Here is a 55,066-nt window from a genome sequence, read left to right as displayed (position 1 = left end):
CGCCGCTCGTTCCACAAGTTCACACCCCGAAGGGTGATCCCTTGCTTCCCGCGCTCGACTTGCATGTATTAGGCACGCCGCCAGCGTTCGTCCTGAGCCAAGATCAAACTCTCCAAAAAAGTTTGAACAGAATCGACACCAATCGATCCTATCAATTGTCTTAGCTTTTCAAAAGTGTTACCTTCTGATTTGTTGCTTAAGAAAAACAGTCATGTTTCTCTTGACATACTGGTTGTTTTGTTCAGTTTTCAAGGAGCAAATTTCTTGTCGCTCTCAAATTGGCGACTTAATTAATATAACACACTGACTTAATGATGTCAATAACTTTTTGTGTTGTTTTTTAATTAATTATTATTGCTTTTGTTTTTGTCGCTCAATCGCTTAAGCAACGATATTAAATTTACCATGTTTATTTCAGGAAATCAAGCTTATTTTAAAAAGAAATAACTGGAAATTATTATTCATTGTATTTAGATAACTTTGCTCTATGAATAAACCCATATATATGTTGATGGTATAAAGAAATGCAAGCATGGTTATTCCAATAGAACTACTCCTTTTACACTGATAGTAAAGTATAAATTTTATAGGAAATCAGTATAAGTGCAGGCTTTGTGCTTTCGCCATTAAGGCTTGGCGATAAGTAAGTTTTCTAAGATATATATAGATTACCCGTATTTGAATAAATAAAACTTCAAAAAATAAAAACCCATAAGTGAAGTTTTTCCATTAAATGAACCTTCACTATATGAGTCTTTATTTAGTTGATATTCAAAAAGCACAACATGGGACTTCGAGCAAATGCTTGATTTTCACTACTCATACTTAAACATTCAAGGATCTTCTATTATAACTGCCAACATCCCTAAAATAGAAAAGCACCTGCATACGATGTTAACCAATTGAGGCTTTCCTTGTCCTTCGAATAGAAGAACACTTTTTCTTTCATGCGATCAGGGTTCGAAAGAGCATTCTTTTCCCTGTAGGCGATGTAGTAGTCACCACATCACGAACAGGACTTGGTACTGGCCGGAAGCTGCACCAACTCGAGCTTCTCTTTCATCCCCCTGTTGCACAGATTATTTATTACGCATTTGCGGAAATAGTAGTACATCACGAATGGATGGCGCATTTGTTAATAGCATTACGAGTCGGTCAATACCGATTCCTAGTCCACCAGTTGGCGGCATTCCATATTCCAATGCTTCCAGAAAGTCTTCATCCATTGCATGTGCTTCATCATTCCCCTGGTCTCTTTCTTTTACTTGTGCTTCAAAGCGTTCACGTTGATCAATTGGATCATTTAATTCACTGAACGCATTTGCATGTTCGCGTCCTACAATAAATAATTCAAAACGATCTGTAAAACGCTCATCTTCCTTATTCCTTTTCGCCAGTGGGGAGATTTCCACCGGATGTCCATATATAAAGGTAGGTTGAATTAGTGTTTCTTCCACTTTTTGTTCGAAAAACTCATTAACAATATGTCCAAAAGTCATTGTATCTTTAATTTCAATACCATGCTCTTTAGCTAAATCACGGGCTTTTTCATCACTCATCTGTTCCCGGAAGTCGACACCGGTTGCTTCTTTTACCGCATCAACCATGTGGAGTCTTTTCCATTCCGGTTCTAAATCAACTTCATAATCACCATACGTAACCTTTGTCTGTCCAAGTACTTCTTTCGCAATATGGGCTATAAGGTTTTCCGTTAATGCCATAATATCATGATAATCTGCGTAAGCTTCATACAATTCAATCATAGTAAATTCCGGGTTATGTCTGGTAGATACCCCTTCATTACGGAATACCCGTCCAATTTCATATACCTTTTCCATTCCACCTACAACCAGGCGTTTTAAATGCAATTCAATTGCGATTCGCATATATAATGGGATATCTAATGCATTGTGATGTGTTAGAAATGGGCGAGCCGAGGCCCCACCAGGGATTCCGTGCATCATTGGTGTTTCTACTTCTAAAAATCCTTGTTCATTCAAATGCTTTCTCATCGATTGGATGATTTTGCTCCGCAGTACAAATGTTTCTCTACTATCCATATTAGTAATCAAATCTAAGTATCGCTGACGATAACGCTGTTCAACATCTTTTAAACCATGATATTTCTCAGGTAATGGACGAAGTGATTTCGTCAATAAATGAAACTCCGTTGCTTTAACAGATAGTTCTCCCACATTTGTTTTGAACATTACCCCGGTAATTCCGACAATGTCACCAAGATCTGTCGTTTTGAAAATTTCATAGGCTTCTTCACCAATCGAATCTTTACGTACATATAGCTGTATTTGCCCACTTAAATCCTGTATATGAGCGAAACCAGCTTTCCCCTTACCGCGTTTCGTCATCATTCTTCCGGCTATAGTAACCTTATCTTCTTTTTGTTCCAATTCTTCTTTGGAAAATTGATCATACAATCCTATTAATTCTTCTGCTAAATGGGTACGATTGAATTTCCCTCCAAAAGGATCCAGGCCCTGCTCTTTGTATGAATCCAATTTATCGCGACGAACGCGCATCTGTTCATTTAATTCTTCTGACACTATAACCACTCCAGTCATTTATTATATGTAAGTTTAAGTATATCGAAAAAGACTACTTCTTTCATGTTTATTACCTTTTCATACCAGCTTTATACTAAAGGTGCTAAAACAACACAATTCGGATCGTAATATCACTTATATTAAGCATCTGTATGTCCTCTTTTGTTTCTTAGTGTTAATTCGTTCCTGGATACAGCTAAAGAATTAGCAATCTGATCAAGAAGCTCGTCAGTTATTTGCTTTGTGCCTCGCTCCACCCCGCCGATTACTGCTATAGAAACCCCGAGCATCTCTGCAAATTCAAGCTGTGTGTGTCCTTTTAATTTCCGAAATGCCTTTATTCTTCTGCCAACCCGCTTTGTGTCCATTTCGTTACATCCTTTTTGTCTGACTCTGGAAGTTTATTCATAAGATCTACAACAGGCTCATCTGTTGAAGGAATGATTAAGTTTGGGGCAATCTCATTCAACGGGATTAGAACAAACGCTCTTTTCTGCATTCTCGGATGCGGAATAATTAATCGCTCCATTTTACTATTTTCATAATTATACATCAAAATGTCAAGATCAATTGTTCTTGGGCCAAAACGAATTCCCCGCTTTCTCCCTAGTTGCTTCTCTATTTCCTGGCAGATATCCAATAGCTCAATCGAGGAAAGAGATGTATCCAATCCAACAACCATATTTAAAAAGTCAGCCTGATCCGCATAGCCGACAGGTGCAGTTTCATAAATAGAAGATTTATTTTGTATAGCTATATCATTATTTTTATCCAGTGATGCTATGGCACTGTTTAAATATTCGATTCTTGGTTCAATATTTGTCCCTAACGCTACATAAGCTTTATTCATACTGATTTCTCCCTGTAAATTTCTACAGCTACTGATTGATAATGTCCTGGAATAGGTGGATCCGGTTTGATCACCTTTACTGTACATCCATTGAGTAGTTCAAAGGATGTCAAAAGACTTGCAGCAATGCTTTCTGCTACAGCTTCAATCAGATTTTTAGCTTTGCCTTCAACAATTTCCTGTACTACCTCGTAAACCTGTCCATAATGAACAGAATCATTCATATCATCGGTCTTGCCAGGCTTCTGTAAATCCACAAAAAGTTCCACATCTACATTAAAACGCTGTCCCAGTTTGTTTTCCTCTGGTAATAAACCATGAAAACCATAAAATTGCATGTTATTCAGTGAAATTTTATCCATTATCATGTCCTCCTGCAGCAAGTATTGCATCCATCATTTGCGTTAGTTCCTTGGTTACTTTTACATTATGAACCCGAACAATCTGAGCACCTTTTGTAATACCTAAACAAGTGGTCGCACCAGTTCCAATATCACGTTCCTCCGGTGGAAGGTCTAAAACGCCTCCTATAAACCTTTTCCGTGAAGTTGCTAATAAAATCGGGTAGCCCATATCTTTAAACTTTTCCAGGTTATTCATAGCTACCAAATTATCTTCAGCTGTTTTCGCAAAACCAATGCCAGGATCGAGCACGATATTTTCATGCGGAACACCGGCATTCAATGCTATTTCAATACTTTCCTTTAAATCTTTTTTCATATCTTCAATTAAAGAAGTGTAATCCATATTGTTTCGGTTATGCATTAAAATAATTGGTACATTATAATCTGCTGCCACCTTGGCAATTTCGGGCTCTTTCTTTGCACCCCATACATCATTAATAATATCTGCACCCGCTTCAATGGCTTGTTTTGCTGTTTGTGCTTTGTACGTATCAATGGAGATAGGTATAGTAACTTTCTCTTTAACAGCTTTAATCATTGGTACAACTCGGAGAATCTCTTCTTCTTCCGATACGGGATCATGATCAGGTCTTGTCGATTCCCCGCCAATATCAATAATGTCTGCACCAAGCCGCTCCATTTCCATTGCTTGTTCAACCGCTTTTTCAATTGTTGTATAGTTCCCGCCATCTGAAAAAGAATCCGGGGTGACATTTAAAATACCCATTATATGTGTACGATCCAATAATTTTAAAATTTTTGACGTTGTTTTTAAAATCATTTAAGTAGCCTTCTTTCATTAGCATTATTCGTTAACCATTTTAACACATAAAAAAAGGACTGGCATCAACTACTTCAGATGCCAATCCTTTTATTCTTATCTTATTCGTTTGCTTCATCAAACTGAAAAAGGGCTGTTGATAAATAACGTTCGCCATTATCAGGTAAAACAGCAAGAACTTTCTTCCCTTTACCTAATTGTTTTGCAACCTTCACCGCTGCGGCAACCGCTGCACCTGAAGAGATACCACCCAGAATACCATTAGTTGTTGCAACTTTGCGTGAAGTTTCAAATGACTCCTCATTGGATACTTGAACTACTTCATCATAAATATCCGTGTCTAAAGTTTCCGGAACAAAGCCTGCCCCAAGACCTTGAATCTTATGTGGACCAGGTGATCCCCCTGACAAAATAGCTGAGTCTTCCGGTTCAACGGCATATAGCTTGATGCCATCAAAGTGATTTTTTAACACGCTTCCAGCACCTGTAATTGTTCCACCTGTTCCAATACCGGAAACAAATCCATCTAACCCATCTTTCATTTGCTCAACAATTTCATTTCCTGTTGTACGGGCATGTACTTCCGGATTCGCTTCATTACTAAATTGCTGTGGCATGAAATAGCCATTTGCTTTTTTTAATTCTTCAGCTTTTGCTATAGCACCCTTCATACCATCTGCGCCTGGGGTTAAAATTAATTCAGCACCATAGGCACGAAGTAAATTACGACGTTCTTTACTCATTGTATCAGGCATAACCAGAACAGCCTTATACCCTTTTGCTGCTGCTACCATCGCTAAACCAATCCCTGTGTTTCCACTTGTTGGCTCAATAATGGTGTCACCCGCTTTTAAGTCCCCACTTTTCTCTGCAGCTTCGATCATTGATAATGCAATACGATCTTTTACAGAACTGCCTGGATTCATAAATTCTAATTTCAAATACACATCTGCACTGTTTTCGTCTGTAAAATGATTTAATTTAACTATCGGTGTTTCTCCGATTAAACCAGCTATATTATCAGCAACTCTCATAACAACTACCTCCTAATTCCTAGTTATTTTGTATGATTTAGTTATAATGTACGTTTTCCACCTGTAAATGTCAACCAAAAAGGTAGGAAATAGGCGAATAACTACCAAATTTTAAGGAGCAGGCTTGTTATTCATCATACAACCATTCAATATCCAACTTCTCCCACAAGGGATTTGCTGTAAGTGATTGATCTGTTTCATGCAATGCCAATTCGCTTTTTACATAGGCTTTAATTTCGCCATATGTAAATTCAATCGATGGCAATTTACGGTGAAGATAAATAATAGCAATTCCATTATCTGCAGCAAAGGCTTCACTATAGGAATCTTCCTCCATTTCCATGGCTACTTCTTCATAGCCATTAGGGAAAAATTGACTTGTTGTCTTAATAAAACCAAGATATCCCCCATCTTTTTTCGATTCCTCATCAAGCGAATATTCCTGTGCCAGTAAATCAAAGGAAGCCCCATCCCCTAATTCTTTAATTACTTTTTCAGCGGTATCAAAATTTTGCACAATGATATGCGAAAGCTGCATGGAAGCTGTGAAGTCATATTGATTTTTATACTCATTATAATAAGTTTGTATTTCTTCTTCAGAAATTTGGGTATCCATCGTTAAAAGCTGTTCCAATTGATAGCGATAGATAATTTCTTCTCTCCACTTTTCCTGCTTTTTCGCAAACTCTTCTTCTTTCATAACACCTTGCATCGATGTTAGTAGTGCAATTTCCCGCTCGATCACCTTATCATGTACTTCTATATTATTTTCTTCAGCCAACTGCTTTACTACGGCACGGTCGATCATCATTTTCATTTGTTTTTCACCATGCGTACTTCTCAGTGCCTCCATCCAATCCTGATAGGATATTTCTTCATCATCGATAGATGCTACTGGTTCTTTACTGTTTATTTCCCTTGTACCTGTTCCCGCTCCATCATCAATACCTACAGTTTCTTCTTTGTTCCAAAACAGTAGTGAGGCAATGTTTGTAATGACAAGTACAATGATAATTCCCAGCAGTAGTTTTTTGGACATAGATTACTTCCTTCCATTTCTTATCGTACAGCTCTTTTTGTAAGTATTGTTACTTTTAAAACGTCGTATTGGATGTAAAATGCGACACAGTGAAAATTATCTCATGACGCTTTCTCTTATTCTAATGATGGTTGACCGCTAAATCTCGCTCCGGCAGAATACTTCGCTTTCCACGGGCACGGCCTCAGCCTCCTCGAGAAAACCACTCTGCGGGGTCTTCGGACACGTGCTGTTCCCGTTGGAGTCTTCGTATTCTGCCTACGCTAGTAAGGATTATCTTAATAGTTTGATGTAATCAAATGTTAAATCATCCTTTGAAAGTGAAAGTACCATCCCAGCGGAGGAAACACATTGAAGACTCCTGCGGGAGGAAAGGCATAGGTGAGACCCCGCAGTGCGTAGCACGAGGAGGCTCACCAGCCGCCCGCGGAAAGCGAAATGTGTTTCCAGAGCGGTAATAAGGACTAGTGATCATCTATTACTTCGCATTTTATAGATTTTGTGACAAAACAACAGACTTTCGGTGGGGCGGCAGTTCGCAGCCCCAATCCTTTAGAAATCAGCCTATCGTGCATTCTTTTAAGCAACCTCTTTTATTTTTTTAATTCCTCAAGTTCTGACTCTGTAAATTGATAGACTTCATTACAGAAGTGACAGTTCGCTTCCGCTCCGTGATCTTCATCAATCATGCTCTGTATTTCTTCATTACCCAATCCGATTATTGCATTTGCAATCCGTTCTTTAGAGCATTTACAACGGAATTCAATTGGTAATTGCTCATGGAATTTTATTTCATCTTTCCCAAAAAGACGTTCAAGAATTTGTTCAGGTGAATTTCCTTCCTGAATCAGGGTCGATATAGCAGGAAAAGACTGAATTTGTTCTTCCAATCGTGTGATTATCTCCTCATCCGCACCCGGCATAACCTGTACGATAAATCCGCCGGCAGCAAGTACCGATTGATCAGGATTTACCAAGACACCTGCACCTACAGCAGAAGGTATCTGCTCAGATGTAGCGAAGTAATAGGTGAAATCCTCACTTAGCTCCCCGGAGATAATCGGGACCTCTCCAGTAAAATACTCCTTTAAGCCCAGATCTTTTATAACACTTATGCTTCCTTCAGTTCCAACCGCCTGAGCAACATCTAATTTACCATTTTCGTTTAAATCAAAATCCACATGGGAGTTTGTTACATAGCCACGGACATGCCCTTTCGCATTACTATCAGCCACAATGGGACCCATTGGCCCGTTGCCTTCCACTTTTACAGTAATGGAATCATCACCTTTATTCATTGCACCCATCATTGCTGTGATGGTAATGGTCCTGCCCAGTGCAGCTGAAGCAGTCGCCCATGTATCCTGTCTTCTGCGTGCTTCTTCTACTGTATTTGTTGTAACAGCAGCATAAGCACGAACCATTCCCTGATAAATTGTTGCTTTTACTAAGTAATCCTTCATGATGATTCTCCTTTATAATGTCAGTTATTCTTCTGATAAATTAAATACAAGCCTTTTAATGTTAAATGTGGATCTACATGATCAATCGTTGTTGACTCACCAGCAATTAAAGATGCCAATCCGCCTGTTGCAATAACTGTTGGCTTTATATTCATATCCTCTTTTATACGATTTACTATACCATCTACTTGTCCTACGTATCCATAAAACACACCGGACTGCATTGCTTCTACTGTTGAAGAGCCAATTACCTGGTTAGGTGATTGAATTTCAATTTTAGGTAATTTTGAGGCCTTGCTATATAAGGCCTCCATTGAAATATTAATTCCCGGAGATATAATTCCTCCTTGGTATTCCTTATTATCATTTACATAGCAAAAAGTTGTTGCTGTACCGAAATCAATTATAATCAGTGGGGCTCCATATTGCTCAATCGCCCCTACCGCATTAACAATCCGGTCTGCCCCAATTTCCTGTGGGTTAGGATAGCGCATTTCCAAGAAGGAACGAACCGTTTCTTTCCCAATGATTAATGGTTCTAATTTAAAATAATCCTTACTCATTTTTTCCAAAGCAAACATGATCGGAGGAACTACCGATGATATAATTACTGCCGTTATATCTGAAAAAGCGATACCTTTATGATCGAACAAAGATTTTATAAGCATACCAAACTCATCTTCTGTTTTATGTCTATCTGTTTTTATTCGCCACTCATGTTTCAAATGATCTTCATCAAACACACCCAGTACAGTGTTTGTATTACCCACATCCAGAACAAATAACATATTGTTTACCAGACCTTCCTATCGTTTCTATTTTTTAAATATATCATACTTTGTATTTTAATAAAAAAATAGAATGTTATCTATAATTTAGGCTGTTGTTTTTCACAGGAAAGGTTATATAAAAGACGACATATGCGCAGGGGTGTTTTCGCTGCGGACCGTTGCTTTCCGCGGGCACGGCTTCAGCCTCCTCGAGAAACCCACTCTGCGGGGTCTTCAGACACGTGCTGTTCCCGCAGGAGTCAACGGTCCTCCGCTCCAAACAACCATCATAAAAGTCGATAGCAATTGTTTGATTCAATCAATTGATAAATCACTTTTCGAAGTTGACAAGCGCAAAAACAGCGGAGGAAATATACGAAGACTTCTGCGGGAGGAGAGGCATAGGTGAGACCCCGGAGTGCGTAGCACGAGGAGGCTTACCAGCCGCCCGCGGAAAGCGAAGTATATTTCTGGAGCGATTACTACGCACCATTCATCTTCTCTAGTTACGTCGCAATCAACTGCGGTGACATTAGCAACAAGTCATTCGGTGGGGCGAGTAATCGCAGTCCCAATCTATACGAAAAGAGCCATTATTTATTACTATTCGATAGTTTGGACATAGAATGACTCTCCTCAACTGGGCATTTTAGCAGTAAAAAGGATGCGGGACTTCTGCAGGAAAAGCAAAAGCATGGTCAGTAGCACAATCATGTTAAAGCCAAAAAATAAAAGCAGTCACTTAAATCAAGTGACTGCTTTGAGATTTACTATTCTTTTTTATCATCCTCTGAAGGCTCTGAAGGAGGTGTATTATCTGACATGATGGGATCATCAATGTAATTTCTCTCTTCAGCTGATTCTTTCTCTTCTTTTTCTTTTGCTTCTTTATATGAATCAGGATCAGCTTCTTCATCCTTTGATTGAATGTTTACTTTTACATTTGTATCATCTTCTTCAGGCTCTGGCATTACGCCATCTTCAAATAATGAAGTAATCTGCTTCGCATCCAATGTTTCCACTTCAAGAAGCGTTTGCGCAACGAGTTCCAACTTATCCTTGTTTTCTGTAAGGATTGTTTTCGCACGGTCGTAGCAGTGATTAATAAAGTTCTGCATTTCCTGATCAATGTCATGTGCAATTGCGTCACTGTAATTCTGCTCGTTTCCAATATCACGACCTAAGAATACATCGCCGCCTCCACCGCTTGTAAATTGAAGTGGACCAATTTTATCACTCATACCATACTCGGTTATCATTTTACGTGCAATTCCAGTTGCTCGCTGGAAGTCATTATGTGCTCCGGTACTTACTTCACCGAAAATAACTTCCTCAGCAACCCGACCGCCCAGTAAGCCGGTGATTTTATCAAATAGTTCAGGTTTTGTCATAAAGTAACGGTCTTCTCTTGGCAGCATTACTGCATAACCACCAGCCTGACCACGTGGTACAATTGTAACTTTATGTACCATATCCGCATCGTTTAACACCATACCGATAATTGTGTGTCCACTTTCATGATATGCAATAATATTTCGTTCTTTTTGAGATATAACCCTGCTTTTCTTAGAAACACCTGCAATAACCCGGTCTGTTGCCTCATCAATATCCAACATGCTGACTTTAGTACGCTCACTTCTGGCAGCAACTAATGCTGCTTCATTCAGCAAGTTCTCTAAATCTGCACCGGAGAATCCTGGTGTACGCATGGCGATTACTTTTAAGTCAACCGTATCATCTAACGGTTTATTTCTGGCATGGACTTTCAACACTTCTTCACGGCCTTTTACATCAGGGCGATCCACCATAATCTGACGGTCAAAACGTCCTGGACGTAACAATGCTGGGTCAAGAATGTCTGCACGGTTTGTTGCAGCGATCATAATAATTCCTTCATTAGCTCCAAAACCATCCATTTCAACGAGTAGCTGGTTTAATGTTTGTTCACGTTCATCGTGTCCACCACCAAGACCTGCTCCACGCTGACGTCCAACTGCATCAATCTCATCTATAAATATGATACAAGGTGCATTTTTCTTTGCGTTTTCAAATAAATCCCGTACTCGTGAAGCACCAACACCAACAAACATCTCAACAAAATCTGAACCACTAATAGAGAAGAATGGTGTACCTGCTTCACCCGCAACTGCACGCGCAAGTAAGGTTTTACCTGTTCCTGGAGGTCCAACTAAAAGTACCCCTTTTGGAATACGCGCACCTACAGCAGAGAATTTTCGAGGATCCTTCAAAAAGTCAACAACTTCTACAAGCTCCTGCTTTTCCTCATCTGCCCCTGCAACATCTGTAAAACGAACTTTTTTCTTTTCTTCTGTATACATTTTCGCCTTGCTTTTACCAAAGTTCATGACACGGCCACCGCCGCCGCCACCTTGTGCCTGGCTAAGAATAAATAGGAAAAATAGTCCAATCAGTAAAAAGGGTACAATCCCTGTTAAAAAGGCAACAAATGCACTAGGCTGCTCTTCTGGTTCTACCATTAGCTCACTTTGTTGATTTGCCTGCTCTGTAATTGTTGCAATTATATCTGTATTATCGGGAACCTGCGCAACAAATTGCTTATCGCCCTCTGCCAGCGTTCCAGTAATCCGCATAATTCCATGTGCTGGCTGCATCGTCATTTCTTCGATTTCGCCATTATTTAAAGCGTCTGTAAATTCTTGTACATTAAATTGCTGTGCTTCTTCATTTTGTCCATTAAATACTCCTATAACGCCGACAACGACGAGAAATATGAGGACCCAAAAGAACACATTCCGAAATATCCGGCTCATTGCCTACCTCCTCCCAATACGGGGAAAAACTATATTACATCGTACCATATGAAAAAGTTTTATTACAACTATTTTATCCTCTTAAATGGAATTATTCTCATGACTAAAGTATGTTTTTTTACTAACATCATGTCACACTTGCTGATTCCCATTATTCTACTCCACCATAAATTTCCGGTTTTAGTACACCTATGTACGGTAAATTACGATATTTCTCTATATAATCCAGCCCGTACCCTACTACAAATTCATCCGGAACTTCAAATCCAATCAGGTCCGCCTTAATAGCAGCAGTTCTTCCTGAAGGCTTATCAAGCAGTGTAACTATTTTGATGGAATTAGCTTTACGATATTTAAATAAATCAACAAGATAACTTAATGTTAAGCCGCTATCAATAATATCCTCGATAATTAACAGATCCCGACCTTCTACTTTCGCATCAAGATCCTTCACTATTTTAACTTCACCGGAGGAACGCATTTCACTGCCATAGCTCGACACATCCATAAAATCCATTTCCAAATGTACTTCCGTGTAACGGAGCACATCAGACATAAAAGGCATTGCACCCTTCAGGACACCAATTGCCAGTGGAAATTTCCCATCATATTCTTTTGTCAGCTGTTTACCTAGTTCCTTACATTTATTTCTTATTTCTTCTTCTGATATTAATACTTCCTTAATATCGTTATGCATGTTTTGTTCCTCCTACATCGTGCATTAGATAACTTATTCCTTATTAGTTTACACGTTATTTTCCGTGTAAACTAATTGAATATAGGATGTGTATTTTGACTGCTTTTGAGGTTGTCCTTTTTTTAATCCAATAAGCCATAGAATCTCTCCATTATTATCGACTAAAATCGGCCAATTATCTCTCTCTTTTTTTGGAATTTTAGCATCAATAAAAATATCTTTTAATTTTTTGCTGCCATTCAGACCCCTCCAACTCATTCTATCCCCTGACCGACGTGTTCTAATATGTAATGGTAAAGCTATTTGACCTGTATTACAAAAATAAGAAAAACGATCCTGCTTTTTATAATGGTTAACAATGTCACCTGTAACCGATGAACCGTCCGGCAATTTTAATGTCCCTGGAATATCCAATGTAAAGTGATAAAAAGGGTTTTCTGAATGAAGATTAGTGAAGTAAAATACCAGCTTATTATAAGATCTCTCCAATTTTAAATGATGCGGGAAATCAATCTGGACGTTACCTTTGTCCTTTTGCAGCATAGAAAAAAATTGTTCCTCATGTACGTAAGATAGATCCTTGGGTAATTCATCATATAGATAGTTTAATATTAGATGAAAGACCCGTCTTTGTAAAGCATATGCATGTCTTTTAAACACATCAATTTCAAACGATGCAATACTGCTTTCATAGTCAAATTCAATAATGTTCCTGAACATGGCCAAAGCTTCATTATGTAAAAATTGTTCATCCTCGTGAATAGTTTCACTCATATGTTGTATTGTTGTATGTATATTATTATTTTTTTCCTTTATTAATGGAATTATATTATTTCTGAAAAAGTTCCTTGTGAATTCTGTTTCATTATTTGAAGAATCAATTCTGGGATTAATTTTATTATCCTGACAATACATTTCCAAATCCTTTTTCGTCACACATAATAACGGACGAATTAGATTTCCTGTGGAGAATTCACGTTTCACAGGTATACCTGATAAGGCACTGGAACTAGCTGACCGAACCAAACTCATCAGCATTGTTTCAACCTGATCATCACCATGGTGCCCGAGCGCCAAATAATCTGCTTGAAATTCCTCCATCTGCTCAGCATAAAATTGATAGCGGAGTTCTCTGGCAGCAAGCTCTGTACTTACCTGCTTCTTTTGTTTATACAGCGGAACGTCCAGAGAAGTTCCCCTAAACTCTATCCCCCACTGCTCGCATACCTCCTTTACATAATATAAATCAGCTTTCGACTCTTCTCCTCTTAATTGATGATCTACAGAAAGGGCAATAACATTTAAGTTCCACTTATTACGAATGGTATAGAGAAAATGCAGCAGGGCCATTGAATCCGGGCCACCGGAAACACCGATTAGTACTGTCGCATTTCTTGTTAATAAATAATGTTTTTTTATAAATGATTTAACCATATTTTCCATATAGGCCCATCCTTGAGATAATTTTAATAAAATAAGCGCACGTCCACCAAAAGCTTTATCCCTATTATAACTACTTTCCCTATAAAAGTAGAGAAAAAAGGTAATAACTTACAGCCAATATCGTAATTCCTCCTGCCTCTACGATAAAAGGAGCTGTATTTTTTCTTTTTTTCTTATTTTTCGATCGCCTCCTGTTTTGTACACGATACAAGACATCGATGAGCTCTTGTTTCATTTGATAACTAGACTGATACTTTCCTAGTATCGCTTTTTTCAATAAATAACTATAAGGAGATAAAGACTTTACATCATCAATCTTTTTAAAAATTGTTTTTTCAGACTGGATGCTTTTTTCAAAGCGTTTCGGATAATATACATGTAAAAACACCATAACAAATGCAAATAGATCATAGCTCGGTTCAGCTCTTCTTGATCCCAGACCCCAGTATCCACGATCATAGAATTCGGTATATTCTTTGATTGCCCTGCCAATCTGTGTAGTTCCGCCAACATCGACCCAGCGTATTCTCGGTGGCGAATGAAGTATAAGCAGATTCTCTGTTTTCAAATCTCCAAAAACCCAACCGGAATGATGCAGTCGCTCTAAATCCTCAAGCAGCTGCAGCATGAATACCCCAATCCATTCCCTGCCATGATGATTAATAAAAGAAGTCATTGTCTCCCCACGCAAATATTCCATGACATAAAAGGAATAGATTGTGCCATGTGGTGATATCCAATCATCTACATCTAATAAATAAGGTCCAAGACGATTTCCTTGGACCTTTTTCAGGGACTTCAACACATTGACTTCCACCGTCATTGATGTTCCTTTATCACTAATTTTTAATGCTGCCTGTTTGCCATTTAATTCACATAGATAAACAGCCCCAATCGCACCTGAGCCAAGTTTCCTCTTAATAACATAGCTTTTCTTATGCCATTTACCCTTAATGCGCATCCCTGGTCTTAATTCAATTCCATGCTTCTTCCATTCCTGGTTCATCTTCATCTTTAAAGCTCCTTAGGTAATTCTTTCCAAATTGATACATTGCCCCGCGAATCGCCGGCCCTGTTGGAGTAATACCACCACTCGTCAGCTCGGGAAAAATTGTCGAGACCTCGTCCAACTTGGGGGACCAGTCAAATACCTTTTGAATATCTTTCCGCTTACCAGGAAAATTAAAAATACAAAAACGATTTCTGCCAATTCGAGCATTCAAGCTTATGGAGAGATCAATCAATGCTTCTTTCACTGTTGGAAGTTTATCATGCATACTTGCACTCGTATCTACTAGAACAAGGACCTCCAAGTCACATGTTTCACCCATATCTTCAACCACTTCCATAATTTCACCACGTTTTTCAGGCTCGAGATCCTCGAGTGACTGATTGGAACCCAGAATTTGCTTTAATTCCTTATTGACAAAGCCTTGCAAGGTTTGTGTCATCGCCTGTTTCGTCACCATTTGAACGGTCTGGGATAGTGATTGCTTATAAACCAATTGACTCACACCACCCCCGGATAGTGCTATTTCCTCTACCTCTTCCAGGCCTTGGGGATCTTCCGTCTGATCATCATCTAAAATTCCAATTACATTTACAGTTATCCCCTGCTGATTTGCCAAAGCTGCAGTTGCAGCAGGATCCTCCCCCTTATTCGAGCAGCCATCTGTTATCAATAAGATCTGTTTCAACGTACCTTTCTTCACACCATTACCTCCCAACTACTTTCAGTAACATCATCGCCAGAATATGGAAGGAGTATACGTGAAGCTGCAACGCTTTTCAATCACGACAGGAAAATTAGTTCAATTCGCTTTATCCCGATAAATAGGTACTGTCGCCCATTTCGGATTATTCTTCGTCAATTTTGCAACGAGTACAGTCATGTCATCTTCAATCTCTCCAGATCTTGTGCGAATCACTTCTTCCAGTAAAAGATCTGCTATTTCCTGTGGATCCTCTGTCTTCATTTCACGGAGTTTTCTTTTTACCCACATTTCTGTATTTTCCACATGCTTTGGTCCTTCAAAAATACCATCACTCATCATAACTAGCAGATCCTCTGACATCAATTGCTCACTAACGATATCTACATCAAATTCCTGAATAATGCCCATTGGCAAATTACTCGCCTCCACATTCAGCATCTGGTTACCTCGTTTAATAAAGCTGGGTGTTGATCCAATTTTTAAAAACCTCACAAATGCATTGTGTAAATCAATTACTGCAAGATCAAGTGTTGCGAACATTTCATCTGTTGACCGTAAAGCCAGTATCGAATTGATAGATTTGATCGCTACTTTTTCAGGTATACCTGTTTGTAGAATTTGCTGCAATAATCGGAGTGTCTCCACACTTTCTTCCTTCGCACGTTTCCCGTTTCCCATTCCATCACTAATTGCCATGGCATATTTTCCTGCTCCAAGCTCAATTGTTGTATAGCTATCACCTGAAATTAGGCCACCACCTTTTGCAGCATTGGCAGCCCCTGTTTCTACAACAAACTCTTTGGCCGAACCAAAGGATAGATGACAATACCCATTTGGAAATGGTGAAATTTCTTCCTGTTTAACGATAATCATTTCATTTAAAATATCAGATAATACTGGTGCAATTAATTTTGATCCTTCTCCATGATAGCTATAAAATGATGCTGTCATCTCAATATCGACATTCCCTTTTTCCAATCGATAAATATCCAGTTTCTCCAAATCAATGCCCATATGCTTTAATGCATGTATAATCTGTATTTCCTGTTGCTCATGATGTTGCCTTTCTTTTAAAATTTCCTGGGCGAAATCTTCCATAACTTCGGATACCCCTTGTAACTGATCCGCTACCAAACGTTTACTTTCCATCACCTGCTGTTTTAATTTACGATTAGCTTCAAAAAAGGACATTTCTTCCTTCATTGCATCAACAACTTTTTTCGATTTCACACAATGGTTTTCAAATTCACGGGCAACCTTTCGATTTGGTTCATGGCCATCTGTGAGATCACCCTTCATTTCTTCCATCAACGAATAGGTCTTATCAAATTGCCTATCCCAGCAACGGTCTTTCATAAAGCAGGTTTGACATGTTTTCTCTGTTACCTGGCTTAAGAAATAATCGGTTTCCCGTTTAGCTTCATCCTCATCCTGAACATATTCATCCGAGGTAGCAAAGCTTTTCGATAGTGCTTCAAACACATTTGAAAATTGTTCCACTCGTTTAGCTGTAACATTACGTACCTTCTGCAAATATTGCTCCTGCTCCGTTGTGTGTTCTTCTGTTCCGGGGATATAGCGGGAAATCTTTTTAAACCAGCTTGTTGGAGTCAGAATAAAGAAAGCAATCGCAATGATAGATTCAATAATGGAAGGAACCAAAGTAGCAGCATTACCGTATATACCGATTAAAAATGTCCCAACCAACAACCCGACAGCAACCCCCGGCTTCTTCCCTTCTTTTAGCAATCCACCCAATAATCCGGAAAAGGCGAGCAGGCTCATTTGGTAGAGATTCGCTACATTTGCCAGAGATAAAATCAAACCTGCCACAACCCCTACCGTTGAACCGATGGCAGCACCACCCACAAATGAAAGTATTAATACAAAATAACGTGATAAAACCTGCTCCACAGAGGCATCATAGATTTGCCAGCCAATTGTTCCCGTTAATATGGAGGCAATTAAAATTATCATACAGACAATTTCTTCGTTTTTTAATGTAGGTTTATATCTTTTAGGTGATAATAGAGGGATGCTTTGCATAAAGATCAATACCAGGACAGTTCCTAGTACCCCTTCAACAATTAGTAGCATCCATTCATACGAGGACAGCTGATTACTTATCGAATACAGAAATAGCCGTGGTGCAACAGTTGATATAAAAACAAATAACGGTATAGTGATTTGTTGATTATTTGTTTTTTTGAACAAACCAGCTAAAAAAATAAATACAATCATTGCTAATGCAAGAAAGATACTATGATTTACCGAGTAACTAAGAGCTCCGGCCAGGACAGCAAGCATCGACTTTGCCGTCTTGTCCCTATGTACGAACCACATCGTTGCGAGAAATGCTACAGCAAAAGGAGAAACCACGGAAAGAATGACAGCTCGTCCTAATAAAAATCCTACAATATAAAACAGCCATCCTTTATCGAGGAGGATTGATTTTACTGTTAAATTCACTCTTTTTCGAAGCCTGTCCATTTGGTTTTCCCTCCCCTGCCCAAATGCTTTAGACTCCTTTCCTGGTATTGAATCCATCATATATAAACCACTCCCGTCTTTCTAAATAGTAAACCATAGTATGCATTCTTTTTTTGTCAAAACAACAGAGCGTGTTCAATAAATCGTTCGACGGCTTTCTAAGTTAAAAAGTAGATTTCAACACGAACAAGTGTATTCCAATTTTTCAGAATACTAATGATGTATGGGTATATTAAAAAGGCCAATTTTATTCTCAGCAAATTAGATGCCATTGTTTGCCGAATTCAATGATGTTCTGCCGAAAATAAGCATTTACTCAAAATCCATTAATTAACATTTTCTCTGTTAAAAATTAGTTCGTTTTATAAAAACGTGGGACTACGATTACTCTTCGCACTGAAAAGATTTATAGTTTTTGTCACAGAAGATATAAAGTGCGACGTAACTACTGTTTGCTATAAGTATTTGCTATAAACGCCGTTCGGGATCGCTCTGGGCGGATGCGCATCCTTAGGGCACGGCCTCAGCCTCCTCGAGAAAACCACTCTGCGGGGTCTTCGGACACGTGCTATTCCCGCGGGAGTCACCGCCCTTCGCTCACCCGAACTGGTGAGGTGGTTTGATGTTTTGAATATTAATTACTAATACAGTTCATCGGCAGTAACCGGAATTCCAGCGGAGGAAACACATGGAGACTCCTGCGGGAGGAAAGGCATAGGTGAGACCCCGTAGTGCGTACACGGAGGCTCACCAGCCGCCCTAAGGTCCGCGAAATGTGTTTCCGTAGCGAATCCCTGCTCTCAACCAGCGTTTGCAAATGATTTTTCACTGTGTCGTCTTTTACATCAAATACGACGTTTAATACGCTTGTCCAGTTCCCGTAACCGGTGAACTTTGAAATCTTTTTTGAAATCCCTTATTGACACAAACCAAACTCTGTTGTATGATATTTTCTGTTGACTTATTTTGGCGGCGTAGCTCAGCTGGCGAGAGCGTACGGTTCATACCCGTGAGGTCGTGGGTTCGATCCCCTCTGCCGCTATCAATTATAAAAAGGTCTGTAAGAGTATATAAATACTTTTGCAGACCTTTTTATTTATCTTAAAATAAAAAAACAGATACCACACAACATGCTGGTATCTGTTTTTGAATTTATAATATAGAGCATTGTCTATAGACAGCAGTAGCTATCCTCTTTTAGCACCTCGACCTCCACGTCTGGATTCCGTGTGCTTCTTTAAAGAGGCTAAACGGTCTTCAGAGTCTTTGAGGAAACGGTTCATTTTTGATTCAAATGTTTCCGTACGCTCACGAGTATCTCTTTGCGGGCGTTTTGGTCTATCCTTCGCCTTTTTGATGGACAAACCAATCTTGCCATCCTTTTCGACATTAATTACTTTTACCGTTATCTCGTCACCAACGCTAAGGTGTTCGTTAATGTCTTTTACATAGTTGTCGGCAACCTCACTAATATGGACAAGGCCGGTTTTGCCTTCTCCTAGCTCAACAAAAGCCCCAAAATTAGTGATACCTGTTACCTTTCCCTGCAGCTTGCTGCCTACTTCGATTGACATAAAAAAAATGCTCCTCCTTAAAAGATTAAATATATAGTACTATTATATTATAGCTAAGCTTATGAAAGTGTGTCAATATAAGGGATCCTCTTCTGGGATTTTAAATATTAATTCTCCTTCTTTTGACAGAAAATAGTTCGTACGTGCTATTTCTAAAATGTACTCTTCGTTATTTAATAACTCTATTTCCTCTTTCAGATTAGTTTCCTGATGCTGTAATGAAGCTAATTCTTCTTCCAGCTGCTGATATTGCTCTTCTTTTTCTGATTGAAGTACACGCTGTTTAACGTGGTATGCAGTCATCGCTCCAATAGTAATCACTACTATCATAGAAAATAACACAAGACGGCGAATTAATCGTTGCTTTTTTCTCTTCTGTCTTTCTAGGTACACATCATACTGCTGCATGTAATTCGAATCTAATCTTGTTACCGTTCTTTCCTTCATCGACAAAAGCCATTACCTCCTTTTAAACGTAATATACTTCATCCATTTATACCATATATTCTTTATTGTACTATAAAATCCTGCTAATTTGTGAAAAATTATTTTAATATTTTTTGGAAGCATATGATAAATGACCTGTGCTATCCATTTAATTGGAGCAAATAGGAGCTTAAGTATAAATAAAAGGATCATTCCTACTAATCTGATTACCCATAAAACTATTGTAAAAAACAGCATGAAAATCCATTTAATCGGTGTAATAATAAGTGCTTGTACCAGTCTTGCAAAAAAGCGATAGATACCTGTAATAACAAGAATAATTTGCTCTAATATTCTTTTATAAATTCCTGCAGCAAACACCTGGTACATGGCAAATCCCAATAAGCAGGCTACAAACACATAAAGTCTGAGCTCCCCACCATTTACCCGAAATAAAACATAAAATAAAAGAAGTGTTTGTGTAAGCCAAAAACAGATTTCCATCACATATGATAAAATTATCTTCTGTTTCCAATAGGGGGTGAAGCGGCGATAGGTATCATTAATTATACCCAAATAAAAGCCACTTGAAACCATGGCAATCATCGTTATGAATTGTACACTGAGTGTCATCTGAACAGCTTGCTAAAGAATCCTTTAGCCTTCTCCTGCTGTTGCTCGTCCACATAGGAAAGCTCATATATCTTGCCTTTAATCGTAACCAGACCTTCACCAACATCAAGATTTTTCAATTGCAGATTTTGGCCGCGGACAATCAAATAACCCATTTGTGTTTCCAATAAAAACTCTTCATTATCAAAACTATCTACTTCTTTTACTCCGGATATTTCCAGGCTTTTCCGATTATTCATTTTCACAAAGTGATCATTTTGAACACGAGTTACATCTTCTTTTGCTCCATAATAGTTATCCATTTTAATAGCCCTCCTTATCATTATTACTTTATGAAAGGAGGGACAAGTCTAGAACTATTCGCTTCGTTCTTCTTTAATAACTTTATACAGCGTCTCAGCTTCATCTTTTTTTACGGTTTCTCTCAAATCATTGATTTGAATGGTTACAAGCTTTTGCCCGAATTTGATGACAAGTTCGTCTCCTCTTGCAACGGTTGATGATGCTTTCGCCTTATTTCCGTTAATTGTAATCCTGCCCTGGTCTGCAACTTCCTTAGCTAAAGTTCTACGCTTTATTAAACGGGAAATTTTTAAAAACTTATCTAATCTCAGAATAATCACTCTCTTTCTTTTGCTTGATCCCACAACTCATCCATTTCTTCCAATGTTGTACGGTTGATATCTTTTTTCTGATCTTTTAAACGTTCTTCAATATAAGAAAAACGCGAAATGAATTTTCGATTTGTCAGGTTTAATGCCACTTCCGGGTTCATTTTATAATACCTTGATATATTCGCCAATACAAACAGAACATCACCGAGTTCTTTTTCTATTTCCAGCTTGTCATCCTGTTCGATTGCTTCCTTTACTTCACTAAGCTCTTCGTCAAGCTTTTGCCAAATACCTGCAACATTGTCCCAATCAAAACCAACTTTTGCTGCCTTTTTCTGCAATTTAAATGCTTTAGCCAGGGATGGCAGCTGTTTAGGGACACCATCCAATACGGATTTACGCTGCTCCCCTTTTTCCTCTTTCTTCAGCTCATCCCAATTTTTATAAACATCCTCAACAGTGTCTGCATTCACATCTGCAAACACGTGTTGGTGACGATGGATCATCTTGTCCGTGATCGAACGGATAACATCATCGACCGTGAAATAGCCGTCATCTTCGCCAATTTGGCTATGCAGCATTACTTGCAGGAGAATATCACCAAGCTCCTCAATAATTCCTTCATCGTCCTCTTCCTCAATAGCATCAATTAATTCATATACCTCTTCAATTGCATATTCACGCAATGATTCATGTGTTTGCTCCCGGTCCCATGGACAACCGTTCGGAGCTCTGAGTGTTGCGATAACCTCTCTTAACCGCATAAATGTATGATTTAATAATCCCTTTGGAGCAGGCGGGATGTATACACTTGTTAAATTACTGACCTCCAACGAGTGATCCAGTTCCTCTAAAGGTATTCTTGTGATTACCTCATCTTTGCTCCCCGCCGCTTCCACGATGGTTACTTCATAGTCTGCAGGAAGATCCTCTAATAAGGCAAGCTTCACATCTGAAGCTATAAAACGATCATATACCTGACAAAAAATAATATGCTGACTATAATTTAGCTGACTCCGTTCAAATGACGTACCATCAACAAATTGAAAACCGTCAATTGGATCAATTTTTAATAATGTAAACAAATCATCCAAGTAACTCTGTCCACCTACAATTTCTACTTCTATTTCTGTTTGTTCCAGTAACAGCTGTACTGTTTTTTCGGCAAGCATCGGGTGACCAGGTACTGTATAAATTACCGGTTCTTTTGCAGCTTTGGCCAGTAATTTCTCCACAATACTTTGGTATACAGTCGCAAATTGATCTTCATCCTCATAATTTTTGTCAAAAGATTCAAAGCTGACATCCTCGAGTCTCAGTGACTGAATCACAGAATGGTCCATTGTTCTTGTGTATACAATACCTTTTGTATTGATTAGTTTTTTATAAATACCTAGTGATAATTGATCAATATCTCCGCCACCTAAGCCGATGATTTCAATTTTATGACCCATCTATATTCCTCCCTTTATGAACACGAATGAAAAATGAAGCAAATGGCAGCATCCTTAACTCAAGGGCAGTAAATGCTCTCCCTTTCAACAAACTAAATATGTAAATAAGCCCACCTGTTATTGCAATAACAATAACATATACGAGTAAATTCAACCGGGATTGAGCTATAGCAGTCGAGAAAAAGTAATCTGTGATTAAAATATAGATCACCATTGCCAGCGTAGCTTTAATCAGTGCCCACCAATTAATTCGCTGAAAAAATTTCAGATCCGGCAATTTCCTTTTCAACTCAAATAAAACAACGGTACAGAGCAGGAATAGACTAAATACAGTTGCTATGGCTGCCCCTGTTATTCCAAAAAGCGGAACCATGATTTGATTTCCTATCCATTTCACAAAAAAAGCGATTAAAATAAATCCCGCCGTCCGCTTAATATAACCTAATCCCTGAAGAATTGAAGAAGCAGTTATAGCTATGGAACAGAGAAAAATAGCGAGAATAATAATTTGTAAATTAATTGTTCCTTTATCATTTTGGTATAATAGAGTATTTGCCTCAGGGAAAATAACTATTAGTCCGACAGTTGCACCGATCGCCAGATAAAAACTAAACAGCATGGTCCCACGAATATATTGATAAAACTGCGTGGGGTTATGGTTTAATTTCTGTTTCGAAATAGAAGGAATTAACGCCAAGGCAAATGATGAACCCAACACTGTTCCAAGTTGAATCAATGGCTGGCCACGATCGAAAACGCCTTTTGCTTCCATTGCTTCCAGTTTAGAAAGTCCAAATGTCATTAAATTTGGGATCAAGGTAAAGGCATCAGCAAATTGAATGACAAGTAGTACCATATGATTTAACGCAGCAACAATTCCCAGTGTTAAAAGTGTTCTAACATAATAATTCCATGGAATCTCAAATTGTTCATCGGTTATTGGTTTTCTTTTTACAAAGAACAGCCCCAGGATCAGGATGGCTGTCCCTCCACCCACAATAGAAGCAAGCGCAGCAGCCTGTCCAATAGTATATAAGCTTTGATTTTTTATCACGACATAAACAGCAGCAAAAATAATAATAAATACACGAACAAATTGTTCACCAACTTGAGAGAATGCAGTTGGCTTCATTTCATACTCCCCTTGAAAAAAACCTCTTAGCAATGCAGTAAAAGGGATTAATAAAAAAGTAAATGCAGCAAATCGATAGGTGTGCGTCAAATTAACATCGCCAACCCAAAGCGCAAGAGATTCCGCATTTAAAAAAAGAAAAAGAAATATAGCCCCATTTACTGCAAGCAATATTAAAAATATCGGAATAAAAAAGCCTTTTAAGGAAATACTTTCCCCCTTTTCCTTCAGCTCTATTGTCATTTTTGATATGGCAGATGGAAATCCATATAAGGCAAGAATCATCGCAATCCCGAGAATTGGATACACCTGCTGATAAATATAAAAGCCTATATCTCCTGTTAAATTCTGCAGAGGAATTCGGTAACCAGCGCTCAGAACTTTACTAATGAGGCCAGCTAATGTTAATAGTAAGGCACCCTTTACTAACTTATTTGTTTCATTTCCAACCATGTTAAACGCCCTTTTGTATAACGAAAATTTTACTTTATTATAGCATAGATGAAGGTATGTTCGAACGGCCGAGGGAGTTTAGACCTTCTATCAAGGACAGAACAGCTAGAAATCTCATGAGAAATGTCCGTGATACCTACTCTCAAGGACAATACAGCTAGAAATCTCATGAGAAATGTCCGTGATACCTACTCTCAAGGACAATACAGCTAGAAATCTCATAAGAAATGTCCGTGATACCTACTCTCAAGGACAATACAGCTAGAAATTAGGTGAGTATTGTACATGACGACCCATCTCAAAGGACAATACTACTTAAAACCAAGCTCGAACTGTCCGATAGAAGATACCTCAGAACAAGGAAAACCCCAGCAGCATTATTTTTCCGTGAGAAAAAGTATTATAAAACTTACGATACAATCTAAAAAAAGACAAAAACCAGTGCTTACCTGGTTTTTGTCTGATTTAACGTATTATTCCATCTGCTTTGCTAAAAACACTGCGGCTGTTTCAACCGCTTTTTGTTCCACATTACTTAACTTTTCCTTTTCTTTGGAAAATATCATTACACAACCGATTGGATCTCCATTGGCAATGATTGGACTAATACAGTAAGATTCTAATTCTTCTTCATTTCCATCAATGATTTCTATATTTGCAGATTCTGTTTCAAATACCTGTGTGCGATTTTCTATTGTCTTCGTCAATTTCGAACTGATATTTTTGTTTAAGTAATCTTTTTTTGACTCCCCTGCGACTGTAATTATCTCATCCCGGTCACATATTAAAACCGGAGACTGCAGCGAATCAAATAATGCTTCAGCATATTCCCTGGCAAAATGCCCCAACTCATTAATTGGCGAATATTTTTTTAAGATTACTTCCCCTTCTCTATCTACAAAAATCTCTAGTGGATCTCCTTCACGGATACGCAATGTCCTTCTAATTTCCTTTGGGATCACAACTCTACCCAGATCATCAATACGACGTACAATTCCTGTTGCTTTCATACTAAGTAGCCTCACTTTCTAATGATGATTGTTCTTGATGTATGACACTTTCTAATACTTTCTAAAAGTGTAAAAATCAACAGCTGTGTTTTTAGTATGATTCATCTCAAGGGAACTATACATTTACTGCTAAATTTTTTCCGTAAATTAACAGATAGGGTGGAGGAACTCACTTTTAGGTTTCCCTCTTTCTGTAATCGAAGACTGGGAAAAGCAGCCCGCCAACTCACCCATTTCGATCTACTTTAGCCATCTCTTCCATAAAATTCTCCACTGTTTGATAGCGATTGTGCTTTGTTTCATTTGACCATTTAAAGGTTACTTTTAATTTACTGTTGTCTGTACCCAGTTGAACACTTCTGCCAAAATCATTTGCCAGATCAAAAAGCTTGGAGCCATCAATCTGTTGGCTGCGGTTCTCGTCTACAAGTAAAACAATTTTTTTATCTTTTTCAGTAATCGATTCAACCCGTTCCTTTTTGGCATACATTTTCAGGGAGGATACTGTAAATAAATTTTCCACTTCCACCGGGTAATCACCAAAGCGGTCCATGAGTTCATCTTTTAAATCCGTCAAATCATCGGACGACATAATGGCTTGAAACTGTTTATATATATCAACCTTTTGTTTTTCATCTTTTATATAGGATTCCGGAATATATGCATCAATATTTAATGTAAGCTCCGGTTCAAATGGTGTAATATCCTCCAGATCCTTCCCAGCCTTGCGAGCATCAATTGCATCCTTCAGCATTTGGGAATACATATCAAATCCGACAGACTCAATAAAGCCGTGTTGTTGTGCTCCAAGTAAATTCCCTGTACCACGTATCGATAAATCACGCATCGCGATTTTAAAGCCTGACCCAAGTTCAGTAAATTCCTTAATTGCCTGGAGTCGTTTTTCTGCAACCTCTGTCAATACTTTATCTCTTTGGTAGGTGAAATATGCATATGCTACACGGTTTGAACGGCCGACTCTACCTCTTAACTGATACAGCTGACTCAGGCCCATACGATCCGCATCATTTACAATTAATGTGTTTACATTTGGGATATCTACACCTGTTTCAATTATTGTTGTACTTACTAATACGTCATATTCCCCTTCCAAAAAGGCAAATATCACATTTTCCAATTCTGCTTCATTCATTTGTCCATGTGCAACTGCAATCTTGGCATCATCCACAAGCATGCCAAGATCACGGGCAACCTTATCAATATTCTCTACCCTGTTATATAGGAAAAACACCTGTCCACCACGTGCCATTTCCCTCTCAATGGATTCACGTATCAGGATAGGATTATATTCCATTACATAGGTTTGAATTGGAAAACGATTTTCCGGTGGTGTTTCAATAACTGATAGATCACGCACGCCAAGCATTGACATATGCAATGTTCTTGGAATAGGTGTTGCAGTTAGCGTTAATACATCCACATTTGTTTTCAGCTGCTTAATTTTCTCTTTATGTTTAACACCAAAACGCTGTTCTTCATCAACAACTAGTAAGCCTAAATCACGGTAATCCACATCCTTGGATAATATTCGATGTGTACCGATAACAATATCAACCGTACCTTTATTTATACCTTCGAGGGTTTCCTTTTGTTGTTTTCTCGTACGGAATCTGCTAAGTAAACCAATATTAATGGCGTGATCCTGAAATCGCTCCCGTATTGTTTCATAATGCTGCTGTGCCAAAATTGTAGTTGGTACTAAAATAGCGACCTGTTTTCCATCAGCAATAGCTTTAAATGCTGCACGTATTGCAACTTCTGTTTTACCATAGCCAACATCTCCACAAAGCAGTCGATCCATTGGACGTTCTCTCTCCATATCCTGCTTGATCTCTTCAATACAGCGAAGTTGATCCTCCGTTTCCTGGTAGGCAAAAGAAGCTTCAAATTCCCGCTGCATTTCTGTATCCTCGGAAAATGCGTATCCTTTTTTGGCTTCCCGCTCCGCATATAATTTAATTAAGTCATCAGCAATATCCTCAACGGATGATTGGACTTTTCGTTTTACTTTTGTCCATTCCGTCCCGCCTAATTTATATAGCTTTGGCTCTTTTCCTTCTGAACCGACAAATTTTTGTACTAAATCCATCTGGTCGATTGGAACAAATAGCTTATCATCACCTGAATATTTGATTAGCATATAATCTTTATGCATATCCTTAACTACGAGTGTTTCAATACCTAAATACTTACCGACTCCGTGGTTTGCATGAACAACATAATCACCTATTTTTAGTTCCTGGTAGTTTTTAATTCGTTCTGCATTGGTAATTTTCTGCTTTCTTCCCGGACGCTTGGTTCGCTTCTTAAAAAGTTCATTTTCCGTAATCAGCACCAGTTTATGCAGTGGCAGCTCAATCCCATTATTGATGTTTCCCACCGTGATTGTTGGCTTACCCACAGGCAGCTCTATATCTTTTGTAATTGCAGCTTCAATATCATAATCCAAAAAGATAGAATGAATTTTCTCCGCCCGTTTTTTATTTGGTGCTAAAACGACAACCGAAAAATCACCTTTCTCCCAGCGAATTAACTCATTCTTAAATAGATGCATTTGCCCATGGAACTCCTGCATGGCTCTTGTGGAAAGATCGATAATATTTTGTGGTTGTGTATTCGGAATATGTCGTAAAAATACAGACATATAAAGACGTTGCTGCTGCATATTATCCAAAATATGACCCCAGCCAAATGAAAATCTACTGTTTTTTACCATTTGATTAGATTCCAAAAGACTCGTATACCACTCCGCTTCTTCTGTATCCAAATTGGTTGCTGTTTCTTGAATTCTACTCATTTCATCTAAAATAATTAAACCATTTGATGGCAAGTAATCTAATAAACTAGCAGGATTTTTATAAAGGAAACCAATATGCTTATACATTTCCTGAAAATGTTCCAAATTTTTCATACGGCCAATATCATATTCCATGACTTCGACCAGCTTTTCTTTTTCTTCAGATGCCTTCATTTTCTTCAATGTGTCAGCCAATGCTTCTTCCATACGCCCTGCTGCCGAAAGAATATCCCCTTCTGTTAACAACAGCTCCGTCGCAGGTCCTACCAGTATGTCTTTTATTTTATCCAAAGACCGCTGTGTCTCTGCATCAAAATAACGTATTGAATCTATTTCTTCATCAAATAATTCAATACGTATCGGATGCTCTTCAGTTATTGGATAAATATCTATTATTCCACCACGTCTGCTAAATTCCCCTGGAGTTGTTACCATGGAAGCACGTTCATACCCCATATCAATTAAAGATGATAAGTATTGATCAATATCAATTTCTTCTTCGAACGTAAATCTTAATTGGTATTTACTCCAATAATCCGGCGGAGGTAAAATCCTTTTTAATGCTGCAACTGGAGCGATCAAAATTCCCGATTTCTTTTTGGACCACGCTGTTAAGGATTCAATCCGCTGACTCCTCAGCTCAGGGCTGGCAATTGCAATTTCAGAGGCTATCAGTTCATTAACAGGGTATAGATGAACATCCTTTTCGCCTATGAATTCTGATAGATCATCATACAACTGCTGAGCTTGTACTAACTGATGTGTAATGAGAAGAACCGGTTTATTCATCGCCTCATTAATAATAGAGACAAGCAGGCTCCTTGCAGAACCGGAAAGTCCAGCTACCATTTGCTCCTTCATCCCACTGGAAATTCCAGTGAGAATGGATTGTATATCTTCCTTTGATTGTAAATAATTATTAATACCTTTCATGTTTAAACCCCCGCTTAAAATTGCGAACATTAAGCGCAAAAATGCCTTGGCTGCCACACCAAAGCTTTTATCGCTATTCTATTGTATAAAAAATTCCAGTTCATGGTAGTGTGGATGTTGCCCCAGCGTTTCTTCACAGTTTTCGCAAATTGCCTGAATCTGAACATCACCATTATTCTGGTACTTTATCATCTCTTCTTTTTCCTTTACTGTTAATTGATCCAATCCCAACATGGATGTATCAACAACTTGTTGTTCCAGCTTTCCAATAACATGCCCACAATGTCTGCATTTATAGACAATAGACATACAAAACCCTCCTCGAATAAAACCAGGTTGTATTCTAAAGTTTATCCGAAAAGTAATTAAGTTATACAAACAGGCAAACATATAAATTAAAGTACTACCTTCAAAATATGTATATTAACTATGACCCTTTTTAGTAAGTTTTTTTGCCCTTTAAAGTGCCGGGTAGAAACTGCGATGTATCTGCTAGGTTATTTTCCGCTGCGGATCGTTGCTTTCCGCGGGCACGGCTTCAGCCTCCTCGAGAAACCCACTCTGCGGGGTCTTTAGACACGTGCTTTTCCCGCAGGAGTCAACGATCCTCCGCTCCAAATAACCTTCATAAATGTAGATAGCAATTGTTTGAATCAAAAAGTGATAAGTTACCTTTGAAGTTAACAAGTACAATACCAGCGGAAGAAATATACGAAGACTCCTGCGGGAGGAAAGGCCTCGGTGAGACCTCGCAGTGCGTAGCACGAGGAGGCTCAACAGCCGCCCGCGAAAAGCGAAGTATATTTCTGGAGCGGTAATAACGCACCAGTCATCATCTCTAGTTACTCGCACTTTACATCTTTTGTGACAAAAACAACAATTTACTAGGGTGGGATAGCAGTGCGTAGTCCCAATCTTTTAGAAAGCAGCCTTAATTATTATATTCATTCATAACTTCCAGAAAGGAATTTTGCAGCCAGTACTCGCAGGCATCTGCTGATTGCTTAATACTCATTATCACATCTTCCTGTTGTTCCTTTGAAAAGGATGCAAGAACATAGTCAACAACAGGGATTGGTGTAGTTGGCCTGCCAACACCGATACGCATACGTTTAAATTCCTTTGTACCTAAATGATCAATTGTTGATCTTATCCCATTATGGCCACCATGACCGCCTTTTTGCCGTAAACGAATCTTCCCTGTTGGAAGATCCAGATCATCATAAATAACAAGCACATCTTCTACAGCTATATTATAATAATCCATTAATGGTCGGATTGATTCACCGGAAAGGTTCATAAACGTTTGTGGCTTAAGTAAAATAACCTTTTCCATAGAAATATGTTCCATTGCATATTTACCACTGAATTTCTTTTTATTCAATTCCCATTGGTGGCGTTGTAATAATTCATCTATGACCATAAACCCAACATTATGACGCGTATCTTTATATTTTCTTCCAGGGTTTCCTAACCCAACTATACATTTCATGTTTACTTCTTCCTTTTATTTATACTTTTAGCTAAAGAGGACCTTCATTAAGTGGAGTTACTATTATGCCAGCCTGCCTTCGTTCAGTTTCAATAGAACAATCCCCTCAATAAGAATTGTTTTATTCTTCAACTATCTTAAAGGAGGGGATATACTATTATATATTTTTATTATTTACTTGCTTATTATTCTTCATCAGAATCTTTTTTAGCACCTACTAATTCAGGCTCTGCATTTTCATCTGTCGCTTCTTCAATATCGTCTAATGTATCTGGTGCCAATACGGTTGCAATCGTTGTTTCTTCATCTTCAAGAAACTCATAATTTTTTGCTTTAGGCAGGTCTGCAATTGCAATACTATCACCTATTCCCAATGATGATACATCTACTGTGATTTCATCAGGGATATTCGCTGGTTTCGAACGAACCTGCAGCTCATATAATGGCTGCTGTAATACGCCACCATCTTTTGAACCTTGTGCTTCACCTTCTAGTCGAAGTGGTACTTCTACATCCATTTCCTCAGACATATTGACAACATAAAAGTCGACATGAATAAGCTCATCCTTAATTGGATCAATTTGGTATTCATGTAGCATCACATCCACTGCACTGTCATTTTCAACATCCAGGGAAATAATTGCGTTTCTACCTTCATCGCGAACTGTTTTTACTAATTCCATATTATCTACGGAAATTGATTTAGAATCCTTTTTCTTTCCGTAAATAACAGCGGGTACTCTCCCACTATTCCTAATTTCCTTTGTTGCAGATTTTGTAAGATCTTCTCTTGTTGTTGCTTTTAATTTAACTGTCATGTTCATCATCCTCCAAATTATTTAAAACTTTTTTAGTTAGGTAAGTTTTTCTCTTTGATTTATGTGTTCATAAAGTTAGTAAAAACACTCCTATTATTAATACCCGGAATACAAGCTATCTAAACATTATCTTAATCGAACAGAATACTAACGGATTGCAGTTCATGTACTCGAACGATCGCTTCTCCAATCAGTGGTGCAACAGATAATTCTGTTATTTTATCACTATACTTTTCTTCCGGAAGTGGAATGGAATTTGTAATAACCAGCTCCTTGATTTTCGAATTATCGATTCTCTCAATTGCCGGACCTGAAAGTACCGGGTGTGTACAGCATGCATAAACTTCTTTCGCACCATTTTCAATCAGCGCATTGGCTGCCAGTGTAATGGTCCCGGCTGTATCAATTATATCATCAATCAGGATTGCAGTCTTCCCTTCAATATTACCAACAATATTCATGATCTCTGCTACATTCGGGCGTGGTCTGCGTTTATCAATAATACCAATCGGTGCTTTCAGGCGGTCAGCCATTTTACGCGCACGAGTAACCCCGCCATGATCCGGTGAAACAATGATAACATCTTCAAGTCGTTTTTCTTCAAAGTAATCGGAAAGAATAGGAACACCCTGCAAGTGGTCAATCGGAATATCAAAAAACCCTTGAATTTGCGGCGCATGTAAATCCAATGTGATTACACGGGTTGCTCCTGCAGTCTCTAATAAATCTGCTATTAATTTTGCTGTGATCGGCTCACGTGAACGGGCTTTTCTATCTTGTCTGGCATATCCATAGTATGGCATTACTATGTTTATTGATCTGGCAGAAGCACGCTTCAATGCATCAATCATAATTAATAATTCCATAATGTGCTGATTAACAGGTGAACATGTGGATTGCACGACATATACATCGCAACCACGAATGCTCTCTTCAATATTAATCTGTATTTCACCATCACTAAACCTCTGTACCGTACATTCACCTAAATCTGTTCCAATATGTGTCGCTATATCTTCCGCTAATTGCCGGTTAGAATTTAATGTGAATACTTTCAAAGAATGATCTTTGTAGCTGGATGCCATGAGAAAAACCCTCCGTTTAATCTTTTTGTTTGTTTTTTAGTTTTGTTGCATATCCTTCTTTATTCGTTTGCCTCGCTCTTGCAATAGATAATGAATCTTCCGGTACATCTTTGGTAATAGTGGAACCTGCAGCAATATAAGAACCTTTGCCTACTGTAACCGGTGCAATTAAATTGGAGTTGCAACCAATGAATGCATCATCTTCAATTGTTGTTAAATATTTATTTTTTCCATCATAGTTCACTGTAATTGTACCACAACCGACATTAACATTGCTTCCAACTTGTGCATCTCCAATGTAACTTAAATGGGAAATCTTACTCTTATCGCCTAATACGGTCTTTTTGATTTCCACAAAGTTCCCTATTTTAGCTTCATTGCCAACATGAGACTCCGGTCGAACATGAGCAAACGGTCCAATTTTCACACGATCGCCAATTTTACTATCGTTTGCAACACTTTGTTTAATTACTGTTTCCTCACCAATATAACAATTTGAAATTTCGCTATGTGGACCGATCTCTGAATTGGTTTTGATGGTTGTACTGCCTTTTATAATTGTTCCTGGATGAATCACAACATCTTGTTCAATTATAACATCCGGATGAATATATGTATTATCCGGGTCAATTATGGCTACACCATTACGCATATGCTTTTCATTAATTCGGTTTTTCATAATTTTCTCAGCCTGAGCTAGAGCCACTCTGTCATTAACTCCTAATGTTTCTTCGAATTCCGGTGTTAGGAAAGCACCGACTTTCTTCGATCGTTTTCGCAAAATTTCAATAACATCAGGTAAATAATATTCACCCTGTGCATTATCATTTGATACATTTTGCAATGCTGTAAACAGTGCCTGATTATCAAAACAATAAGTGCCTGTATTAATCTCATCAACAAGAAGTTCCTCATCACCGGCATCCTTCTGTTCAACAATTCGTTCCACTTCATTTGATTCATTACGAATAACTCGCCCATATCCGCTCGGATTCGGGGCTTTTGCAGTTAAAACTGTTGCCTTTGCTCCACTTTTTTCATGATGGTCAAAAAGGGCTTTATACGTATCACTTGTAATTAATGGGGTATCACCACATACTACTATTGTTGTTCCATCTTTATCTTTCAACAGGTCTTCCGCTTGTAATACAGCATGCCCTGTTCCTAATTGTTCTTCCTGGGTAACGAACTCACTCGCGTCCCCTATATGTTCTATTACTTTATCAGCACCAAAGCCAACAACAGTAACGACTTTATCTAATTGTACTGTGTTTATTTGATCAATAACATGTTGAACCATTGGCTGACCAGCTACTGGATGAAGTACTTTATAGAGCTTGGATTTCATTCTTGTTCCTTGCCCCGCTGCTAAAATGACAGCATAACGCTTCGTCATAAGGAAACCTCCAAAATTTGTTTTATCCATTATAAAATATATCTCAAAAAACAAAGGATTTCAACAGTTAGAAGCTTATAACGTTGATAATACCCCAGATATTTTCATCAATATGTTAGAAAACTTGGCTTATCGCCAAGCCTTAATGGCGAAAGCCTTAGTTCAACGAAAAATACTTTTCGTCTGCGATGTAAATGCTTCGAAGTATTACTTATGCACTTATACTGATTTCCTGAAATATACATTCCTATCAGTGTAAAAAAAGAAGTCTAATCATTGTAATGATTAGACTTCTTAGTTACCCGGGCTTTAGGAAGCACCAGCTTCCTCATATTCCACTTCGGCTTCACCTACGCGGCGGTACTCTTCTAGTACAGCATCCTGGATCTTAGCACGGGTACCAGAATTTATTGGATGTGCAATATCCCTGAATTCACCATCCGGAGTACGTTTGGATGGCATAGCTACAAATAGTCCATTGTTCCCGTCAATAACACGAATATCATGGACTACAAATTCCTGATCAAAAGTAATCGATGCAATTGCTCGCATTCTTCCCTCTGTATTAACGCGGCGTAATCTTACGTCAGTTACTTCCATGATGTTTCACCACCTTTTCCCTTTTGAACTTATCTTAATAGTTCAACAAAACTATTTAAATTCCTGCTTAAATCATAAAAAAATTTAAATATTTTCATAAATAATGGGGTAAAAAGGAATTTTCGTTAAAAACATCACATAATTCCACTATCCTCCAGTGGAAAAGTTCCCTGAATTAACTTCAATATGTTTTTGTTTTATATCAACATTTGATATTTTTACCAATGAAGTATAATCTTCGACAACGCGTTCTTCTTCTTCATCATCTGCTTCAGCCAATACACCTATTGCTTTTACATTTGCATTAAATTCTGCCAATAAATTAATCATACCTGTAATGGTTCCACCGGCTTTCATGAAATCATCAATAATACAAACATTGGCACCTTCCTGTAAACTTCGCTTTGGCAGAACCATTGATTGAATTCTCCTTGATGAACCGGAAACATAATTAATGCTTACAGAGGACCCCTCCGTTACTTTAGGGTCTCTACGGACAATCACCACAGGAACATTAAGAAATGAAGCGACTGCATATGCCAATGGAATCCCTTTGGTAGCCACGGTAACCACAACATCAATCTCCAACATGGAAAATGCCGATGCAAATACACGTCCTATTTCTCTGGTTTTTTTTGGATCACCTAAGATGTCACTCATATAGAGATAGCCACCTGGCAGAATCCGAACAGGATCCTCAAGCATTTGACGTAGTTCTTCGATAAACTTTTCGCTTTTTCCGCGGGAAAACTCCGGAATATATTTTACCCCGCCGGCAGCTCCTGTAGCTCTTTTTAAATAGCCTAATCCTTCATTTTGAAAAACCGAATCTATGATATCCAAATCTTCACTGATAGAAGCTTTTGTTGTATTTAATAATTTAACGAAATGTGGTAATTGTTTATGTTCCCATGGATTTTCAATAAAAAAATTCGTCAATGCAACTAATCGATTACTTCTTTTCATTTCCACACCCCAAAACCGAATATTTACATTTAAATATACCATTATTATTTGCTTTTAGGCAATACCTAGCCCAGAAGACGAACCAAATACACTTCCTGACAGAAACCACGCATCCCATTATAAATACGTTTCGCTTTACTATAATGCTCTATTAAACTATACACCGTAGGCCCGCTTCCGCTCATAAGAACGCCTGGTGCCCCTGCCTGTCTCATGACATCTTTAATCCGCTGTACTTCCGGATATACATTAAGCGTGATCTCTTCCAGTGCATTTCCAATATTGGCACACATTTGCTTAAAGTCTTTATTCGTTAAGGCATCGATAATTTCAGCAGTATTTGGATGGGTTAAGTTTTCTATATTAATTCGTTGAAAAATTGTTCTTGTAGAAACCCCAATATCAGGTTTGGCTAAAACTACCCAACACGAAGGAGGAGAAGCTAATCTTTCAACTATTTCTCCACGTCCTTTTGCTATTCCGGTATTGCCATATACACAAAAGGGTACGTCTGAACCAATAGTTGCTCCTAATTCCGCCAATTCATCCATTGGTATATTCAAAGACCATAATCGATTTAAACCGCGCAATACAGCAGCAGCATCTGAACTACCACCACCAAGTCCTGCAGAAACCGGGATATTCTTTTCAATATTTATATGGATACCTTTGTTTATTCCATACTTCTTTTTAAATGCATAAGCAGCCTTATATGCCAAATTCCGTTCATCGCTTGGTACATATCTGCTTTCTAAGGAGATTTTTATCCGGTCTTGTTCTAAGGAGCACAGCTCAATACGATCTGCTAAATCGATGGTCGTCATTAACATCTCCACATTATGATAACCATCATCACGTTTACTTAGCACATCCAAAGCTAAGTTTATCTTTGCTGGCGCCTTTTCATAAAGTGCCATCACCGTCACCCACTTTTCACGAACTTAAAAAGATAAACAAATTGTAACATATATCGAAAGGTGAAGGCGACTGCTAAGAAGCCAACACATAAGTAAAGGACTGGAGAGATGCGGTTTTTTTGCTGATATACACTATAACTAGACTGCGGATGATAAAATCACATTCCGGGTGATATATTCAGCTCTCCGGGCGATATATTCGCTCTCCAGATGATATAACCGCTTTCCGGCCGATAAAACTGTGCGGTCACATCTTCTCACAACAAAAAAGCAAACCCGCACTAGGGTTTGCTTTTTTGATCCATATTCTGCTCGGCTATTTCGATTGCCCGTTTCACCATATTCCCGGCATCTCTTGCTTTGATGCCGCCCCAGCCTTCTTGTTGTACAGTGTCGTAAAATCCTAACTCTTTGGCTATTTCTTCTTTCAATTGGTCTGACATGATCCCACGTCGTCTGCCCATGAAAGAACAACCCCTTTCTGTTATGAGTTCTTACGACATTTATAGTTTGTGCGAGTTATAATATAAAAAAACAGTTACTTATATGTAAAAAAGGATATTTCAGGCAAAACAAAAGCAATAGACATGTACTTGTCTACTGCTCAAGAATTGCTGCTATTGTTCTTTCATCCGTGAAATTTAATTCTACAGTTTCTGTTAATACGTCTGCATAGCTGTATGAAACACGTTCGAATGCATTTTCGTCTTGGTCCAGCTCAACAACAAAAACAGAAGGATACATTTCTGCTAATATTCCCGATCGAATAATCGTTTTCCTTCTTCCACCGTTAGCTTTTAATTTCAAACGTTTTCCAACGTTACCTTCAAGACCTTGCTTAATTTCGATTAATGTTTTAGCCACTACACTCCACCTCACTGTATTTATCATACCATAAGCTTGTTTAATAGTCAAATGAAACTTTATATTATAACAGTATACCGTTTTTCATGTCAACACTAAATTTTGCTTATTTGATTTTATTATTAGCAAATGTTAGCAAAATATGTATTATTTCTTTACTATTTTCATAAAAGATAGGAAATTTGGTTTCTCGTCCCACTAAAATGTTTTTTATTATTGCTATAAAAGATATAAAAGACGACGTAATTAGAGGTGATGAATGGTGCGTAATTATCGCTCCAGAAATATACTTCGCGGACCTTAGGGCGGCTGATGATCCTCCTCGAGCTGTCGAAGCTGTCCTTGTCCTGCTCAGAACAAAGGTTTTCGGTGGGGTGAGTAATCGCAGTCCCACCACGTGTCAGAAAACCCCGCAGAGTGGGTTTAAGGAGATGGAAGGCGAAAAACGCAACGTCCTGTTGCAACGCCTTCATAACTAACATCCTGTTAGCCCGAGGCAGAAGCCGTGCCCGCGAAAAACAGCTAAGCGTATACGTCTTCCTTTACATCTACTGCGAAGTTAGATGCAACTAAATTTACGAAAGTATCCTAAATACATGTGTAGTTTGTACAAAAGTAATAAAATAAATCTTGCCTTCCGTGTGTTACGAAGACAAGATTAAGATACTTTTAATCACCCGAATCCTCCTCCAGATATGGCATACCTGTACGCAAGAGTCCTCTCGTTTCCACACCGCCCATTCCTTTTTCCCCGGAAAATGTATTCCTAAGAGCGTCCCAAACACTTACTTTTTCCATAAATGATGTGTATGCAATTTTTGCTGCAATATAAACGGGATCCAGTGCATGAATATTAATTCTGTATGGTGAGCTTGCAAAATTGGCTCCAGCGCGTATGAGTGATTCAAAGTGAGATTGGCATGCTCCTGCAAAAATAACAAGCTGATCCAAATGTGGATTGATTCTTCTGGCTTCCCTAACTGTTTCAGCAAAGTACTTAGAATGCCTATATGCGTTAAGATCTCCTTTCCTACCTTTATTTTTAGAAAAAGCATCATGTCCTGTAATAACAATAATATCTGGCTGGATTTTTTTCACCAAAGCTCCGATCTCCAGTGGCATATCTTTTTCATTTAAATGAACACCATGAACCTGCAGACCAACTCGCTGATATAATTCGATACATTTTTGTAAATAAGTTTGATCACCATCTAAATGAAGTACCTTTGCAGGTAATTGGAAAAACTCGGATGTATGATGATATCCATCTGTTGATTGATATTCTCTTTTTTCCTTCATTAATTGATAATCCTGTCTGAATAAACGATAGGAAAAGTCTTCTTGTTCCTTTCCTTTTTGGCGTATTTTTTCCAATTCTCTTGCCTGGACGCGAACAAGATCGCTGGTTGAAGCATCTGCCTCCAAACGGAAATCCGCACCATATAAATTAGCAACATCATTTTTCACGGCTGCCACTCGAAATAACAAATCATGCTGATATGATTTTCGTGTAACTAACTCACCTTTTGAATAGCCCATATATTCACCTCACAGCCTTCGTTCAAGCATTCCTCCTATAGACTATGAGGGTTGGTGCCTATTTGTGCCATCTGACCTGAATAAAGGAGCTATCGCCTTTTCTCAGCAATAGCTCCTTTATTAATTAACCGCATGATAAAAACCATTCGCCAACAGCGCGAATTCACCCATATCCAGTGATTCTCCACGCCTTATCCCGTCAATGCCGATATCATCCAGCATATGCGTTATTGTTTCTTTATCATATGTTCCTTTAAAGTGACTTGTTAAATTATTTCGGAGTGTCTTTCTTCGTTGTGCAAAGCATGCTTGTACAATGTTGAAGAAGTAGTCCTCATTTTCCACATGAACCGGTGGCTTCTCCCTTGTAACCAATTGTAAAATGCTTGAATCAACATTCGGCTGTGGCATGAATACACTTTTAGGCACATTCATAACGACCTCAGCTTGTGTGTAATACTGAACCGCTATCGTTAGCGAACCATAGCTCTTGCTATTTGGTTTTGCTGCCATCCGCTCTGCTACTTCTTTCTGAATCATTACAGTCAAACTATCAACAGGCAGTTTTTCACGTAATAATTTCATTAGAATTGGGGTGGTAATGTAATAAGGCAAATTAGCCACGATACTTACTGCTTGATCAGGTCTGAAATTCATTTTAATGGTATCAGCTACATCCGATTCTAGAATGTCCTGATGCACAATATCAATATTGCTGTAATCCTGAAGCGTATCTTTTAAAATTGGCAATAAGCGTTGATCAATTTCATAGGCAACAACCTTATCCGCATGAATTGCCAGCTGTTCTGTCAATGCACCGATTCCCGGCCCAATCTCTATTGCCCCGGTATCCTTATCAATCCCTGCATGTTTAATAATATTTTCAAGTATATTTACATCAACCAGGAAATTTTGGCCTAAGCTTTTTTTGAATGAAAACTTATATTTTGCCAAAATCTCTTTTGTACGTGTTGGAGTAGCTATATGCTTTTTAGGCATCCTTATTTTCCTCCTGTTGCAGCAGCTCTTTTACTGCTTCTTCAAATTGTTCTTTAGTAATCTTAAACATTGTCAGCCGTTTTAATAATTGTTTTCCATTAGTATGTCCGATTTGTAATAACTCACCAAGCTTTTCCCTGCGTATACTTGCACCGGCACCGCCGATAAGTCCATGGTTTACTAAATCCTCTTTCTCTATGTCACTTTCTTCCAAGGCGACTAGTTCATACACATCTGAAAGTGCCTGTCTGATTGCTTCAGCAGATGCATGCTCAATACCAAGACTTTTATTATGCGGATGTTTAGCCCTTGCTTTATCCTGTGTTAGAAAAGCATGTTTACAGCCTGGTACCGCCTGATCCACAATATGGCGAATCCGTTCACCAGGATAATCCGGATCAGTAAAAATAATGACTCCTCGTTTTTCCCTGGCATGCTTAATCCGGGTTAAAATTTCCTGATTGATGGCTGAACCATTAGTTTCAATTGTGTCTGCATTGACCGCATGGTGGATTTTCGCAGTATCGTCCCTGCCTTCCACAACAATAATTTCTTTGATTTTCAAAATATTTCCTCCACGTGAAAAAAATAATGCTCCTACCATAATAGCATGGCAAGAGCATTTATCCTATATTCAAATTAATTCAGAACCTTAACTGTAACCGTTTTTCTTCCCCATTTATATGCAGCTGATTTTGAAGGTACATGAACATCAATCCGATTACCTTTAATATGTCCACCAGTATCTCCAGCTATAGCTTCACCATATCCCTCAACCCATACTCTTGAGCCTAGAGGAATTATATTTGGATCAACTGCAATTACCTTCATGTTTGGATTGGCCGCTAAATTGATTCCTGTAGCTGTAAAACCGGAACATCCGCTGCAGCTTGCTGTATATGCACTTGCACTCATGGTAAATACCTTACCATCCGTATTTGCCTTGGAAGATGACGTATTCGATGTGCTGGACTTCTTGCTTGAATTGGCTGAATTAGATTTCTTACTTGATAATGTTACCAAATTAGTCTCTTTTTTCTGCACCGGTTCTTTTGTGCCGATTGCAACAACCTGATTCTTACTGTCTTCTGTTACTTCTTCACTTACTAATTCACGGCTGACTTCTTTCCCGTTTTCATATAGTACTTCATATTTTTTCACAATTTTACCTGCTTGCCCCTGTGTAACAACCTGTTCCTTCCCTTTCAGAAGGGAACTGTCATTTTTCTTTTCTGTATCAAAAGCTACTTTTTCCGTAACCTCTTCTGTTTCCTTCTTTACTTGGACAATTGTTATCGTTGTATCTTTAGTTACCTTTTCATCAATAGCTGGTTTAATTTTATCCAGCTTTTTATTGACCTTGATTTGATTGGAATCCAGTAGTTCTCCTACCGTACTGCCTGTAGTCCAGACCCGCTTCTCTTTACCGCCATCATTAATGGTAACTTCGTATGCTGTTGCAACTTCTATATGTAGTCCATCTTCAATTGCTTCTGTTCTGTCGTGTGAAACATCATCACGATCTGCAAATGAAAGGTTTTCTTCTGATAAGAATTCATCTATGGTATCTGTTGTTGTGTAAAATACCTGCTCATCGCCATCAATCGTCACAACAACCTCTTTTGCTGTATCGTACTTAATTTCCATACCGCTTTCGATCTGAGTATCCAAACTATGTGATAGTTCATCATGCTCGCCAACGTTAATTCCTACTTCCGCCAGCAGTTCTCCAACTGTATTTGTGTGTGTGTTTACTGTTTGTTTTTCATCATTATCTGTGACTACTACTTCCGCTTTCGTTGCTTCAAATAGTACCAACCCTGAAAATAAAACAAGTGCCAAAACACCAATACTTGAAATAACCAGCTTCATTTTCGATGCCGGCAATAGCTTTGAAATAATTCGCATGCTTCTGCCTCCTTATACGAGACCGATTATATAAACAGTTAAATGTAAAGTCAAAGCAATTTCGATTACGTTTAGTTTACAATTAGATTACAACTAATATTTTTCATAGTTTTTAGTACACCTAAAACAGCCAAACCTGTTGGTATACATAGGTTTACCCAGCTCTATTAATTTGCAAAAAAATAAGACTGGTATCTGAACCAGTCAGGGAAAAGTATCCTTATTTTGCTATCTTTTTTACATAAAAATTTCATTTTATAAAACTTACAATTGTTCTATTCCAAAAAGTTTACATGCATTTTTCGTCGTAGTTTTACTTATTTCCTCAAGAGGCATTTCTCTTAGCTCTGCGATTTTTTCTGCCACCAATTTTACATATGCCGGTTCATTTCTTTTCCCCCGATTTGGATGTGGTGCAAGAAATGGTGCATCTGTTTCTACTAATAATCGGTCTAAAGGAACCTGGGCAGCGACCTCTTTAGGCTCTTTTGCATTTTTAAATGTAACAGGACCTCCCAGTGATATGTAAAAGTTCATATCAAGACATGCTTGAACATAATCTACAGAATCATTATAACAGTGCATTATACCACCCACTGCCTGTGCATCTTCTTCCTGCAGAATTTCAATAATATCTTCCGTTGCCTCACGATTATGAATAATAATTGGCATCTTTACTTTTTTTGCCAACTGAATTTGCTTACGGAAAACTTCCTTTTGGATTTCCTTTGGGGATTTATCCCAGTGATAATCCAAGCCCATTTCCCCAATCGCCACCACTTTGGGATGAGAAGATAATTCCTCAATCCAAGCTAAATCCTCATCTGTCATATCAATTGAATCGACGGGATGCCACCCGACTGCTGCATAAATCGTTTCATTTTGCTCGGCGATTTCTATTGCTAATGGGATTGTTTTACGATCAAAGCCGACTACAACCATATAGTTGACCCCTGCATCAAATGCACGCTGGATCGTTTCCTCACGATCTTCCATAAATTGATCTGCATTTAAATGAACATGTGTATCGAATAACATACATTTCATCCTTTCAAATTTTGCTGTTAAAAAATACCCTGCCATGTTGAGCAGGGTATTTTTGTTTAAGAGATAACCGAGCCGTTGGCAGCTTCTGCCGGTGCTTCGATGATTTGCAGTTTTCCATCATGTTCCGAAGACAGTATCATTCCCTGGCTGATTTCCCCACGCATTTTACGGGGCTTTAGGTTTGCAACAATAACAACTTTTTTGCCAACAAGTGCTTCAGCATCCGGATACCATTCGGCAATACCGGAGAGAATTTGACGGTGTCCCGCGTCCCCTGCATCCAGACGAAATTTCAGTAATTTATCCGCACCTTCTACTTTTCCGCATTCAATTACTTCAGCGACTTTTAATTCTACTTTATCAAAGACATCATATTTTATTTGTTTATCCTTTACCGAAGCCAGTTCTGTTTCTGTTGGATCCCATTCAGCTTCTTCTTCTGCCTGAGAACCGCCGGACATTTGGTCTTTAATATAGGCCACTTCCTCTTCACTATCCAAGCGCGGGAAGATTGGTGTTCCTTTTTCGACAACTTTTGCGTTTTCTGGGAAACCACCGAAATGAACTGCATTCCATTCTCCGGCAGTGTCACCCTCAATACCCAGCTGGGTGAAAATTTTGCCTGGTGCGTGAGTCAGGAATGGCTGAAGCAATGTTGCAGCAATCCGCAGACTTTCTGCAAGGTGTAACATAACACTTGCTAATTCAGCTTTTTTCTCATCATTCTTTGCCAATTTCCAAGGTTCGGTTTCATCAATATATTTATTGGCACGTGAAATCAATATCCAGACATTGCTGAGCGCACTACTAAATTGCATGTTATCCATTTCTTTTTGATAGTTTACAATCACATTTTCTGCCGTTTCTTTCAAGTTCTCCTCAAATGCTGTAACATTCCCGTTATACGCTGGTACTTGGCCATCGAGGTACTTATTGATCATGGCTACAGTACGGTTAAGCAGGTTACCAAGGTCATTGGCCAGGTCATAGTTCACACGGGAAACAAAGTCCTCCGGTGTGAAGACACCATCACTTCCAAATGCAACCTCACGCATTAAGTAGTAACGCAATGCGTCCAGATCATAACGCTCAACAAGCATTTCAGGGTACACTACATTTCCTTTTGATTTGGACATTTTTCCATCTTTCATTAATAGCCAGCCATGTGCAAAGACTTTCTTAGGCAGCGGAAGATCCAAGGCCATTAACATAATTGGCCAATAAATTGTATGGAAACGCACAATTTCTTTTCCGACCATATGCACATCTGCAGGCCAGTATTTGTCATATAATGTAGTATCATCTGTACCATATCCAAGTGCTGTTATATAGTTTGCCAATGCATCAATCCATACATACACAACGTGTTTTGGATTGCTTGGTACTTTAATTCCCCAGGAGAAAACCGTTCGGGAAACAGCTAAATCTTCCAAACCTGGTTTAATAAAGTTATTAATCATCTCATTTTTACGGGATTCAGGCTGAATAAACTCCGGATGTGTATTGTAATAATCCAACAAACGATCCGCATAGTTACTCATTTTAAAGAAATATGACTCTTCCTTAATCAATTCCACTGGATGCCCACTATCAGGTGACTTTCCGGCAATTACATTTCCGGCTTCATCACGTTCAGCGTCTACTAATTGTGTTTCTGTATAGAAGGTTTCATCAGGAATGGAATACCAGCCTTCATATTCATCAAGATAAATATCACCCTGCTCCAGAAAGCGTTCAAAAATGTCTGCTACTACCTGTTTATGAGTCGTTTCTGTTGTACGGATGAATTTATCGTTACTGATTTCGAGTAATTTCCATAATTTCTGCATACCCTCTGCCATGTCATCAACATATTCCTGTGGTGAAGTATTTAATTCCTTCGCTTTGTTTTCGATTTTCTGCCCATGCTCATCACTTCCGGTTAAGTAAAAAACATCAAAGCCGAGCATTCTTTTGTAACGTGCCATTACGTCACAGGCAATTGTTGAATAAGCATTTCCAATATGCAGCTTGCCACTTGGATAATAAATTGGTGTAGTTATATAAAAAGTTTTTTCATCTTTTGGCACTGTTATACCTCCTCAGGAACCTTCGTATCATTAATTAAAAACTATTTCTATTGTAGCGATTATAATGTATTTTGCCAAATACTTAAGCAAACATGACTCCAATTTAGCTAATATTATCTATAAATAGACAAAAACCATGTAATTATTCTAGGTGTTTTTCTAAATGTTTGGGACTGCACACTGCTCGTCCCATCGAAAAAATATTGTTTTTGCCACAGAAGCTATAAACTGCGACGTATGCGCTTGGTTATTTTCCGCTGCGGACCGTTGCTTTTTAGCGGGCACGGCTTCAGTCTCCTCGAGAAAACCACTCTGCGGGGTCTTCAGACACGTGCTTTTCCCGCAGGAGTCGACTGCCCTGCGCCTCCAATCAACCATCATAAGAGTGGATAGTAATTGTTTGATTCAATCAAGTGATAATTCACTTTTTAAAGTTGAAAGCACCATCCCAGCGGAGGAAATACACGGAGACTCCTGCGGGAGCAGAGGCCTAGATGAGACCCCGCAGTGCGAAGCATGAGGAGGCTCATCAGCCACCCGCGGAAAGCGTAGTGTATTTCCGTAGCGATTGATGAAATTATCACTATTGATTTTACGTCGCACTTTCTATCCACTGTGAGGATTAAAAAACAATAAAACTAACGGAAAGTCTAACATCAAATCAGTGAAGAGTGCCATATTACAGTATTTATCAATGGATCATCAAATATTCCCACTTGTTTTATTTTTCATAAATCATTATTGACATAAAATGGATTGATTGGTATTCTATTCTTTAGATAGATGTCGAAATATGACGATTTTTTTTAGCTGATAAGAAATTACTCCTTTTTGCTAGAAAATTATTTAAAAAGCTGGATGCTACTGCATTATAATAGCAGTATTCTCAGCCTTTTAGAGGGGGAAGAAAAATGAAGTCTACCGGAATTGTACGAAAAGTTGATGAGCTTGGGCGTGTCGTGCTCCCAGTTGAACTGAGACGTACACTTGATATCCATATAAAGGACGCCATGGAGATTTATGTAGATAATGACAAAATTGTTTTAAAGAAATATAATCCAGATATGACATGCCAGCTTACCGGTGAAACTTCTGACGAAAATCTGTCATTGGCAAATGGCAAATTAGTCCTCAGCCCGGATGGGGCAAAACAATTAATTGAAGAGATTCAGTCACGTCTGGATACACAGGCAGTTTCACATAAGGAAGAATAGAATAAGTTACAAAGAGGGCTAACGCTTGCATATTGCACGTCAGCCCTCTTTATTTTAATTATTCAACATGAAATATTTGGTATACCTCTCGTTTGGGCAACTTTCTTTCTGCAGCCACCTGTTTAATGGCATCTTTACTGGAAAAATCCTTTTCTTCTATATAATAGCTAACGTGATCAAGAACAGATAAATTACTCCACCATAATATGGTATCCTGTTCACTTTCGTCAGAAGGGTTCCCTTCGACAATGATGCAAAACTCACCCTTTAATTCCTTCTCATCTGTCCAGGCAATAAGCTCTTCAGTCGTTCCACGCACATATTCCTCAAATCGCTTTGTTAATTCCCGAGCAACTGCTATATTTCGTGAACCCAGTTTTTCATGCATTGCCTTTAATGTATCCTTAACTCGGTAGGGAGATTCATAAAAAAGCAGGCTTGCCTTCATACTTTTTAATCGTTCTATCTCTGCCTCTTTATCCCGCTTTTTCCTAGGTAAAAATCCATAAAAGTAAAACTCATCTGTTGGCAGTCCTGAGCCAATTAATGCACAAACCGCAGCATTTGCTCCAGGTAAAACAACGACCGATTGATCTCTATCAATGGCAGCTCGTACTAACTCATACCCAGGATCAGAAATAGCAGGCATTCCAGCATCACTCACAATCGCAATGGATTCGCCATTCTCTACTCGATAAAGCAATTGCTCCACCCGTGAAAGCTTATTATGTTCATGGTAGCTGATAAGTGGTGTGGCTATTTCAAAGTGATTGAGCAGCTTTTTTGTATTTCTTGTATCTTCTGCAGCAATAATCGTGACAGACTTCAGAATTTTTAATGCACGATACGTAATATCCTCAAGGTTTCCAATGGGAGTTGGAACGACATATAAAATGCCCTTTGTATCATCATCAAAGCTCTTTTGTATTTTCAAATTGCATCACTTCTTTCAGCTTGTTTCGTATGAGTTGGAATTTTTCTTTACGGTCCAATTGTTTGATCTCATATTCCTTCTGCATTGCCTTTTCCTTTGTTGGAAACTTCTCGATATAAACCACCTGAAACGGGCCACGTCCCCGGGTATATTTTGCCCCTTTTCCTTCTGTATGCATTTTAACCCGGTGTTCCAGGTTATTTGTATATCCTGTATACAGTGAATTATCCTTGCATTTTAACATATAAACAATGTGCTCATAATCTGCCATATATAATACCCTCTGCTTCTTTTGTGTATGTTCCATCTTCATTATAAATATACAATGGGGGCAAAATCTTCAAATCTGCTTTGCCATCACGAATTCCTTCCACTAACAGCATATTAGCATCCTTCCCTCGCTTTGGATAAACAAACTGGAGTCGTTTCGGCTCAAGCTTATACTTCCGAAATAATTCGATAATATCAACAAGTCTTCCCGGCCGATGAACCATCGCTACCTTTCCACCCGGACGCACATGTAACTTACATGCTTTCACAACATCCTCCAATGTACAAAAAACTTCATGCCTTGCGATCGTTAAATAGTCATTATGATTATACTCATTTTTTGAAGGTGTCTTAAAATACGGTGGATTGCATGTAACCACATCAAAGCTGCTTTGCGCGAGTACTGGCTGCATTTCTTTTAAATCACCATGAATGACAGACAATTGATCTGTTAGTCTGTTAAGTTCTATATTTCTTTTTGCCATACTGAAGATTCGTTCCTGGATTTCCACACCGGTAATTTTGGCTTTTGTTCTATTTGATAATAATAGTGGAATTACACCATTTCCTGTACACAAATCCAAAATGTTTCCCCTTTTTATTGGAACATAAGCGAAATGAGCTAGCAATACCGCATCCAGTGAGAATGAAAAAGCAGACGGACTTTGAATAATCTTCATACTTTCATCTGCCAGTAAATAATCGAAACGTTCATCATCTATTAGTTGTACCATAATTAAATCCCTTTCCTTTAAAAACTCCCCTAATAAAGAAGCTGTCTCAGGATCTGAGACAGCTTCTTATCTAACCTACTTTGTTTTGTTTAGGAAATCAAGACAGAACATGCAATCCTCGTTTCTTCTTGGACCCCCAAATTCCAGATTACAAATATGGAAACCTTCTTCATAAAGTCTGGCTAAATTGTCATATCCTTCACTTGGAAAGCCTTTTTTGGAAGTAGTTCCACTTTCTTCTTTCTTGCTTTCTTCTGTATGGTGCTCCAGATGATTCCGCAAGTTGTGATTTTCCATAGCAAGCCGATGGTTTTCTTCCAAAACATCACTTAATCTCCCTTTTAATTCTCCAAGCTGTTCATATAGTTCGCCAATTTGTTTTTCCATATCTGACACTTGATCAAATATTTGTCTGTTATTCACGCCTACTCACTCCATTATTCTATGGCCTGCGCTAATATTCCTTCTTCTATCAGTTCATCTAAAGTATATTCTATTTCGCTTTCTTTTTCTGGAATTTCGATTTGGATGAGTCGTTCAAGGATGTTTATACCAACTACTTTTCCTTTGCCATAAGGGGTTTTAATAGCTTGCCCAATATCAGGTAATTCACGCTTTGCCGTTTCATAATTATCATTTTCATATTTCAGGCAGCACATCAATCTGCCACATAATCCGGAAATTTTCGCCGGATTTAAGGATAGGTTTTGGTCTTTTGCCATTTTAATAGAAACAGGCTCAAAGTCTCCTAAAAATGTCGAGCAACAAAGCATTCTGCCACATGGGCCAATCCCGCCAAGCATTTTCGCCTCATCACGAACTCCGATTTGACGCAATTCTATCCTTGTTTTAAACATTGCTGCCAGATCTTTTACCAGATTCCGAAAATCCACGCGACCTTCTGCGGTGAAATAAAAAATAATTTTATTACGGTCAAATGTATATTCTACCTCTACTAGATTCATATCCAGCTTATGTTCAATAATCTTGTTTGTACAAGTTTGAAAAGCTTTCTCCGCATGTTCCTGATTTTCAACAACCGTTAGTTTATCCTTTTCACCAGCAATTCGAAGTACTTTTTTCAGGGGAAGGACAACATCTTCCTCATCCACCTGTTTACTGGCAATTACAACTTTCCCAAACTCAATCCCACGTACGGTTTCCACAATAACATAGCTATCTAATAAAATTGTGTGCTCGCCGGGATCAAAATAATATATTTTACCCGCTTTTTTGAAGCGGACTCCAATAACTTCTATCAATTAATATCACCTCTGTATTTGAAGTGTCAGCTGTTCAATCACTAAAGTAGGATGAACATTTTGCTTCAATTTTCTTTTTGCCTGTAGAATAGCGTTTAGAATGTTTACTACCTTTTCCTGTGAAAAATACATCGCTGCTTTTTCAGGCAATGGGTCATTTGGGGTAAATACTACCATCCCCGAATTATTTCCGATATGGAAATAAAGAATATCCTTAAAAGCTAGAAGCAATAAATCCAGGCCTTGCTCCTGCTCGGTTCGTTCTTTAAAATGGGGCACCCAATGGTTATGTACAAATAAATAAACATCATCAGGAACCTTTGAAGACATTTCTACTAATTGTATCACTATCTTTCGGGCTGAAGCAAACCACTCATTTTCATTCCAAGCGAATGCATCATCCAGATTATTAGTCAAAGCACTCATTAAAACTGCATTTTCCTTTGACATCCCCTTTTCCATTAATTGCTTTTGGAAAGATACCGGATTCAGTGGCTGCAGATCGATTATCTGACAACGTGACTTAATCGTCGGGAGAATGGACTGACTATTTTCAGTCAGCATAATTGCGGTTGTTTGTTTACTTGGTTCCTCTAAAAACTTCAGTATTCGGTTTGCTGCATTTGTGGTTAATGTATCAGACCCTTTTATTATATAAACCTTCCTGCTGGATTCCAGCCCTGTATAGGTAAATTCCTTTTGTAAATTTCTAATCTGCTCTATTTTAATCGATTGCCCCTCTGGTTCAATCCAATGAACATCGGGATGATTACGGGAGGCAACTCGCTTACATGCATTACATTGATGGCATGGTTCGACATCTGTTTTATTTTCGCAAAACAATCCTTTCGCAATTAATAAAGCAATTGCCTCTTTACCAGTACCACGTGCTCCCTGAAGTAAATACGCATGAGAAATACGGTCTTTTTTTATGCTGTTTGTAATGATTTTACTAGCCAACCCTTGAACTTCTGCCACTTCAGACCATGATTTCATAAGTATCCGTCTCTTTTCAATTAAGTATATAAATTAACCAGCAGTCCTTTTATTTCGCCAATCAGGCCAAGGATATCTACTGTCTTTTTTTCCTGGTTCATCATTTCCTCGGTTAACTCCAATAATTTCTCATCAACTTCTTTTACGATTGCCAGTTTTCTGTTTTGTCCATCTAAAGCAAAACTATGTGATTTTTGCAAATTGAGTCCGTTATATACGGTTTCCTGTAAAAATCCTTTAATCATTCGTTTGAATTTCGCGAGATCGCGAAAGGTGCGGAAACGGGAAAGCTTGTCTCCTTGTACTGTAATATGCTTCATTAATTGCTGCAATTCCTGCTGCTTTAAATTTTGTGTCTGGGACTGAACCAATCTATTAAACGCCTGTGTCTCAGCAGCCGGGCGTGTAAATTTTGTATCTGTTCTTGTCTGCATTTCATGGCTGATTTTCATAGACTCAGTCCCTTTCTCCATTTCACCGCAGTTGAAATACACTTCGCTTTCCGCAGGCGGCTGGTGAGCCTCCTCGTGCTACTCGTCTTTAGGGGTCTCACCTATGCCTTTCCTCCTGCTGGAGTCTTCGTGTATTTCATCTGCTAACGATAATTTAGCTTCTTAAAAGTAAAAGTTTAATAAAAAGGCACTCTTAAAATTGGAAAAATGATTCAATTGGCAGAATAAAGCAGGTTGCTCCACCAACTTCTACTTTAACGGGCTTCGGAATATAGGAATCCGCATTTCCTCCCATTGGTGAAATAGGTGCAACCATCTGTTCACGGTGAGAGCAATTAACCTTAATAACTTCTAAGGCTTCATCCACATATTCATCCTCACAACCGATCATAAGTGTTGTATTACCCTCTTTTAAAAAGCCACCAGTTGTTGCAAGCTTGGTTGTTTGGAAGTTTTCTTCTCCCAGTGCGTCGACGAGACGATTAGAGTCCTTATCCTGAACAACAGCAATAATTAACTTCATGTTGCATACCTCCCTTACTTTTTTTGTAAAAAGGAAATAATATAATTCAATACAGCTTTCTCAACCTGCTCAATCGTTTGATCAGCATTAATTGTGTGGATCCGATCTGGGAATCGATCTGCAAGTATTTGGTAACCGTCATATACCTGTTCATGGAAATATACCTTTTCCATATCCAAACGGTTTCTTTCTCTATCTTTATTCGCCGAGATGCGTTCTAATCCCTTTTTTGGTTCAATATCGAAAAATAATGTTAAATCCGGCATACAATCCTTGATCGCAAATTGATTAATGGTAAAAACTTCATCAATCCCAAGGCCCTGCGCATGCCCTTGATAGGCAAGGCTTGAGTCAATGAACCGGTCACATAGAACAATTTTACCCGCTTTTAATGCCGGTAATACCTTTTGTATTAGATGCTGTCTACGTGCTGCTGCAAACAGCAATGCTTCTGTCCGCTTTTCCATTTCGGTATTTTCCGGATCAAGAATGATTTTTCTGATTTTCTCAGCTATTTCAATACCGCCAGGCTCACGTGTAGCCAGCACATCAAAGCCCAGATCGCTTAGCTTTTTATTCAAAGAATGGAGAATAGAGGTTTTACCAGCACCCTCGCCACCTTCAAATGTTATAAATTGTCCGTTCACGCGTCTTCTACTCCTTCTTCACTTCCTGTAAACCCTGATGCCATCCATTTCACGCTGTTGGATACGAACACCCTGGATGTTTAATTGTTCCATGACATCAATATGTTTTGCTGTGATTTTTTCTCCTTTAAGGATGAGAGGGATCCCTGGCGGATAAGGAATTACCGCTTCTGCTGCTATATATCCAACTGCCTCTGCGCGAGACAATTGTAACGTCTGTAATTGATTCATTGCTTGATACGACAAAGCTAATTCTTCAATAGTTTGTGGAAAAAGCTTCGCTACATCTATTGTATCATGGTTTGAGTTATTTTTTAATTGCTCATTGACTCTTTTCACAGCTTTTTTCAATTGATTCATTTTTTGAAAAGGCGCAAGCCCATGGATAAACAAAATTTGATTATGTGTAACAAGTTCCGGATAAATACGTTGCCCTTCAAAAAGACTCGCTGCTTCCTTTGCAGAAGTTCCCTTTTTCAATTGTAATGATATTTTTAATGGATCGTCCGTCGGTACTATATTCCAGTGATCTGAGTCTTCTAAAATCCCCCTTACCTTTGATGCACTTTGAAGAACACTGTCAATCACTTCACTTTTTAAGGTGGCCAAAAATGACCTTGCTATATCCAGGGATGCCATTAATGGATAGGAAGGGCTGCTCGATTGAATCATCTGCAAATAATGCGCAACCTTTTCTTTAGAAACAAGTTTAGATTTTATATGTAAAAAAGAAGCCATCGTCATCGCAGGAGCCATTTTATGCGCAGATTGGACAACGACATCAGCACCAAGTTCAAGTGCAGAAGCTGGAAAAGGGTTCCCAAGAGAAAAATGAACACCATGTGCTTCGTCTACTAAAACGGGTATATTATATTCATGTGCTAAATCTGTCATTTCTTTTATTTCATAAACTTTCCCGAAATAATCAGGATATGTCAGCACTATTGCTTTTGCATCAGGATGTTTTTGTATCGCTTCCGGTAAAGTTCTCATAGAAGGATTTGTATAACGGTCAACCTCAGAGTCGTATTCAGGTGCAATAAATACCGGCTTTGCCCCACTTAATTCCAGCCCATTCATAATCGATTTATGACAGTTACGCTGGACAATAACCTTATCTCCCGCAGAGCATGCCGCTAAAATCATTGCCAAATTGCCAGCAGTACTTCCACCTACAAGAAAAAATGTATGATCAGATTTAAAATAATCAACTGCCAGTTTTTCTGCTTTGGCAATTGCCCCTGTTGGTGCATGCAGGTCATCAAGGCCTGGGAGCTCTGTCATATCAAGCTTTAGAATGGAATCAAAATATTCACGGGCATAATCAGGAAAAAGCAATCCATTTTTATGTCCAGGTACGTGAAAGGATATTGGTTTTTCATCATCAAATAACTTTAATGTCTGATAGATAGGGGTTCGGTGATGCTCCATTTTAATCTCTCCATCTTTTATAGGGTCTCTTTTATTATACCAGACCAACAAAAAAAGCCTTTGCAAGCAAAGACTCTATGAATATAGTTTTGGTTTATTTACATTTTTTAGCTTTCTCAAGTAATAGTTGTATTTTTCCTCTCTCGGTTCTGTATGGATCATGTTGTGCTCACAGTCCGTACAAATAAACGTGGTATACAGATGAATTCCTCTTTCTTTCTCTTCTTCACAAATACCACATTTTTCAAATGGAATTGTTTGTTTCATTTTCCCCACCTCCGTTAGAAATTAGTATCTCCCAATCTAACAGAATTTATACAAGGAAACTTTGAAACTTTTATATAATAAATAAATGAATCGCAGCAAGGGAGGCTAGTCCAAATAACCCTAAAAAACCTGAAACAATTACTGTAAATAGATTAATAGGAATATGAAGCCCAATTGCCCCCCCGAAAACATTGAAGAAAAATAAAAATAAGATGCCAATTCCTAATTTAACGGTAGTATGTCCCATAAAACGCATTGGTTTTGCTGGAGCACCAACCACCAAAAGTAAAACAATTAATCCAATCATAATCGAAATAACCAGTGTAGAACTCAAAGCAAATCAGCCCCTTTATCTTTTCCCCTTTTTAGTACATATGATGGGAAACTTGAAAAAAGAACAGGAAAACAGGGTCTGATACTGTATTTAATTTCTTTTAAAACCTATGCTTGTACTGATTTCTCAAAAGTTCTACTTTTGTATAATGGGGCGATTATTGTTCAACCGCCCCTGAAACCCAAATCATGATTGCTCCTCTTTAATTGCTGGTAACCGTAAAGATTCTGCAGTCAGCTCCGAGATTTTCGGCATTTGTCGTAAAGTCGGATGACATAGCCAAATGATTACCTCAAAGAACAGGATAAGCCCAAAGAATAAAAAGGCGATTCGCAAATCAACGATTGTTCCCAAATATCCTGCAAGAAGAGAACCTAGTGGCATAGATGCAGTGCTCATACTAACAGAAACTGAATTCACACGACCGATAAAATTAGCGGGAATTGTTGCCTGAATTGCTGACGGAACGATTATATTTGACACACCTACTGGCAGCCAAACAAGACCAAAAAATATTAAACTAATTACAGGTGTTGTACTCCATGCGGAGATAATCCAACAAACCGTTGCCGCACTAAACGCAACAATGTAAAAGGTTCCCATCCGTAAATGTTGGATACCGGGAGCGAGTGCAGAGCCAAGTAAGCCACCAATAGATAAAACAGCTAAATAATAGCCGTAAAGTGCCGGTCCACTTTGTAAATCAGCAAAAGCAGGTAATAATGCCATAATACCGCCGATCGCAAAATTCGTCACGATGGCACCAAGTGTAAACAAACCAAGCACAGAACGAAAAACATAACTAAATCCCAATCGTAATTCCATTTTGTATTGAGCTACATTTTCCAGTAACGTTGCACTAGTTCCAGGCCCATCAACTTTTTTGGGTATTCTAAGTGCCATAAATAGCATAGCAGCCAAGATAAATAACAGGGAATCCATTGCAAATAACCACACAACCCCAATGATTGCAACAAATACTCCGGCTATTGCATTTAAGATAAAATCAATTCCCTGATAAGCAAAAGAAAAATAGGTATTAGCAGTCACCAATTCTCCTCTTTTTACTATTTGCGGTAAGACTTTAGTTTGGGCTGGATAGACAAATTGTTGAATCATCGAAACGATAGGCAGCAATACCAAAACCCAAAATACAGTTAATTGATCAAATAAGGCTAACAACGGAATTATAGCAATCAAGACACCCTGCAGTGCT

General features: G+C 38.4%; 55 protein-coding genes, 1 tRNA gene and 1 rRNA gene (1 of these 57 running past the window's edge). 2 read left to right on the top strand and 55 right to left on the bottom strand.

Annotated elements, in window-relative coordinates; translation table 11 throughout:
* From CIL05_RS16830 to spoIIE, 16 genes are all read right to left on the bottom strand, one after another.
* A 16S ribosomal RNA gene (locus tag CIL05_RS16830) occupies positions 1-119 on the bottom strand; the annotation flags it as partial.
* 960 nt (positions 120-1,079) lie between these two features.
* Entirely contained in the window at positions 1,080-2,579 is a 1,500-nt protein-coding gene (gene lysS / locus CIL05_RS16825) for a lysine--tRNA ligase (RefSeq protein WP_206207794.1), read from the bottom strand.
* 122 nt (positions 2,580-2,701) lie between these two features.
* Positions 2,702-2,929 (bottom strand): helix-turn-helix domain-containing protein, encoded by a 228-nt coding sequence (locus tag CIL05_RS16820; protein ID WP_095656702.1) that lies wholly within the window; start codon positions 2,927-2,929, stop codon positions 2,702-2,704.
* The gene (gene folK, locus CIL05_RS16815) at positions 2,899-3,411 is read right to left on the bottom strand and encodes a 2-amino-4-hydroxy-6-hydroxymethyldihydropteridine diphosphokinase (RefSeq protein ID WP_095656701.1); all 513 of its coding nucleotides are present in this window, start codon (positions 3,409-3,411) and stop codon (positions 2,899-2,901) included. The genes CIL05_RS16820 and folK overlap by 31 nt, the downstream gene beginning before the upstream one ends.
* Positions 3,408-3,773, bottom strand: a complete 366-nt coding sequence (gene folB, locus CIL05_RS16810) for a dihydroneopterin aldolase (protein WP_095656700.1) — start codon at positions 3,771-3,773, stop codon at positions 3,408-3,410. The genes folK and folB overlap by 4 nt, the downstream gene beginning before the upstream one ends.
* Positions 3,766-4,596, bottom strand: a complete 831-nt coding sequence (gene folP, locus CIL05_RS16805) for a dihydropteroate synthase (RefSeq protein ID WP_095656699.1) — start codon at positions 4,594-4,596, stop codon at positions 3,766-3,768. Before folP ends, folB begins: the two co-directional genes overlap by 8 nt.
* Before the next feature lie 101 nt (positions 4,597-4,697).
* Positions 4,698-5,630, bottom strand: coding sequence for a cysteine synthase A (gene cysK / locus CIL05_RS16800; RefSeq protein WP_095656698.1), 933 nt, complete (start codon positions 5,628-5,630; stop codon positions 4,698-4,700).
* A 127-nt stretch (positions 5,631-5,757) separates the two neighbouring features.
* Complete coding sequence (locus CIL05_RS16795) at positions 5,758-6,669, bottom strand: peptidylprolyl isomerase (RefSeq protein WP_095656697.1); 912 nt, start codon at positions 6,667-6,669, stop codon at positions 5,758-5,760.
* Between the two features lie 593 nt (positions 6,670-7,262).
* Positions 7,263-8,132, bottom strand: a complete 870-nt coding sequence (gene hslO, locus CIL05_RS16790; RefSeq protein WP_095656696.1) for an Hsp33 family molecular chaperone HslO — start codon at positions 8,130-8,132, stop codon at positions 7,263-7,265.
* Positions 8,133-8,152: 20 nt separating this feature from the next.
* The gene (locus CIL05_RS16785) at positions 8,153-8,920 is read right to left on the bottom strand and encodes a type III pantothenate kinase (protein ID WP_095656695.1); all 768 of its coding nucleotides are present in this window, start codon (positions 8,918-8,920) and stop codon (positions 8,153-8,155) included.
* Between the two features lie 752 nt (positions 8,921-9,672).
* Positions 9,673-11,694: an ATP-dependent zinc metalloprotease FtsH gene (ftsH, locus tag CIL05_RS16780; protein WP_095656694.1), complete on the bottom strand. Its 2,022-nt coding sequence runs from the start codon at positions 11,692-11,694 to the stop codon at positions 9,673-9,675.
* Between the two features lie 151 nt (positions 11,695-11,845).
* Positions 11,846-12,391 carry a hypoxanthine phosphoribosyltransferase gene (hpt, locus tag CIL05_RS16775; RefSeq protein WP_095656693.1) on the bottom strand — a complete coding sequence of 182 codons (546 nt, stop codon included), beginning with the start codon at positions 12,389-12,391 and terminating at the stop codon, positions 11,846-11,848.
* A 48-nt stretch (positions 12,392-12,439) separates the two neighbouring features.
* Positions 12,440-13,834, bottom strand: coding sequence for a tRNA lysidine(34) synthetase TilS (tilS, locus tag CIL05_RS16770; RefSeq protein ID WP_095656692.1), 1,395 nt, complete (start codon positions 13,832-13,834; stop codon positions 12,440-12,442).
* A 79-nt stretch (positions 13,835-13,913) separates the two neighbouring features.
* Positions 13,914-14,846, bottom strand: coding sequence for a serine/threonine protein kinase PrkT (prkT, locus tag CIL05_RS16765; RefSeq protein WP_095656691.1), 933 nt, complete (start codon positions 14,844-14,846; stop codon positions 13,914-13,916).
* Complete coding sequence (locus CIL05_RS16760) at positions 14,809-15,546, bottom strand: VWA domain-containing protein (RefSeq protein WP_095656690.1); 738 nt, start codon at positions 15,544-15,546, stop codon at positions 14,809-14,811. Before CIL05_RS16760 ends, prkT begins: the two co-directional genes overlap by 38 nt.
* A 99-nt stretch (positions 15,547-15,645) precedes the next feature.
* Entirely contained in the window at positions 15,646-18,099 is a 2,454-nt protein-coding gene (spoIIE, locus tag CIL05_RS16755) for a stage II sporulation protein E (protein WP_095656689.1), read from the bottom strand.
* 908 nt (positions 18,100-19,007) lie between these two features.
* Here spoIIE and CIL05_RS16750 point away from each other — a divergent pair.
* A tRNA-Met gene (locus tag CIL05_RS16750) sits at positions 19,008-19,081 on the top strand.
* Positions 19,082-19,226: 145 nt separating this feature from the next.
* On the opposite strand, the gene CIL05_RS16745 is transcribed toward CIL05_RS16750, so the two are convergent.
* The 26 genes from CIL05_RS16745 to metG all read right to left on the bottom strand — a co-directional run bounded on the left by CIL05_RS16745 (position 19,227) and on the right by metG (position 44,786).
* Positions 19,227-19,613, bottom strand: a complete 387-nt coding sequence (locus CIL05_RS16745; protein ID WP_095656688.1) for a S1 domain-containing RNA-binding protein — start codon at positions 19,611-19,613, stop codon at positions 19,227-19,229.
* 72 nt (positions 19,614-19,685) lie between these two features.
* Positions 19,686-20,060 (bottom strand): septum formation initiator family protein, encoded by a 375-nt coding sequence (locus CIL05_RS16740; RefSeq protein WP_439144846.1) that lies wholly within the window; start codon positions 20,058-20,060, stop codon positions 19,686-19,688.
* A gap of 12 nt (positions 20,061-20,072) precedes the next feature.
* Positions 20,073-20,672, bottom strand: a complete 600-nt coding sequence (yabQ, locus tag CIL05_RS16735; protein ID WP_095656686.1) for a spore cortex biosynthesis protein YabQ — start codon at positions 20,670-20,672, stop codon at positions 20,073-20,075.
* A complete protein-coding gene (gene yabP / locus CIL05_RS16730; RefSeq protein WP_095656685.1) occupies positions 20,669-20,974 on the bottom strand; it encodes a sporulation protein YabP in 306 nt (101 codons plus the stop codon). Before yabP ends, yabQ begins: the two co-directional genes overlap by 4 nt.
* 54 nt (positions 20,975-21,028) lie before the next feature.
* Positions 21,029-21,286 (bottom strand): RNA-binding S4 domain-containing protein, encoded by a 258-nt coding sequence (locus CIL05_RS16725; protein WP_095656710.1) that lies wholly within the window; start codon positions 21,284-21,286, stop codon positions 21,029-21,031.
* 5 nt (positions 21,287-21,291) lie between these two features.
* A complete protein-coding gene (gene yabN, locus CIL05_RS16720) occupies positions 21,292-22,740 on the bottom strand; it encodes a bifunctional methyltransferase/pyrophosphohydrolase YabN (RefSeq protein ID WP_095656684.1) in 1,449 nt (482 codons plus the stop codon).
* Entirely contained in the window at positions 22,730-24,325 is a 1,596-nt protein-coding gene (locus CIL05_RS16715; RefSeq protein WP_095656683.1) for a putative polysaccharide biosynthesis protein, read from the bottom strand. The genes yabN and CIL05_RS16715 overlap by 11 nt, the downstream gene beginning before the upstream one ends.
* Before the next feature lie 473 nt (positions 24,326-24,798).
* Positions 24,799-25,335, bottom strand: coding sequence for a stage V sporulation protein T (spoVT, locus tag CIL05_RS16710; protein ID WP_095656682.1), 537 nt, complete (start codon positions 25,333-25,335; stop codon positions 24,799-24,801).
* A gap of 226 nt (positions 25,336-25,561) precedes the next feature.
* Positions 25,562-29,086 carry a transcription-repair coupling factor gene (mfd, locus tag CIL05_RS16705; protein ID WP_095656681.1) on the bottom strand — a complete coding sequence of 1,175 codons (3,525 nt, stop codon included), beginning with the start codon at positions 29,084-29,086 and terminating at the stop codon, positions 25,562-25,564.
* Between the two features lie 78 nt (positions 29,087-29,164).
* Positions 29,165-29,395, bottom strand: a complete 231-nt coding sequence (gene fin / locus CIL05_RS16700) for an anti-sigma-F factor Fin (RefSeq protein ID WP_095656680.1) — start codon at positions 29,393-29,395, stop codon at positions 29,165-29,167.
* A gap of 622 nt (positions 29,396-30,017) precedes the next feature.
* Entirely contained in the window at positions 30,018-30,578 is a 561-nt protein-coding gene (gene pth, locus CIL05_RS16695) for an aminoacyl-tRNA hydrolase (RefSeq protein WP_095656679.1), read from the bottom strand.
* Positions 30,579-30,763: 185 nt separating this feature from the next.
* On the bottom strand, positions 30,764-31,396 hold the full coding sequence (locus CIL05_RS16690; RefSeq protein ID WP_095656678.1) for a 50S ribosomal protein L25/general stress protein Ctc: 633 nt from the start codon (positions 31,394-31,396) through the stop codon (positions 30,764-30,766).
* A 131-nt stretch (positions 31,397-31,527) separates the two neighbouring features.
* Positions 31,528-32,481, bottom strand: coding sequence for a ribose-phosphate diphosphokinase (locus tag CIL05_RS16685; protein ID WP_095656677.1), 954 nt, complete (start codon positions 32,479-32,481; stop codon positions 31,528-31,530).
* 16 nt (positions 32,482-32,497) lie between these two features.
* The gene (gene glmU, locus CIL05_RS16680) at positions 32,498-33,877 is read right to left on the bottom strand and encodes a bifunctional UDP-N-acetylglucosamine diphosphorylase/glucosamine-1-phosphate N-acetyltransferase GlmU (RefSeq protein ID WP_095656676.1); all 1,380 of its coding nucleotides are present in this window, start codon (positions 33,875-33,877) and stop codon (positions 32,498-32,500) included.
* 309 nt (positions 33,878-34,186) lie between these two features.
* A complete protein-coding gene (gene spoVG / locus CIL05_RS16675) occupies positions 34,187-34,477 on the bottom strand; it encodes a septation regulator SpoVG (protein WP_095656675.1) in 291 nt (96 codons plus the stop codon).
* A gap of 147 nt (positions 34,478-34,624) precedes the next feature.
* Complete coding sequence (gene purR, locus CIL05_RS16670) at positions 34,625-35,443, bottom strand: pur operon repressor (protein WP_095656674.1); 819 nt, start codon at positions 35,441-35,443, stop codon at positions 34,625-34,627.
* A gap of 65 nt (positions 35,444-35,508) precedes the next feature.
* Entirely contained in the window at positions 35,509-36,360 is an 852-nt protein-coding gene (ispE, locus tag CIL05_RS16665; RefSeq protein WP_095656673.1) for a 4-(cytidine 5'-diphospho)-2-C-methyl-D-erythritol kinase, read from the bottom strand.
* 281 nt (positions 36,361-36,641) lie between these two features.
* A complete protein-coding gene (locus CIL05_RS16660) occupies positions 36,642-36,824 on the bottom strand; it encodes a small, acid-soluble spore protein, alpha/beta type (protein ID WP_095656672.1) in 183 nt (60 codons plus the stop codon).
* Between the two features lie 133 nt (positions 36,825-36,957).
* On the bottom strand, positions 36,958-37,224 hold the full coding sequence (gene veg, locus CIL05_RS16655; protein ID WP_095656671.1) for a biofilm formation stimulator Veg: 267 nt from the start codon (positions 37,222-37,224) through the stop codon (positions 36,958-36,960).
* 164 nt (positions 37,225-37,388) lie between these two features.
* Entirely contained in the window at positions 37,389-37,697 is a 309-nt protein-coding gene (locus CIL05_RS21965) for a hypothetical protein (RefSeq protein ID WP_133065306.1), read from the bottom strand.
* A 196-nt stretch (positions 37,698-37,893) separates the two neighbouring features.
* A complete protein-coding gene (yabG, locus tag CIL05_RS16645) occupies positions 37,894-38,763 on the bottom strand; it encodes a sporulation peptidase YabG (protein WP_095656669.1) in 870 nt (289 codons plus the stop codon).
* 120 nt (positions 38,764-38,883) lie between these two features.
* The gene (gene rsmA, locus CIL05_RS16640) at positions 38,884-39,762 is read right to left on the bottom strand and encodes a 16S rRNA (adenine(1518)-N(6)/adenine(1519)-N(6))-dimethyltransferase RsmA (protein ID WP_095656668.1); all 879 of its coding nucleotides are present in this window, start codon (positions 39,760-39,762) and stop codon (positions 38,884-38,886) included.
* Positions 39,755-40,327 carry a ribonuclease M5 gene (gene rnmV / locus CIL05_RS16635; RefSeq protein WP_095656667.1) on the bottom strand — a complete coding sequence of 191 codons (573 nt, stop codon included), beginning with the start codon at positions 40,325-40,327 and terminating at the stop codon, positions 39,755-39,757. The genes rsmA and rnmV overlap by 8 nt, the downstream gene beginning before the upstream one ends.
* Before the next feature lie 74 nt (positions 40,328-40,401).
* On the bottom strand, positions 40,402-41,670 hold the full coding sequence (locus CIL05_RS16630) for a resuscitation-promoting factor (protein ID WP_095656666.1): 1,269 nt from the start codon (positions 41,668-41,670) through the stop codon (positions 40,402-40,404).
* A gap of 264 nt (positions 41,671-41,934) precedes the next feature.
* Positions 41,935-42,708, bottom strand: coding sequence for a TatD family hydrolase (locus tag CIL05_RS16625; protein ID WP_095656665.1), 774 nt, complete (start codon positions 42,706-42,708; stop codon positions 41,935-41,937).
* Positions 42,709-42,773: 65 nt separating this feature from the next.
* Positions 42,774-44,786: a methionine--tRNA ligase gene (metG, locus tag CIL05_RS16620; protein WP_095656664.1), complete on the bottom strand. Its 2,013-nt coding sequence runs from the start codon at positions 44,784-44,786 to the stop codon at positions 42,774-42,776.
* Between the two features lie 911 nt (positions 44,787-45,697).
* Here metG and abrB point away from each other — a divergent pair.
* The gene (abrB, locus tag CIL05_RS16615) at positions 45,698-46,000 is read left to right on the top strand and encodes a transition state genes transcriptional regulator AbrB (protein WP_095656663.1); all 303 of its coding nucleotides are present in this window, start codon (positions 45,698-45,700) and stop codon (positions 45,998-46,000) included.
* Positions 46,001-46,058: 58 nt separating this feature from the next.
* Here abrB and rsmI read toward each other — a convergent pair whose 3' ends face one another.
* From rsmI to CIL05_RS16550, 13 genes are all read right to left on the bottom strand, one after another.
* Complete coding sequence (rsmI, locus tag CIL05_RS16610) at positions 46,059-46,934, bottom strand: 16S rRNA (cytidine(1402)-2'-O)-methyltransferase (protein ID WP_095656662.1); 876 nt, start codon at positions 46,932-46,934, stop codon at positions 46,059-46,061.
* Positions 46,912-47,205, bottom strand: coding sequence for a GIY-YIG nuclease family protein (locus CIL05_RS16605; RefSeq protein ID WP_095656661.1), 294 nt, complete (start codon positions 47,203-47,205; stop codon positions 46,912-46,914). The genes rsmI and CIL05_RS16605 overlap by 23 nt, the downstream gene beginning before the upstream one ends.
* Complete coding sequence (locus tag CIL05_RS16600) at positions 47,192-47,938, bottom strand: tRNA1(Val) (adenine(37)-N6)-methyltransferase (protein WP_095656660.1); 747 nt, start codon at positions 47,936-47,938, stop codon at positions 47,192-47,194. Before CIL05_RS16600 ends, CIL05_RS16605 begins: the two co-directional genes overlap by 14 nt.
* A 75-nt stretch (positions 47,939-48,013) precedes the next feature.
* On the bottom strand, positions 48,014-48,361 hold the full coding sequence (yabA, locus tag CIL05_RS16595) for a DNA replication initiation control protein YabA (protein WP_095656659.1): 348 nt from the start codon (positions 48,359-48,361) through the stop codon (positions 48,014-48,016).
* A 14-nt stretch (positions 48,362-48,375) separates the two neighbouring features.
* Complete coding sequence (locus CIL05_RS16590; RefSeq protein WP_095656658.1) at positions 48,376-49,200, bottom strand: PSP1 domain-containing protein; 825 nt, start codon at positions 49,198-49,200, stop codon at positions 48,376-48,378.
* A 6-nt stretch (positions 49,201-49,206) separates the two neighbouring features.
* Positions 49,207-50,196, bottom strand: coding sequence for a DNA polymerase III subunit delta' (gene holB / locus CIL05_RS16585; protein WP_095656657.1), 990 nt, complete (start codon positions 50,194-50,196; stop codon positions 49,207-49,209).
* A gap of 20 nt (positions 50,197-50,216) precedes the next feature.
* A complete protein-coding gene (locus CIL05_RS16580) occupies positions 50,217-50,648 on the bottom strand; it encodes a YaaR family protein (RefSeq protein ID WP_095656709.1) in 432 nt (143 codons plus the stop codon).
* Positions 50,649-50,841: 193 nt separating this feature from the next.
* Positions 50,842-51,171, bottom strand: coding sequence for a cyclic di-AMP receptor DarA (darA, locus tag CIL05_RS16575; RefSeq protein ID WP_095656656.1), 330 nt, complete (start codon positions 51,169-51,171; stop codon positions 50,842-50,844).
* 14 nt (positions 51,172-51,185) lie between these two features.
* Complete coding sequence (tmk, locus tag CIL05_RS16570) at positions 51,186-51,818, bottom strand: dTMP kinase (RefSeq protein WP_095656655.1); 633 nt, start codon at positions 51,816-51,818, stop codon at positions 51,186-51,188.
* Between the two features lie 18 nt (positions 51,819-51,836).
* Positions 51,837-53,249 carry an aminotransferase class I/II-fold pyridoxal phosphate-dependent enzyme gene (locus CIL05_RS16565; RefSeq protein ID WP_095656654.1) on the bottom strand — a complete coding sequence of 471 codons (1,413 nt, stop codon included), beginning with the start codon at positions 53,247-53,249 and terminating at the stop codon, positions 51,837-51,839.
* Between the two features lie 75 nt (positions 53,250-53,324).
* On the bottom strand, positions 53,325-53,516 hold the full coding sequence (locus tag CIL05_RS16560; RefSeq protein ID WP_095656653.1) for a sigma factor G inhibitor Gin: 192 nt from the start codon (positions 53,514-53,516) through the stop codon (positions 53,325-53,327).
* 70 nt (positions 53,517-53,586) lie between these two features.
* Positions 53,587-53,850: a pro-sigmaK processing inhibitor BofA family protein gene (locus CIL05_RS16555; protein ID WP_095656652.1), complete on the bottom strand. Its 264-nt coding sequence runs from the start codon at positions 53,848-53,850 to the stop codon at positions 53,587-53,589.
* A 186-nt stretch (positions 53,851-54,036) separates the two neighbouring features.
* Positions 54,037-55,066, bottom strand: partial view of an MFS transporter gene (locus CIL05_RS16550; RefSeq protein ID WP_165769149.1) — the 3' portion only. The gene runs 233 nt beyond the window's last position; the window shows 1,030 of its 1,263 coding nt (coding positions 234-1,263); its start codon lies beyond the right edge, outside the window; the stop codon is at positions 54,037-54,039.

The organism is Virgibacillus profundi (genome assembly GCF_002287375.1).
GTDB lineage: Bacteria > Bacillota > Bacilli > Bacillales > Amphibacillaceae > Virgibacillus_K > Virgibacillus_K profundi.
Note: the sequence above shows the minus strand (reverse complement) of the source record. Positions and strands in the feature narration are given on the sequence as shown.

Bases quoted from the DNA above. Each gene is read 5' to 3' on its own strand.
- lysS (WP_206207794.1), bottom strand. From the start codon at position 2,579: ATGACTGGAGTGGTTATAGTGTCAGAAGAATTAAATGAACAGATGCGC.
- CIL05_RS16820 (WP_095656702.1), bottom strand. From the start codon at position 2,929: ATGGACACAAAGCGGGTTGGCAGAAGAATAAAGGCATTTCGGAAATTA.
- folK (WP_095656701.1), bottom strand. From the start codon at position 3,411: ATGAATAAAGCTTATGTAGCGTTAGGGACAAATATTGAACCAAGAATC.
- folB (WP_095656700.1), bottom strand. From the start codon at position 3,773: ATGGATAAAATTTCACTGAATAACATGCAATTTTATGGTTTTCATGGT.
- folP (WP_095656699.1), bottom strand. From the start codon at position 4,596: ATGATTTTAAAAACAACGTCAAAAATTTTAAAATTATTGGATCGTACA.
- cysK (WP_095656698.1), bottom strand. From the start codon at position 5,630: ATGAGAGTTGCTGATAATATAGCTGGTTTAATCGGAGAAACACCGATA.
- CIL05_RS16795 (WP_095656697.1), bottom strand. From the start codon at position 6,669: ATGTCCAAAAAACTACTGCTGGGAATTATCATTGTACTTGTCATTACA.
- hslO (WP_095656696.1), bottom strand. From the start codon at position 8,132: ATGAAGGATTACTTAGTAAAAGCAACAATTTATCAGGGAATGGTTCGT.
- CIL05_RS16785 (WP_095656695.1), bottom strand. From the start codon at position 8,920: ATGTTATTTGTTCTGGATGTGGGTAATACAAACACTGTACTGGGTGTG.
- ftsH (WP_095656694.1), bottom strand. From the start codon at position 11,694: ATGAGCCGGATATTTCGGAATGTGTTCTTTTGGGTCCTCATATTTCTC.
- hpt (WP_095656693.1), bottom strand. From the start codon at position 12,391: ATGCATAACGATATTAAGGAAGTATTAATATCAGAAGAAGAAATAAGA.
- tilS (WP_095656692.1), bottom strand. From the start codon at position 13,834: ATGGAAAATATGGTTAAATCATTTATAAAAAAACATTATTTATTAACA.
- prkT (WP_095656691.1), bottom strand. From the start codon at position 14,846: ATGAAGATGAACCAGGAATGGAAGAAGCATGGAATTGAATTAAGACCA.
- spoIIE (WP_095656689.1), bottom strand. From the start codon at position 18,099: ATGATGGATTCAATACCAGGAAAGGAGTCTAAAGCATTTGGGCAGGGG.
- CIL05_RS16745 (WP_095656688.1), bottom strand. From the start codon at position 19,613: ATGTCAATCGAAGTAGGCAGCAAGCTGCAGGGAAAGGTAACAGGTATC.
- CIL05_RS16740 (WP_439144846.1), bottom strand. From the start codon at position 20,060: ATGAAGGAAAGAACGGTAACAAGATTAGATTCGAATTACATGCAGCAG.
- yabQ (WP_095656686.1), bottom strand. From the start codon at position 20,672: ATGACACTCAGTGTACAATTCATAACGATGATTGCCATGGTTTCAAGT.
- yabP (WP_095656685.1), bottom strand. From the start codon at position 20,974: ATGGATAACTATTATGGAGCAAAAGAAGATGTAACTCGTGTTCAAAAT.
- yabN (WP_095656684.1), bottom strand. From the start codon at position 22,740: ATGGGTCATAAAATTGAAATCATCGGCTTAGGTGGCGGAGATATTGAT.
- CIL05_RS16715 (WP_095656683.1), bottom strand. From the start codon at position 24,325: ATGGTTGGAAATGAAACAAATAAGTTAGTAAAGGGTGCCTTACTATTA.
- spoVT (WP_095656682.1), bottom strand. From the start codon at position 25,335: ATGAAAGCAACAGGAATTGTACGTCGTATTGATGATCTGGGTAGAGTT.
- mfd (WP_095656681.1), bottom strand. From the start codon at position 29,086: ATGAAAGGTATTAATAATTATTTACAATCAAAGGAAGATATACAATCC.
- fin (WP_095656680.1), bottom strand. From the start codon at position 29,395: ATGTCTATTGTCTATAAATGCAGACATTGTGGGCATGTTATTGGAAAG.
- pth (WP_095656679.1), bottom strand. From the start codon at position 30,578: ATGAAATGTATAGTTGGGTTAGGAAACCCTGGAAGAAAATATAAAGAT.
- CIL05_RS16690 (WP_095656678.1), bottom strand. From the start codon at position 31,396: ATGACAGTTAAATTAAAAGCAACAACAAGAGAAGATCTTACAAAATCT.
- CIL05_RS16685 (WP_095656677.1), bottom strand. From the start codon at position 32,481: ATGGCATCCAGCTACAAAGATCATTCTTTGAAAGTATTCACATTAAAT.
- glmU (WP_095656676.1), bottom strand. From the start codon at position 33,877: ATGACGAAGCGTTATGCTGTCATTTTAGCAGCGGGGCAAGGAACAAGA.
- spoVG (WP_095656675.1), bottom strand. From the start codon at position 34,477: ATGGAAGTAACTGACGTAAGATTACGCCGCGTTAATACAGAGGGAAGA.
- purR (WP_095656674.1), bottom strand. From the start codon at position 35,443: ATGAAAAGAAGTAATCGATTAGTTGCATTGACGAATTTTTTTATTGAA.
- ispE (WP_095656673.1), bottom strand. From the start codon at position 36,360: ATGGCACTTTATGAAAAGGCGCCAGCAAAGATAAACTTAGCTTTGGAT.
- CIL05_RS16660 (WP_095656672.1), bottom strand. From the start codon at position 36,824: ATGGGCAGACGACGTGGGATCATGTCAGACCAATTGAAAGAAGAAATA.
- CIL05_RS21965 (WP_133065306.1), bottom strand. From the start codon at position 37,697: ATGAAGGCGTTGCAACAGGACGTTGCGTTTTTCGCCTTCCATCTCCTT.
- yabG (WP_095656669.1), bottom strand. From the start codon at position 38,763: ATGGGCTATTCAAAAGGTGAGTTAGTTACACGAAAATCATATCAGCAT.
- rsmA (WP_095656668.1), bottom strand. From the start codon at position 39,762: ATGCCTAAAAAGCATATAGCTACTCCAACACGTACAAAAGAGATTTTG.
- CIL05_RS16630 (WP_095656666.1), bottom strand. From the start codon at position 41,670: ATGCGAATTATTTCAAAGCTATTGCCGGCATCGAAAATGAAGCTGGTT.
- CIL05_RS16625 (WP_095656665.1), bottom strand. From the start codon at position 42,708: ATGTTATTCGATACACATGTTCATTTAAATGCAGATCAATTTATGGAA.
- abrB (WP_095656663.1), top strand. From the start codon at position 45,698: ATGAAGTCTACCGGAATTGTACGAAAAGTTGATGAGCTTGGGCGTGTC.
- CIL05_RS16605 (WP_095656661.1), bottom strand. From the start codon at position 47,205: ATGGCAGATTATGAGCACATTGTTTATATGTTAAAATGCAAGGATAAT.
- CIL05_RS16600 (WP_095656660.1), bottom strand. From the start codon at position 47,938: ATGGTACAACTAATAGATGATGAACGTTTCGATTATTTACTGGCAGAT.
- holB (WP_095656657.1), bottom strand. From the start codon at position 50,196: ATGAAATCATGGTCTGAAGTGGCAGAAGTTCAAGGGTTGGCTAGTAAA.
- CIL05_RS16580 (WP_095656709.1), bottom strand. From the start codon at position 50,648: ATGAAAATCAGCCATGAAATGCAGACAAGAACAGATACAAAATTTACA.
- darA (WP_095656656.1), bottom strand. From the start codon at position 51,171: ATGAAGTTAATTATTGCTGTTGTTCAGGATAAGGACTCTAATCGTCTC.
- CIL05_RS16565 (WP_095656654.1), bottom strand. From the start codon at position 53,249: ATGGAGCATCACCGAACCCCTATCTATCAGACATTAAAGTTATTTGAT.
- CIL05_RS16560 (WP_095656653.1), bottom strand. From the start codon at position 53,516: ATGAAACAAACAATTCCATTTGAAAAATGTGGTATTTGTGAAGAAGAG.